The sequence below is a fragment of the Photorhabdus sp. HUG-39 genome (assembly GCF_963878365.1).
GTDB lineage: Bacteria > Pseudomonadota > Gammaproteobacteria > Enterobacterales > Enterobacteriaceae > Photorhabdus > Photorhabdus kayaii.
Genome location: NZ_CAWNWY010000016.1, coordinates 57672 through 102785 on the forward strand (window position 1 = coordinate 57672; position 45114 = coordinate 102785).

55 protein-coding genes, 1 tRNA gene, 2 pseudogenes and 1 riboswitch (1 of these 59 cut by a window edge) are annotated in these 45114 nt (G+C 42.7%); of the genes and pseudogenes, 14 read left to right on the forward strand and 44 right to left on the reverse strand.

The features are described 5' to 3' along the window. The 6 genes from AAC155_RS12180 to nudF form a co-directional block, all read right to left on the reverse strand. Nucleotides 1–247 carry the start of a 1-acylglycerol-3-phosphate O-acyltransferase gene (locus tag AAC155_RS12180; protein ID WP_113042377.1) on the reverse strand. 482 nt of this gene lie to the left of the window's left edge, so 247 of the gene's 729 nt are visible here — the first part of the coding sequence; it begins with the start codon at nt 245–247; its stop codon lies off the left edge, out of view. A gap of 20 nt (nt 248–267) precedes the next feature. Next, nucleotides 268–2529 (reverse strand): DNA topoisomerase IV subunit A, encoded by a 2262-nt coding sequence (gene parC / locus AAC155_RS12185; RefSeq protein WP_113042380.1) that lies wholly within the window; start codon nt 2527–2529, stop codon nt 268–270. Nucleotides 2530–2572: 43 nt separating this feature from the next. After that, nucleotides 2573–4468, reverse strand: coding sequence for a DNA topoisomerase IV subunit B (parE, locus tag AAC155_RS12190; RefSeq protein WP_113042383.1), 1896 nt, complete (start codon nt 4466–4468; stop codon nt 2573–2575). A 72-nt stretch (nt 4469–4540) separates the two neighbouring features. Beyond that, complete coding sequence (gene yqiA, locus AAC155_RS12195; protein ID WP_113042386.1) at nt 4541–5149, reverse strand: esterase YqiA; 609 nt, start codon at nt 5147–5149, stop codon at nt 4541–4543. A gap of 131 nt (nt 5150–5280) precedes the next feature. Continuing rightward, nucleotides 5281–6120 (reverse strand): 3',5'-cyclic-AMP phosphodiesterase, encoded by an 840-nt coding sequence (gene cpdA, locus AAC155_RS12200; RefSeq protein ID WP_112896167.1) that lies wholly within the window; start codon nt 6118–6120, stop codon nt 5281–5283. 99 nt (nt 6121–6219) lie between these two features. Further along, nucleotides 6220–6861: an ADP-ribose diphosphatase gene (gene nudF, locus AAC155_RS12205; RefSeq protein ID WP_113042389.1), complete on the reverse strand. Its 642-nt coding sequence runs from the start codon at nt 6859–6861 to the stop codon at nt 6220–6222. Nucleotides 6862–7220: 359 nt separating this feature from the next. On the opposite strand from nudF, the gene tolC reads away from it, so the two are divergent. Beyond that, complete coding sequence (tolC, locus tag AAC155_RS12210) at nt 7221–8594, forward strand: outer membrane channel protein TolC (protein WP_113042390.1); 1374 nt, start codon at nt 7221–7223, stop codon at nt 8592–8594. A gap of 57 nt (nt 8595–8651) precedes the next feature. Here the strand turns inward: tolC and AAC155_RS12215 are convergent, their stop codons facing one another. After that, nucleotides 8652–8885: a DUF2628 domain-containing protein gene (locus AAC155_RS12215; RefSeq protein WP_113042392.1), complete on the reverse strand. Its 234-nt coding sequence runs from the start codon at nt 8883–8885 to the stop codon at nt 8652–8654. A gap of 595 nt (nt 8886–9480) precedes the next feature. Between AAC155_RS12215 and AAC155_RS12220 the strand changes: the two genes are divergently transcribed. From AAC155_RS12220 to AAC155_RS12240, 4 genes and pseudogenes are all read left to right on the forward strand, one after another. After that, complete coding sequence (locus tag AAC155_RS12220; RefSeq protein ID WP_113042394.1) at nt 9481–10188, forward strand: DUF1190 family protein; 708 nt, start codon at nt 9481–9483, stop codon at nt 10186–10188. A gap of 6 nt (nt 10189–10194) precedes the next feature. After that, nucleotides 10195–11355, forward strand: a complete 1161-nt coding sequence (locus AAC155_RS12225) for a glutathionylspermidine synthase family protein (protein ID WP_113042395.1) — start codon at nt 10195–10197, stop codon at nt 11353–11355. 109 nt (nt 11356–11464) lie between these two features. Beyond that, nucleotides 11465–11844, forward strand: a pseudogene (tssD, locus tag AAC155_RS24485) (type VI secretion system tube protein TssD); the annotation flags it as partial. A gap of 387 nt (nt 11845–12231) precedes the next feature. After that, on the forward strand, nt 12232–12480 hold the full coding sequence (locus AAC155_RS12240; RefSeq protein WP_113042397.1) for a CopG family ribbon-helix-helix protein: 249 nt from the start codon (nt 12232–12234) through the stop codon (nt 12478–12480). A gap of 14 nt (nt 12481–12494) precedes the next feature. Here the strand turns inward: AAC155_RS12240 and ygiD are convergent, their stop codons facing one another. Further along, nucleotides 12495–13280 carry a 4,5-DOPA dioxygenase extradiol gene (gene ygiD, locus AAC155_RS12245; protein ID WP_113042399.1) on the reverse strand — a complete coding sequence of 262 codons (786 nt, stop codon included), beginning with the start codon at nt 13278–13280 and terminating at the stop codon, nt 12495–12497. Nucleotides 13281–13474: 194 nt separating this feature from the next. Beyond that, the gene (gene ribB, locus AAC155_RS12250) at nt 13475–14128 is read right to left on the reverse strand and encodes a 3,4-dihydroxy-2-butanone-4-phosphate synthase (RefSeq protein WP_113042401.1); all 654 of its coding nucleotides are present in this window, start codon (nt 14126–14128) and stop codon (nt 13475–13477) included. 140 nt (nt 14129–14268) lie between these two features. Further along, nucleotides 14269–14447, reverse strand: a riboswitch (FMN riboswitch). Nucleotides 14448–14583: 136 nt separating this feature from the next. Here ribB and ubiK point away from each other — a divergent pair. Further along, nucleotides 14584–14871 (forward strand): ubiquinone biosynthesis accessory factor UbiK, encoded by a 288-nt coding sequence (ubiK, locus tag AAC155_RS12255; protein ID WP_112895539.1) that lies wholly within the window; start codon nt 14584–14586, stop codon nt 14869–14871. Nucleotides 14872–14950: 79 nt separating this feature from the next. On the opposite strand, the gene AAC155_RS12260 is transcribed toward ubiK, so the two are convergent. The 6 genes from AAC155_RS12260 to AAC155_RS12285 form a co-directional block, all read right to left on the reverse strand. Further along, nucleotides 14951–15619, reverse strand: a complete 669-nt coding sequence (locus tag AAC155_RS12260; protein ID WP_113042403.1) for a DUF799 domain-containing protein — start codon at nt 15617–15619, stop codon at nt 14951–14953. Further along, a complete protein-coding gene (locus AAC155_RS12265) occupies nt 15616–15975 on the reverse strand; it encodes a DUF4810 domain-containing protein (protein ID WP_113042405.1) in 360 nt (119 codons plus the stop codon). Before AAC155_RS12265 ends, AAC155_RS12260 begins: the two co-directional genes overlap by 4 nt. Before the next feature lie 21 nt (nt 15976–15996). Further along, nucleotides 15997–16668 carry a CsgG/HfaB family protein gene (locus AAC155_RS12270; protein ID WP_112878316.1) on the reverse strand — a complete coding sequence of 224 codons (672 nt, stop codon included), beginning with the start codon at nt 16666–16668 and terminating at the stop codon, nt 15997–15999. A 601-nt stretch (nt 16669–17269) separates the two neighbouring features. Beyond that, entirely contained in the window at nt 17270–18694 is a 1425-nt protein-coding gene (hldE, locus tag AAC155_RS12275) for a bifunctional D-glycero-beta-D-manno-heptose-7-phosphate kinase/D-glycero-beta-D-manno-heptose 1-phosphate adenylyltransferase HldE (RefSeq protein WP_113042407.1), read from the reverse strand. Between the two features lie 85 nt (nt 18695–18779). Beyond that, a complete protein-coding gene (gene glnE, locus AAC155_RS12280; protein ID WP_113042409.1) occupies nt 18780–21635 on the reverse strand; it encodes a bifunctional [glutamate--ammonia ligase]-adenylyl-L-tyrosine phosphorylase/[glutamate--ammonia-ligase] adenylyltransferase in 2856 nt (951 codons plus the stop codon). 33 nt (nt 21636–21668) lie between these two features. Next, nucleotides 21669–22607 carry a CYTH domain-containing protein gene (locus AAC155_RS12285; RefSeq protein WP_113042475.1) on the reverse strand — a complete coding sequence of 313 codons (939 nt, stop codon included), beginning with the start codon at nt 22605–22607 and terminating at the stop codon, nt 21669–21671. A 261-nt stretch (nt 22608–22868) separates the two neighbouring features. Between AAC155_RS12285 and AAC155_RS12290 the strand changes: the two genes are divergently transcribed. Together AAC155_RS12290 and AAC155_RS12295 are read left to right on the forward strand one after the other, a co-directional pair. Continuing rightward, a complete protein-coding gene (locus AAC155_RS12290; RefSeq protein WP_113042411.1) occupies nt 22869–23489 on the forward strand; it encodes a TIGR04211 family SH3 domain-containing protein in 621 nt (206 codons plus the stop codon). Between the two features lie 15 nt (nt 23490–23504). Beyond that, nucleotides 23505–24755: a multifunctional CCA addition/repair protein gene (locus AAC155_RS12295; protein WP_113042412.1), complete on the forward strand. Its 1251-nt coding sequence runs from the start codon at nt 23505–23507 to the stop codon at nt 24753–24755. 65 nt (nt 24756–24820) lie between these two features. Here the strand turns inward: AAC155_RS12295 and bacA are convergent, their stop codons facing one another. Both bacA and folB read right to left on the reverse strand, forming a co-directional pair. Next, nucleotides 24821–25639 carry an undecaprenyl-diphosphate phosphatase gene (gene bacA / locus AAC155_RS12300; RefSeq protein ID WP_113042477.1) on the reverse strand — a complete coding sequence of 273 codons (819 nt, stop codon included), beginning with the start codon at nt 25637–25639 and terminating at the stop codon, nt 24821–24823. 176 nt (nt 25640–25815) lie between these two features. Further along, nucleotides 25816–26166: a bifunctional dihydroneopterin aldolase/7,8-dihydroneopterin epimerase gene (gene folB, locus AAC155_RS12305; RefSeq protein WP_113042414.1), complete on the reverse strand. Its 351-nt coding sequence runs from the start codon at nt 26164–26166 to the stop codon at nt 25816–25818. Between the two features lie 106 nt (nt 26167–26272). Between folB and plsY the strand changes: the two genes are divergently transcribed. Beyond that, on the forward strand, nt 26273–26929 hold the full coding sequence (plsY, locus tag AAC155_RS12310) for a glycerol-3-phosphate 1-O-acyltransferase PlsY (protein ID WP_113042415.1): 657 nt from the start codon (nt 26273–26275) through the stop codon (nt 26927–26929). Nucleotides 26930–26999: 70 nt separating this feature from the next. On the opposite strand, the gene tsaD is transcribed toward plsY, so the two are convergent. After that, nucleotides 27000–28013, reverse strand: coding sequence for a tRNA (adenosine(37)-N6)-threonylcarbamoyltransferase complex transferase subunit TsaD (gene tsaD / locus AAC155_RS12315; RefSeq protein WP_113042417.1), 1014 nt, complete (start codon nt 28011–28013; stop codon nt 27000–27002). A gap of 294 nt (nt 28014–28307) precedes the next feature. On the opposite strand from tsaD, the gene rpsU reads away from it, so the two are divergent. The 4 genes from rpsU (at nt 28308) to AAC155_RS12335 (ending at nt 33056) form a co-directional block, all read left to right on the forward strand. Next, nucleotides 28308–28523 carry a 30S ribosomal protein S21 gene (gene rpsU / locus AAC155_RS12320; RefSeq protein WP_001144069.1) on the forward strand — a complete coding sequence of 72 codons (216 nt, stop codon included), beginning with the start codon at nt 28308–28310 and terminating at the stop codon, nt 28521–28523. Between the two features lie 120 nt (nt 28524–28643). After that, nucleotides 28644–30389: a DNA primase gene (gene dnaG, locus AAC155_RS12325; protein ID WP_112895530.1), complete on the forward strand. Its 1746-nt coding sequence runs from the start codon at nt 28644–28646 to the stop codon at nt 30387–30389. Between the two features lie 170 nt (nt 30390–30559). Then, the gene (rpoD, locus tag AAC155_RS12330; RefSeq protein WP_113042419.1) at nt 30560–32404 is read left to right on the forward strand and encodes an RNA polymerase sigma factor RpoD; all 1845 of its coding nucleotides are present in this window, start codon (nt 30560–30562) and stop codon (nt 32402–32404) included. 575 nt (nt 32405–32979) lie between these two features. Beyond that, a tRNA-Ile gene (locus AAC155_RS12335) sits at nt 32980–33056 on the forward strand. 14 nt (nt 33057–33070) lie between these two features. On the opposite strand, the gene AAC155_RS12340 is transcribed toward AAC155_RS12335, so the two are convergent. From AAC155_RS12340 to AAC155_RS12465, 26 genes and pseudogenes are all read right to left on the reverse strand, one after another. Continuing rightward, nucleotides 33071–34228 carry a site-specific integrase gene (locus AAC155_RS12340; protein WP_229015596.1) on the reverse strand — a complete coding sequence of 386 codons (1158 nt, stop codon included), beginning with the start codon at nt 34226–34228 and terminating at the stop codon, nt 33071–33073. Continuing rightward, nucleotides 34111–34458 carry a helix-turn-helix domain-containing protein gene (locus AAC155_RS12345; RefSeq protein WP_158536559.1) on the reverse strand — a complete coding sequence of 116 codons (348 nt, stop codon included), beginning with the start codon at nt 34456–34458 and terminating at the stop codon, nt 34111–34113. The genes AAC155_RS12340 and AAC155_RS12345 overlap by 118 nt, the downstream gene beginning before the upstream one ends. After that, nucleotides 34451–34684, reverse strand: a complete 234-nt coding sequence (locus AAC155_RS12350; protein WP_146748096.1) for a hypothetical protein — start codon at nt 34682–34684, stop codon at nt 34451–34453. The genes AAC155_RS12345 and AAC155_RS12350 overlap by 8 nt, the downstream gene beginning before the upstream one ends. Beyond that, the gene (locus AAC155_RS12355; RefSeq protein WP_146748097.1) at nt 34671–34856 is read right to left on the reverse strand and encodes a hypothetical protein; all 186 of its coding nucleotides are present in this window, start codon (nt 34854–34856) and stop codon (nt 34671–34673) included. Before AAC155_RS12355 ends, AAC155_RS12350 begins: the two co-directional genes overlap by 14 nt. 1 nt (nt 34857) lies before the next feature. Then, nucleotides 34858–35112: a hypothetical protein gene (locus AAC155_RS12360; protein WP_113042426.1), complete on the reverse strand. Its 255-nt coding sequence runs from the start codon at nt 35110–35112 to the stop codon at nt 34858–34860. Then, complete coding sequence (locus tag AAC155_RS12365; RefSeq protein WP_191214852.1) at nt 35099–35728, reverse strand: MT-A70 family methyltransferase; 630 nt, start codon at nt 35726–35728, stop codon at nt 35099–35101. The genes AAC155_RS12360 and AAC155_RS12365 overlap by 14 nt, the downstream gene beginning before the upstream one ends. Nucleotides 35729–35762: 34 nt before the next feature. After that, a complete protein-coding gene (locus tag AAC155_RS12370) occupies nt 35763–36017 on the reverse strand; it encodes a DUF5405 family protein (RefSeq protein WP_040154023.1) in 255 nt (84 codons plus the stop codon). 15 nt (nt 36018–36032) lie between these two features. After that, nucleotides 36033–36230, reverse strand: coding sequence for a hypothetical protein (locus tag AAC155_RS12375; RefSeq protein WP_113042430.1), 198 nt, complete (start codon nt 36228–36230; stop codon nt 36033–36035). A 2-nt stretch (nt 36231–36232) separates the two neighbouring features. Further along, nucleotides 36233–36448, reverse strand: a complete 216-nt coding sequence (locus tag AAC155_RS12380; protein ID WP_113042432.1) for a hypothetical protein — start codon at nt 36446–36448, stop codon at nt 36233–36235. After that, nucleotides 36441–37100, reverse strand: a complete 660-nt coding sequence (locus AAC155_RS12385; protein ID WP_113042436.1) for a hypothetical protein — start codon at nt 37098–37100, stop codon at nt 36441–36443. The genes AAC155_RS12380 and AAC155_RS12385 overlap by 8 nt, the downstream gene beginning before the upstream one ends. Before the next feature lie 5 nt (nt 37101–37105). Beyond that, the gene (locus AAC155_RS12390) at nt 37106–37543 is read right to left on the reverse strand and encodes a zinc-finger-containing protein (protein ID WP_113042439.1); all 438 of its coding nucleotides are present in this window, start codon (nt 37541–37543) and stop codon (nt 37106–37108) included. Between the two features lie 207 nt (nt 37544–37750). After that, entirely contained in the window at nt 37751–37966 is a 216-nt protein-coding gene (locus tag AAC155_RS12395; RefSeq protein WP_113042443.1) for a hypothetical protein, read from the reverse strand. Nucleotides 37967–37999: 33 nt separating this feature from the next. After that, the gene (gene ssb / locus AAC155_RS12400) at nt 38000–38506 is read right to left on the reverse strand and encodes a single-stranded DNA-binding protein (protein WP_113042445.1); all 507 of its coding nucleotides are present in this window, start codon (nt 38504–38506) and stop codon (nt 38000–38002) included. Beyond that, the gene (locus AAC155_RS12405) at nt 38507–39379 is read right to left on the reverse strand and encodes an ATP-binding protein (protein ID WP_113042447.1); all 873 of its coding nucleotides are present in this window, start codon (nt 39377–39379) and stop codon (nt 38507–38509) included. Nucleotides 39380–39402: 23 nt separating this feature from the next. Continuing rightward, the gene (locus tag AAC155_RS12410; RefSeq protein ID WP_113042449.1) at nt 39403–40095 is read right to left on the reverse strand and encodes a hypothetical protein; all 693 of its coding nucleotides are present in this window, start codon (nt 40093–40095) and stop codon (nt 39403–39405) included. Nucleotides 40096–40109: 14 nt separating this feature from the next. Continuing rightward, on the reverse strand, nt 40110–40283 hold the full coding sequence (locus AAC155_RS12415) for a hypothetical protein (protein ID WP_158536560.1): 174 nt from the start codon (nt 40281–40283) through the stop codon (nt 40110–40112). Between the two features lie 390 nt (nt 40284–40673). Next, a complete protein-coding gene (locus AAC155_RS12420; protein ID WP_113042453.1) occupies nt 40674–41576 on the reverse strand; it encodes a hypothetical protein in 903 nt (300 codons plus the stop codon). Between the two features lie 23 nt (nt 41577–41599). After that, complete coding sequence (locus AAC155_RS12425; protein WP_113042455.1) at nt 41600–41857, reverse strand: hypothetical protein; 258 nt, start codon at nt 41855–41857, stop codon at nt 41600–41602. Between the two features lie 38 nt (nt 41858–41895). Continuing rightward, complete coding sequence (locus AAC155_RS12430) at nt 41896–42054, reverse strand: hypothetical protein (RefSeq protein WP_158536561.1); 159 nt, start codon at nt 42052–42054, stop codon at nt 41896–41898. A gap of 2 nt (nt 42055–42056) precedes the next feature. Then, the gene (locus AAC155_RS12435) at nt 42057–42248 is read right to left on the reverse strand and encodes a hypothetical protein (RefSeq protein ID WP_113042457.1); all 192 of its coding nucleotides are present in this window, start codon (nt 42246–42248) and stop codon (nt 42057–42059) included. Nucleotides 42249–42263: 15 nt separating this feature from the next. Continuing rightward, nucleotides 42264–42443 carry a hypothetical protein gene (locus AAC155_RS12440; RefSeq protein WP_113042459.1) on the reverse strand — a complete coding sequence of 60 codons (180 nt, stop codon included), beginning with the start codon at nt 42441–42443 and terminating at the stop codon, nt 42264–42266. 77 nt (nt 42444–42520) lie between these two features. Continuing rightward, the gene (locus AAC155_RS12445; RefSeq protein WP_113042461.1) at nt 42521–42775 is read right to left on the reverse strand and encodes a hypothetical protein; all 255 of its coding nucleotides are present in this window, start codon (nt 42773–42775) and stop codon (nt 42521–42523) included. Nucleotides 42776–42836: 61 nt separating this feature from the next. Next, a complete protein-coding gene (locus AAC155_RS12450; protein WP_158536562.1) occupies nt 42837–43010 on the reverse strand; it encodes a hypothetical protein in 174 nt (57 codons plus the stop codon). A 15-nt stretch (nt 43011–43025) separates the two neighbouring features. Next, nucleotides 43026–43349, reverse strand: coding sequence for a hypothetical protein (locus AAC155_RS12455; protein ID WP_113042463.1), 324 nt, complete (start codon nt 43347–43349; stop codon nt 43026–43028). Nucleotides 43350–43475: 126 nt separating this feature from the next. Next, a complete protein-coding gene (locus AAC155_RS12460) occupies nt 43476–43817 on the reverse strand; it encodes a hypothetical protein (RefSeq protein WP_228900535.1) in 342 nt (113 codons plus the stop codon). A 596-nt stretch (nt 43818–44413) separates the two neighbouring features. Beyond that, nucleotides 44414–44671: pseudogene (locus AAC155_RS12465) on the reverse strand (helix-turn-helix domain-containing protein); the annotation flags it as partial. Nucleotides 44672–44776: 105 nt separating this feature from the next. Here AAC155_RS12465 and AAC155_RS12470 point away from each other — a divergent pair. Continuing rightward, nucleotides 44777–44968, forward strand: coding sequence for a Cro/CI family transcriptional regulator (locus AAC155_RS12470; RefSeq protein WP_113042467.1), 192 nt, complete (start codon nt 44777–44779; stop codon nt 44966–44968). Nucleotides 44969–45114: the final 146 nt, after the last annotated feature.

The following is a 45114-nucleotide window of genomic DNA, read 5'->3' on the forward strand; positions in this document are numbered from 1 at the left end:
ACATAGTTATCATGTCATAGTTGTTTTGGTGGTTGCCAATGTAGATACTCGGACCATAATGCCTGGCTTCAGCAGGAATACGTTCAATAATTTTGACGCCAAATATTTTTGACAACCGACCAAACATATTACCAAACACCATAACATGGTCAGGGTGACGTGGTCTGAATAAACAGTAAATAGCGCCAGAGACACACACTACAATCGAAAACAGAATAACAATAATGCCGCGAATAATTGCTAACATAGCCGCCTCTTATAATCCCATTATTTAATTACGTTAGTAGCAGAAGGTGGGGTCTCAACCTGAACCCGTTCAATACGCTGCAACCCACGAGGCAGAGGTGTTCCCTTACGACCACGTTCTGCACGGAATTTCTGAAGATCTTCAGGACGCAGCGTCAATTTACGCTTTCCAAAGTAAAGTGTAATAGACGATTGTGGCGGTAGTATCAATAACCAACTCAACAGGTCATTTTCTGCGGCTGACTGAACAGAAATTATCTTATTCCCTTTCCCTTTAGAAAGTTGCGGCAAATCTGCAACCGGGAACATTAACATCCGGCCTGCGCTGGTAATTGCCAATAGCATATCATCCTGCGGGTTATTTATTTCCAGCGGCGTCATGACGCGAGCATTTTCCGGCAATGTAATCAGTGCCTTACCTGCTCGATTTTTAGCAACCAAATCACTAAAAGTACAGATAAAGCCATAACCAGCATCAGAGACCATCAGAAACTTCTGCTCATCCGGCGCCATCAGTACATGCTCTACCGTTGCCCCCGCGGGTAAAGTCAATTTACCCGTTAGTGGTTCCCCCTGCCCTCTGGCAGAAGGTAAATCCCGCGAATCAAGCGAGTAACTGCGACCTGTTGTATCAATAAAAACAACCGGCTGATTGCTCTTACCACGAGCCGCACCACGGAAACTATCACCTGCTTTGTAATTCAGCCCGGCCGGATCGATATCGTGGCCTTTCGCACTACGAACCCAACCCATCTCGGACAATACGATTGTCACCGGCTCAGAAGGTGTGATGTCATGCTCACTCATCGCTTTGGCTTCATCACGTTCTCTCATTGGAGAGCGACGCTCATCACCATAAGTGGCCGCATCAGCCATGATCTCTTTCTTCAACAGCGTATTCAGTTTGCGCTCAGAACCCAAAATCGCCTGTAACTTATCGCGCTCTTTTGCCAGCTCATTCTGTTCGCCACGGATTTTTACCTCTTCCAGTTTCGCTAAGTGGCGTAATTTCAGCTCAAGAATGGCTTCCGTTTGCGTCTCACTTAAACCAAAACGTGACATTAATACCGGTTTTGGCTCATCTTCACTACGGATAATGTGAATGACTTCATCAATATTGAGAAATGCGATCAGTAAGCCTTCCAGCACATGCAGGCGCTTAAGGACTTTTTCCAAACGATGGTTCAGACGCTTACGAACTGTTTCCCGGCGGAATACCAACCATTCAGAGAGGATCTCAACCAGCCCTTTCACGGTCGGACGATTATCCAATCCAATCATATTCAGGTTGACACGATAACTCTTTTCCAAATCTGTAGTGGCAAACAGATGATTCATCACCTGCTCCAAATCAACCCGGTTTGTACGAGGGACAATAACCAGACGAGTTGGATTTTCATGATCAGATTCATCTCGTAAGTCATCAACCATAGGCAGCTTTTTAGCCCGCATTTGGTTAGCGATCTGTTCCAACACTTTGGCACCAGAAACCTGATGCGGCAGCGCAGTGATTACGACATTGCCATCTTCTTTTGACCAAACAGCTCGCATCCGTACCGAACCACGGCCATTTTTATAAATCTTACGGATATCTTCGTGAGAAGTGATGATCTCCGCTTCAGTCGGATAATCAGGACCTTTAACGTGTTCCATCAGATCATCAAGGGAACTCTGCGGCTTATCCAGCAGCGTGATTAGTGCATTCGCCACTTCACGCGCGTTATGGGGCGGAATATCTGTCGCCATCCCCACCGCAATACCGGTGGTGCCATTCAACAAAATATTTGGCAAACGCGCCGGTAGCATTTTCGGTTCCTGCAACGTACCGTCAAAGTTTGGCACCCAATCAACTGTGCCGTGCCCTAACTCAGTCAACAGTAACTCGGCATATTTGGACAGGCGAGACTCGGTATAACGCATTGCGGCGAAAGATTTGGGATCATCCGGCGCGCCCCAGTTCCCTTGCCCATCCACTAAAGGATAGCGGTAAGAAAATGGCTGCGCCATTAACACCATAGCTTCATAACAGGCGCCATCACCATGTGGATGGTATTTACCCAGTACATCACCCACGGTACGAGCGGATTTCTTAAATTTGGCGGTATTGTTCAACCCCAGTTCTGACATGGCATAAACAATACGGCGCTGAACCGGTTTTAAACCGTCACCGATAAAAGGCAACGCCCTATCCATGATGACGTACATGGAGTAGTTCAGGTAGGCGTTTTCAGTAAATGAGTGGAGCGGCTGACGCTCCACGCCATCATGAGTTATCTCACTCATTCGCTAATTTCCTCAGAATCTTTTTTGACTATCCCTGTGGGTGTTACACTTCAATGTCTACCGTATCGCCCTTCTCTTGCAGCCAGTTACGGCGATCTTCGGAACGCTTCTTCGCCAGAAGCATATCCATTATAGAGAAGGTTTCCTGGTAGTTTTCATCATCGATAGTCAACTGCACCAGACGACGGGTATTCGGGTCTAACGTTGTTTCACGCAGTTGCATGGGATTCATCTCACCCAATCCTTTAAAGCGCTGTACGTTAGGCTTACCCCGTTTGCGGCTTAGACGATCCAACACCGCACTTTTTTCCTCTTCATCCAGTGCGTAATACACTTCTTTACCTAGATCAATACGATATAGAGGCGGCATTGCCATATAAACATGGCCGTTCTTAACCAATGTTGGGAAATGGCGGACAAACAGGGCACACAATAGCGTCGCAATATGCAAACCATCTGAGTCTGCGTCTGCCAGAATACAGATTTTGCCATAACGTAACTGACTGAGATCGTGGCTATCCGGGTCGATACCAATCGCGACAGAGATATCATGGACTTCCTGTGATGCCAGCACTTCGTCTGAAGAAACTTCCCAAGTATTCAGAATCTTCCCTTTCAGCGGCATAATGGCTTGATATTCACGGTCACGCGCCTGTTTTGCCGATCCCCCCGCAGAATCTCCTTCTACCAGAAACAGTTCGGTAAAATTGAGATCCTGTGATGTGCAGTCAGCCAGTTTTCCCGGTAATGCCGGGCCACTGGTCAGTTTTTTACGCACAACCTTTTTCGCTGCACGCATTCTACGTTGTGCACTAGCGATCGCCAGTTCAGCCAACTGCTCTGCTTCCTGAACGTTCTGGTTTAACCATAAGCTGAAAGCATCTTTGACAACACCAGAAACAAAAGCGGCCGATTGGCGCGAAGAGAGGCGTTCTTTCGTCTGACCCGCAAATTGCGGGTCCTGCATTTTTACCGACAGAACATAAGCACAGCGATCCCAAATATCATCAGCAGAAAGCTTCACACCACGCGGCAGAATATTGCGGAATTCGCAAAATTCACGCATCGCATCCAGTAATCCCTGACGCAACCCGTTTACATGTGTTCCCCCCTGCATCGTCGGGATGAGGTTGACATAACTTTCAGTCAGTAGCTCTCCCCCTTCCGGCAACCAGAGTAACGCCCAGTCAACCGCTTCGGTTGCACCACTGAAAGTACCGACAAAAGGCGCTGCCGGCAATGTTGTCAGGCCATTAACCGCAGCCATTAAATAGTCGGTTAGACCATCGGCATAACACCATTTCTGTTCGGTATCGTTGATCTTATCTTTAAAAACAATTTTCACTCCCGGACATAAAACGGCTTTCGCTTTCAGCAAATGGGCCAAGCGGGAAACGGAGAAACGAGGGCTATCAAAGAAACTTTCATCAGGCCAAAAGTGAACACTGGTACCGGTGTTGCGTTTACCACAACTTCCGATTACTGTCAGTTCCTGCACTTTATCGCCATTCTCAAAAGCAATCTGATAAATCTGACTGTCGCGGCGAACAGTGACTTCAATCCGCTTGGACAAAGCGTTAACCACCGAGATCCCCACACCGTGGAGACCGCCAGAAAACTGATAGTTTTTATTCGAAAATTTACCACCGGCATGTAAGCGGCTCAGGATCAACTCAACCGCTGAAACGCCTTCTTCTGGATGAATATCAACCGGCATGCCGCGGCCATCATCAATGACCTCCAGTGACTGATCGCTATGAAGGATCACTTCAATATGTTTAGCGTGACCGGCCAAAGCTTCATCCACGCTGTTATCGATCACTTCCTGTGCCAAATGGTTCGGACGCGTTGTATCAGTGTACATTCCCGGACGACGGCGAACCGGTTCCAGACCACTGAGAACTTCAATGGCATCTGCGTTGTAACTAGATTGAGTCATGTTGTAATTCTGTTGGTTGCTTCTTGATTAAAGGGCTAATCAGTTTTGTATACTGTTGATAATACCAGTCGTTCAAACATTTTTGGCAAGTTTTTTCTCGCCATCACTAGAAAGCCCAAGAAAGTTGATGATTTGTGGGAAATAGTGTTCAAATCCGATAAAAGAATGATTACCACCAGATTCAATAGTTTGCTTACATAATACCAGATAAGCAACCGCTTGGCGGTAATCCAGCACCTCATCTCCGGTTTGTTGCAATAACCAGATAAGATCCGGTGACTCCAATGGTTCAATCCGCATGCTTTTGAGATCATGAATATGGCGCGATTCCAACGTATATCGTTGGTTAGTATAGGGGTTAATATTTTCCCCAAGATAATCCCGCAGTAATTCAAACGGACGCACGGCTGGATTGACGACCACAGCGGGCAAGCTGAAACATTGTGAAAGCCATATCGCCAAATAACCACCGAGAGAAGAACCAACGATACCCAAATCATCCCCGGCATGCTCCATCACCAGATTTTCTAGCAACTCAGCCGCTTCTTCAGGATAAGGGGGTAACTGAGGCACCAGCATGTCAATTTCAGGATGATGCTGATACAGCCACGCTTTTAAGGCATTGGCTTTTGCAGACTGCGGAGAACTATTAAAACCGTGCAAATAGAGTAACGTTGACATCAGACCGTGCCCCTCAATTGTGCATAAATACCACCGGCCACTATGCTCCTGTGCGACATGCCACAGATGGTGAGGCTTGGCAAATCCAATAAGCAGAGAGTAACACAGCAATACAAGGAGACAAACACAACCTAATATCCATCCGAATCTAAATCAGGGCAGAACTCATTACTTGCCAATCTATAGACCTGGGTTGTCAGACCAAATTCGCCATTATCGGCAACAGACAATTCGAGATAACGCCATCCCGGAGCAACAGTATCAAGCATAAAATTGGTACAATGTGGTTTGAATTGCAAACATGTTGATGGTGTCGCCATCATACGGATGCCATTCCAATCCAGATCCATCTCTTGATGTATATGCCCACAAAGCATCGCCTTAACCCGTGAATAACTTTGCAGATACTGGGCCAGAATATGTGAATTACGCAAACTATGCTGATCCAGCCAAGTACAACCTGAAGGTAATGGATGATGATGAAGCAAGATCACCGCGTAACGTTCAGGGTACCTATCCAGGCACTTTTTCATCCATTCAAGCTGATATTCCGATAACTCCCCGTGGGGCACGCCCTGCACCTGACTATCAAGCATCAAAAGTTGCCAGTGCTTACCGACTAAAATCTGTTTCGACGGAGAAACGCCAGCCGCCGCCAAAGCATCCACCATCGCAGGCTGGTAATCATGATTGCCGGGCAACCAGACACAAGGTGCCGGTAAACGAGCAATGCCATCAGCAAAATGTCGATAAGCTTCCAACGACTGATCCTGCACCAAATCACCTGTCGCTACGATTAAACCAATATCAGCATTTTGTTTAAGGATGGCATCCAGCACCGCTTGGTAACTGCGATAAGTATTGATACCCAATAAAGTATCTTCTTTGCTGGCAAAAAGATGCGTATCTGTTATTTGCAATATTTTGGCTGTGGTTCCCTCTACCACAGGCAGTTCAAACTGGCTTTCCAAATGGTTTCCTTGTCCTATAAGTCATCGACGAGCATCATAACTCGTTTTAACGCAAGAGATCTGCTGACTGGCACACACTTCCCTTTTCTCGGTTAAAAATTAGGAATCATCTGAATTCCATTCTTTTTTTAACTTTTCATGGTGTAATGCCAGCCATTGTATCGCAATAACTGAAGCAGCATTATCAATAATTCCCTCTTCCATCCAATGATAAGCTTGTTCACGACTGACTACATGCACCCGAATATCTTCATGTTCACCAGATAATCCATGAATACCGGTAGCTGTCGTCGCATCCACTTCCCCCACCATCACAGAGATACGTTCCGTTGTTCCTCCGGGACTGGAGAGATAACTCAACACGGGTTTGCAACGTTTAACTTCGATTCCTGCCTCTTCCATCGTTTCGCGGCGCACCACCTGTTCCACATCTTCGCCCTCTTCAATCATACCGGCAACAATTTCCAGTAACCACGGCGTTGCTTTCGTCTCTATTGCCGGAATACGTATCTGCTCTATCAATACAACCTCATCACGATGTGGATCATAAGGCAACAATGCACCGGCATGGCCCCGCTCAAAAACTTCACGGCTAACCTCTTCACTCCAACCACCGGCAAACAAACGATGACGGAAACGGTAATTTGTCAGCTTAAAGAATCCATTGTACAAACTTTTTTTCGCGATAATTTCTATATCCTGCTGATCCAACATGACTGGCATTAACGGCTTCTTATGCATAAAATTCTCCTAAATAGTTCCTTACTTGCTAGCCACTAAGATGATATTAATCAAGCAGAGTTAAAAAATTCACTCTTTGATGGTGTAAAGTTAAGCTAAATTAAGGCAATATGGCACAAACGGCTACCTTTCGCTGATAGCATACTCTGCTAGAATCAGTAACATTTCGTTTTTCACCAAGGCAACGTAAGAGTCTATCCCAATAAGCGTAATTGGTGCAGGTCGTTTTTGTAAATGAACAGTGAACTCAGACTGTGCGCAGCACCTGAAGCATTCACTCTTTATCACAAAACATGGCAAATAAAATAGCCTAATGGGATAGACAACGAGTAAAATAGCTGTGCAATCAAGGAATTACAATGAAGAAACTGCTCTCCATTTTTATCGCTATGAGCCTGACGGGATTGAGTTCAATGGGTCAGGCTGAAGATCTTTTGCAAGTTTATAAGCAAGCAAAAGAGAGTAACCCTGAACTACGTAAATCAATGGCTGAACGTAATAAAGCTTTTGAAAAAATTAATGAATCCCGTAGCCCATTATTACCTCAGTTGGAATTAAATACTGGATACTCCTATAACAGTGGTTACCGCGATCAACGTGACACAGAAAGCAATATATTGAATGCAAAGCTTGGTTTGACTCAAACCATTTTTGATATGTCTAAATGGCGCCTATTGAACTTAGAAGAAAAAACGGCAGGTATTGCTGATGTTACCTATCAAAGCAGTGAACAAAAACTGATCTTGGATAGTGCAACAGCTTATTTCAAAGTATTGCGTACCATTGATACACTCTCCTACATTGAAGCTCAGAAAGCGGCCATTTACCGCCAGTTGGATCAAACGACTCAACGTTTTAATGTCGGTCTGGTTGCAATTACTGATGTCCAGAACGCTCGTGCTAACTACGATGACGTACTCGCTCAGGAAGTTGCCCGCCGTAATGATCTGGACAATGCACTGGAAGCTCTGCGTCAAGTAACCGGTATTTATTACCCTCGGCTAGCCTCGCTGAATATTGATCATTTCAAAACACAAAAACCAGAAGCAGTGGATATTCTGCTAAAAGAGGCAGAGAAACGTAATTTAGGTCTACTATCTGCCCGTTTAGGTCAGGATCTGGCTCGTGAACAAATCAAAGCGGCTCAAACAGGGCATATGCCAACTATCAATTTAGGCGCTTCTACCAATGTTTCAAACAGCCAGAATCATGCACCAGGCAGATCAAACAACTATAGCGGTGAAAACAGCGTTGGCCTGACGCTTAGTCTGCCAATTTATAGCGGCGGTGCCACCAGTTCCCGCGTTGAACAGGCACAATATGGTTTTGTCAGCGCCAGCGAACAATTAGAGAGCACCTACCGCAATGTTGTACAGACTGTCCGTTCTTCCTTTAACAACATCTCTGCTTCCATCAGCAGTATCGACGCCTATAAACAGCTTGTTGTTTCTGCGCAAAGCTCACTCGACGCAATGGAAGCGGGTTATCAAGTTGGTACACGCACCATTGTTGATGTACTGAATGCCACTACCAAGTTGTACGATGCCAAACAAAAGCTATCCAATGCTCGCTATGATTATCTGATTAATCAGCTAAATATTCAGCATGCACTGGGTACGCTAAATGAGAAGGATTTAGTTGCTCTGAATAATTCTCTAGGTAAACAGCTCTCAACTTCCGCTAACAGCATTGTTCAAGAAACAGCAGCACCAGCAACATCTGCTCGTAACTGATTCAGTTCTTCACTTTCACTAATTAACGGCCCGCCATAAAGCGGGCTGTTTTATTTCTTACCAACTGAATTTAGGCGCCGAAAAAAAAGCCGCTATTTTTCTTAAAAAAAATATATAAAAAAAGTAAATAAAACCAAAGAAGAAAGCGATAAAATTCATATTTAACAAGATACGACGCATAAAGGGTTCTGCTTTCATAGCAGCTTTGTACTCAGGCGCTTTAGGAGCACCATTGCGTTCAAAGAATGCAAAACGCGTCTGCCATCTTTCTGAATAATGACTCTTTTCCATACGACTTAATTTCCTTAATTAAAATAAAAAAATACAACACCAATAATATAATAACGATCCGTTATTAATTTAAGATTATATTCCTAACATAACCCATTGGAATTATTACCGAGAATAATGCAATTAGTAGATTCACTTACATAATAATCTTACTCGTTTAATTACCCTTAAATTACCATAAGTTACAGGGGCAGGATTAATATCATAAAATATCAATAACAGCACCCATTTTTTAAATTCACATATCTATTTCACAACATTAAAACCAGATTAAACAAAAATACCAGACAATCAATATCCCGCCGCCTTTTCAGCCAGGCAAAAAATTAGGCTGGCAATCCTAAGAGCCTATCTCAATAGGCGTAATTGTTGCAGGCAGTTTGAACACGGACAGCGCGGAAAAACCGGAGCGTACACGTAGTACGTGAGGATTTTGAGCACTGCCCAGGTTCGCTCTTTATGGCAAAGAAGGGCAAATAAAATAGCCCTATTGAGATAGGCAGTAAGTTTTATGCTTTAATTTTGTTCATATTTCCCCTATCCTTAAAGCTATTTCATAAAGAATCATAGACATCTAAAATCTGGGTATACGACGATGACGATAAAGCGGACCAAAGATATTAATCACGACACATTCCGTAAGGCTTGGCGTAACTATCGCCTTGCACCTGTGGCGATAGCTGTCAGTGCGGTTTTCATGTTATCTGCCTGTGAAAAGAGTGATGAAACAGTCTCTCTTTACATGAATGCAGATGAATGCTCTCAAGCCAATCCATCACAAAGTGAGCAATGTACGACTGCTTACAACAATGCGTTGAAAGAAGCGGAAAAAACAGCGCCTAAATATGCCACCAAAGAAGACTGTATTGCTGAATTTGGTGAAGCACAATGTACTCAAACCCCGGCACAAGCTGGCCTTGGCGCCACTGCTTCCAATACCGCCACCAATGGCGAAGCACAGGCACAGCAGCAGCAAAGCGGTAGCTTCTGGATGCCGCTGATGGCAGGTTATATGATGGGGCGTCTAATGGGGGGCGGTTCAGCGCCATCACAACCTCTGTTTAGCTCCAAATCCGCCACCAGCCCGGCAAATGGTCAATTCGTTGATGCGTCGGGTAAAAGCTATGGCCAGGCAACCGCAGGTGGTCGTTCCATGACAGTGCCTAAAACGGCTATGGCACCAAAACCAGCAACAACCACAACCATTACCCGTGGCGGCTTCGGTGACTCTGTTGCAAAACAGTCAGCCATGCAACGCAGCAGCGCCTCTTCCGGCTCCACATCTCGTTCAATGGGAGGCTAACCACGGATGAAACGTATTGCTATTACTGAACGCCCGGACTGGCGTGAAAAAGCGATAGAATATGGCTTTAATTTTCACACCATGCATGGTGAACCATACTGGTGTGAAGAGGCTTATTACCAGTTTTCTCTTGCTCAAATTGAAGAAATCGAAGCTACCACCGCAGAACTACACCAAATGTGTTTGCAGGTAGTCGAGAAAGTTGTCGATAGTGAAGAATTACTGACTAAATTTCAGATCCCAAAACATTGTTGGGATTTTGTTCGTAGCTCTTGGATTACCAGCCAGCCATCACTCTATTCCCGTTTGGATTTGGTTTACGATGGTAAAAGCCCGGCAAAATTGTTGGAAAATAATGCTGATACACCAACTTCGCTGTATGAGTCCGCTTTTTTCCAATGGATCTGGTTAGAAGATCAGATGAACGCCGGGTTACTGCCAGCACATGCCGATCAATTCAACAGCATGCAAGAGCAATTGATTGAACGCTTTGCTCAGTTGCGTGATGAACATGGCTTTGGCTTACTGCACATGGCCTGCTGTCAGGATACCGAAGAAGATCGCGGTACTGTTCAATACTTACAAGATTGTGCGCTGGAAGCCGGTGTTCCTACCGAGTTCTTATTTATTGAAGATATCGGTTTGGGAGAGAAAGGACAATTTACAGATCTAAAAGACCAAGTGATCAGCAATCTGTTCAAACTCTACCCTTGGGAATTGATGTTCCGTGAAATTTTCGCGACCAAATTGGAAGATGCTGGCGTTCGTTGGTTAGAGCCCGCTTGGAAAAGTATTATCTCCAACAAAGCATTGCTACCGATGTTGTGGAAGATGTTTCCAAATCATCCAAACCTGCTACCCGCTTATTTTGCCGATGATAATTATCCGGCAATGGATAGCTATGTTATTAAGCCGCTGTTCTCACGGGAAGGGGCTAATATCCGTATTATTGAAAAGGGCAAGGAAATTGCCAGTGTTGATGGCCCTTACGGTAAAGAAGGTATGATCGTTCAGCAATTTCATACACTACCAAAATTCGGTGACAATTATACGCTAATTGGTAGCTGGCTGGTAAATGATCAGCCTTGCGGTATTGGTTTGCGGGAAGACAGTGAACTCATAACTCAGGATTTATCTCGCTTCTATCCACATATTATTTTGGATTAATTCCCAATAGGGAGGAATGAGGAACAGAGTTAAATACCCCAAACTCCTCCCTTAAACATCCAGTGAAGAAACTTTGTACCCTTATAAATTTATAATAAAGGTAAATACTATGGCGAACACAATATATTTAACTATCACAGGCAAAAAACAAGGGCTTATATCCAGTGGTTGTTCTACCTATGATTCCATAGGTAATATACCCGTCATCTTTCAAGTTGCCTCTTTGTTGGCTGCGCTCGCTCACCCCGGTCACATAGTTACCTATGCTCCCAGGGATTCGTTCCCTTGCCGTCGCGATGCATCTTGAAATCCATAGGGTATAAATATCAAACAGGTCATGAAAATGAAATTTATGTTTATTCATTCGACCATGATATTAGTAGAGAACAAAATGTTAATCACACACCTATCTCAATTACTAAACCTATAGACAAATCATCTCCGCTATTAGGCATAGCAATATCAGAAAATGAATCTATACCCGTCATCTTTCAAGTTGCCTCTTTGTTGGCTGCACTCGCTCACCCCGGTCACATAGTTATCTATGCTCCCGGGGATTCACTCCCTTGCCGCCGCGATGCATCTCGAAATCCATAGGGTATATACCGAATGAACTTCAAAATGCTTGAGCCGTCAGATATAAAAACATTTAAATTCAACAACATAATCGTTTTTCAAACATGCACTTTGAAGTATCTTGAGTATATAACACAAAGATAATTGAACCAATGAAATTTTTGGTGATGAAACATCAATGCATTTTCACACAAATCCCTGTATCACCGGTAAGCTATCAAGCCTTAAAAAATAAAGAATCTGACCGTTATTGATGCTATAGTGTTCAATAACTATTATTGGTTTTTATTGGGAGCTCTTATGTCCATATCAGCAAAACAGACGATTACCGCACAGATACCTATCAAACTAGCTACAGCTATAAACGATTTAGCCAAAGAGTTAGACCGCTCAAAATCGTGGATCATTAAAGAGGCTCTTACCTCAATGATTGAGGAACGTGAACATCGCCACCAAATGATTTTGGCTGGCCTCGCGGATGTCGATACAGGTCGTATTGTGAATCATTCAGATGTTATTAATTTTGCATTCAAGCTGAAAACATCATAATCAGAACGTTCAATTCAACCAACCTGCACAGACAACATACTTAGCGAACCAGACTCAATACCATCTACAGGAATGGAAACCGTTTCTTTTCTATCCCACGTTCCCATGATATACAGCAACGGTAAAAAGTGTTCAGGAGATGGGTTCGATAATAGGCCATCTTCTCTGTCCAGTGCATGAATCAAAGGATAAGGTTGCTCATAACTGGTAAGGTTATCACGCACATAACGGTTAAATGTTTCTGCCCAAGGATACGGGTCAGCATCAGGTTCCTGCCGTTTCATGGTACTAAGATTGTGTACCACATTACCACTCCCCAGGATTAAAACACCTTCATCTCGTAAAACAGCCAGCTTTTTCCCTAATTCATAGTGATACGTCGCTGGCTTGGCATCATCTATACTCAGTTGAATCACTGGAATATTGGCCTGAGGATACATCTTAATCAGAATGCCCCAAGTCCCGTGATCCAATCCCCACTGATGATGATCGGCATAAACTTCCACAGGTTCCAGCATCTCTTGCACTAAAGCGGCCAATTCAGGCGAGCCCTTAGCCGGATACTGAATTTCATACAATTCCTGTGGAAAACCACGAAAATCATGAATAGTCCTCGGTTGACTCATGGCGGTTACTGCTGTGCCATTGGTATACCAATGAGCAGAAATCGCCAGAATCGCTCTGGGTACAGGCAGTCTTTCACCAAGTTCACGCCACACATTGATATAGCGATTTTCTCCCAGTACATTCATTGGACTGCCATGACCAATAAACAGTGCCGGCATTCTGGAAATATTCATAATGACCTCTCACGCCAAATATAGGTAATTTTAATACTTGCAGACAGGTTACGCCTTTCAGATAAGCAAAACAGTGGGCTAACGGTGATGGAGTTTTTCAAAAAAACTGAAAAGTCACAGCTTGCGTAAACTGTGACTTTAGAGAACGTGTAGGTTATAACTGATATTTCATCCAGTTATTAAACAATTAGGTTTCAGCTTGCTTTCTGCTCTATTGCCTGGCGATAAATCACCAGATCCTCAATAGTGACTACCGGCATATTATGTAGTTTCGCAAATTGCACTACCTCCGGGGTACGCGCCATTGAACCGTCATTATTGGTTAATTCGCACAATACACCTACGGGTTTAAAACCGGCCAAACTGACTAAATCAATTGTTGCCTCAGTATGCCCTTGACGAACCAACACGCCACCAGGTTGAGCGCGCAGTGGAAAAACATGTCCCGGACGGTTCAAATCACTGGGTTTGGCATTATCTGCAATCGCTGCACGAATGGTCGTGATGCGGTCAGCCGCAGAAACCCCCGTCGTCACCCCTTGAGCGGCCTCAATGGTTACAGTGAATGCAGTCTGGAACGAACTAGAGTTATTTTCTACCATCATGGGCAATTGTAATTGCTGGCGGCGCTCTTCTGTCAGACATAAGCAGACAATACCACTGCCATGACGGATAGTCAGTGCCATTTGCTCTACAGTCATTGTTTCGGCCGCAAAGATAATATCACCTTCATTTTCACGATCTTCATTATCCAGCACCATCACCCCTCTTCCATCACGCAAAGCGTTAATGGCGTGTTCAACACGTTCTGATGATGTGCCATATTCAGAAAGTAGCGTCTGATTCATGGTAAAGAAACCTCATTAAAATTTATGGATTACCAGAATCAGGGCGGTCTTGAGGAGTTCTCGCTATGACATAATATTTCGTAACACAATATTAAATGCCATAGCCGGAACAACAGACGAGCACAGAGCCCGACAGATGCCGTTATTCTCTCCCATCCGGACTATCACCGTCGGCTCCAGAATTACACTGGATCTGCTGACCTCCGTTTTATCATAAAAGATAACCACAAACGGAGCGCTCGCGGGCTTCATCATGCCACCAAAAAGATAGACTGATGTTTACCGCCGGTGGGGACTTTCACCCCGCCCTGAGATAAGCCAGTGAACTATAACGCTAATATTTGTCGGCGGCAATCGACAAAATCAAATGTGAAACCTAGCTCACAATGGTTTGTGGTTTTACTATCTGGTATTACACTATTCAGGAATTATTTATGTCATAAAAAGGATGCATCATGCTCGATCCAAAAAAAATTGAACAAATTGCCCGCCAGATCCAAGATTCTTTGCCAAAGGGGGTTAAAGAGTTTGGTGGTGATGTAGAGAAAAAATTACGGATGATTTTGCAATCCCAACTTGGCAAGCTTGACTTAGTGAATCGTGAAGAATTTGATATCCAAACTCAGGTTCTGTTACGTACTCGTGAAAAATTGACCGCGATGGAGCAGCGTTTAAATGAACTAGAAGCGAAGTTTGAAAATAAGTATGTTCCATCTGCTGATAACACGGCAAAAGAAGAATAATTATTACCTTTTATTACCTTACATAAAAATAACCGCGATAATGAGCAGATATCATATCTGCTCATCACCACACCCACACTTAATTAGAAATTAAATGCTGTTCTTTGCCGTAATGCTCAGAACGTGGGCCATAAAGCAAACTACGACTACCACCGGCTGTCAGTAAGCGGTTACTTGTAATGCCGGCAATTTCATGACCTCTATCCATAATGGTATTAGCTATCTGTGAAACTACGGCAGATACCAACATGCCAACAAGACTATTAGAACTATTTTGATCTTCAGTCGATGAAGCAGTTGTCCAACCATGCCACAGTTGCTTGCCACTACGCAAATCCACCAACCTTGCTGAAGCCGTTACACGAGTATCGCTATTAATAATCTGATATTGAGTACCATATTCTTCAATATCCAAATAGAGCGCTGAATCTGCACCAAAAATATCATGCAATTTTTTGTAACTGATATTCTGAACATCCTGTGCCGCTGTCACACCATTTTGCTGAAATGTCTCTTCCACAACAGCAACCGGAAAAACGTAATAGCCGGATTCTGCCAATGGATATGTCACATGAGAAATCAGGCTGTGCCCTGCTTTAACTTCCAGAGATTTGTTTACCGCGGGCAGAACCAGAATGGATTTGGGTTTGCTTTCTCTAAATGCAGTGTAATCATAAGGGACAGATTTACTACATCCTGTCAGCACAAATGCCGCTAATAAACTTAATGCGACGAGAATACGGTTCATTGCATAGTTCCTTTATTTTTACTTAATAAAAAGTCCATAAATGGCGCTGACTCAGGAAATAATTTTTTCTCTATTTCAAACTGATGGAATGCTTCTGAAACACGACCTGTTTTGCTATAAAGCAGACCCATCTGTGCATGCAGCCCAGGCGGTACAGGTTTATCTTTCGCTTTCGCTCTTTCAATTACCTGCTGCAAAGCCTGTAACTGCTCTTCAAGCCCTATCTTATCCTGCTGATAATATTGATAAATTGTAGGTTGGTATTTATCCCACTCATAAATTGTTTTTGGCTGCGTGACGCAACCCGCTAAGGTCATAGCTGCCAGCAATAAGCCCGCTTTTTTCATTAACATCATGAATATATATCCCTATGTTTCTTAATTAGATGGCTTCCATGCACCGGTTTCAATACTTTCAACCAGACGGTTTACTGCTTCACGAATAGCCAAATCCAATACCTTACCATTCAGTGTGGAATCATAGCTGGCAGTGCCACCAAAGCCGATAATTTCACGGTTGGATAATTTATACTCCCCAGCCCCTGCTACAGAGAAAACCACTTCGGAAGTTTCTACATTCACCACATTCAGCATGACTTTAGAATAAGCCACCTGCGATTTACCACGCCCTAACAGCCCCCATAACTGATGATCACCCACTTCCTTGCGGCCAAATTCAGTTACATCACCGGTAATAACGTAAGCAGCACCTTTCAACTTCTGCGATTTACCTTGTAGACCCGCTTCTGCTTTCAGTTCCGCCATATTAGTACGTTCCAGCACCGTAAAGCGTCCAGTCTGCTGTAAGTGCGAGACTAAAATCGTTTTAGATTGGTTACCAAGACGATCAATTCCGTCGGAGAAAATGCCATTTTGATAGCTGGAACGGTTTTCAAACTTACCGATCGCAATTGGACTACGAACACCTTGATATACCGTATTATAAGAATTAACTTTTTGTACCTGGACGGTATTAGAAGATTCAGTTGTACACCCTGCTAATATTGCCGAAGCTAAACAAATTGAAGATAAAATCAACTTACCTTGCATAAGAACTGATTCCTGCGTAAAAAATTTATCCGTTTTATCTACTAACCTTAAGATATAAAAGTTATATACCCGTCATCTTTCAAATTGCCTCTTTGTTGGCGGCACTCGCTCACCCCGGTCACATAGTTACCTATGCTCCCGGGGATTCACTCCCTTGCCGTCTCGATGCATCTTGAAATCCATTGGGTTATAGATAAGATATTTTATTAAAAAATCATTTACATCAGAAATCATTATGAATAAGCCAGCGTTATGTGACCAGCATTTTATGCCACAAAGATAAAAAACTATCTGTTACATCACACTTCTTCTGATTAATTCCTTATCATCCAGAGAATAAAATTATACTAAATCAAATTATAATTAAAATATTTTAATGATAATCATATCGTTAATTAAATTACTCGCACACGATATTACAAATATCTATATTATTTATGATGAAATACCACTCAACCAAGCACAAATTAAATAAAAAATAGCCGGGAAGATTTCATATCCTGCCCGACTTTCATTCTAATAATATAATCAAATAAATAATCTACAGCATTCAATGCAGTAATATCTTCTAGCTGTTTTCAATAACAAACTAAAGCATTATTTACTGATTTTTAATCGCCTTGATGATATTGGTTGTTGAAATGCCATCTTCAAAGTTCAGCACTTTGACTTCTCCGCCCGCAGCCCAAACTTCTTCACTGCCAGCAATTTCTTCCGATTTATAATCGCCCCCTTTTACCAATACATCCGGCAAAACATCCGTAATCAATCGCTGTGGTGTATCCTCTTCAAACGGCACAACCCAATCCACCGCGCCCAGAGCAGATAACACAATCATGCGTTGTTCTAGTGGATTAACAGGACGACTCTCACCTTTCAGCCGTTTAGTCGATGCATCACTGTTAACAGCAACAATTAACCGATCACCCAATCTACGAGCATTCTCCAGATATGAGACATGACCTGCATGCAGAATATCAAAGCAGCCATTAGTCATTACGATCCTTTCACCACGTTGACGAGCATCAGCAACAGCCTGTTTAAGCTGAAATTCAGTCATCACACCAAAACCCGTTTCAGCACGACCACGGATAGCATTCTCCAGTTCAATCGGCGAAACAGTCGACGTTCCCAGTTTGCCAACGACAACTCCCGCAGCTGCATTCGCCAGAAAACAAGCTTCATTCAGTGGCTTTCCAGCCGCAATCGCCGTTGCTAACACACCAATAACCGTATCGCCGGCACCCGTAACATCAAACACTTCCTGCGCCTGCGTAGGCAAATGTAATGGCGGTTGATCAACACTCAGCAAACTCATTCCCTGTTCAGAACGGGTGATCAGTAATGCCTGAAGATCCAAATCCTTAACTAGCCGAGTACCCTTCTCAACCAACTCATTGTCATCCTTGCAGTGGCCCACGACCGCTTCAAATTCAGACAGATTTGGCGTTAACAAAGTTGCACCACGATAACGCTCAAAATCATTACCTTTCGGATCGATTAATACCGGAACTTTGGCCGCGTTTGCCAGTTTGATCATTTCCTGAACTTGACTCAGTGCACCTTTAGCGTAGTCAGATAGAACCAATGCTCCAATATGGGGCAACGCCTGTTCAATGCGTTCAAACATTGGCTGCGCATCGATGTTATCGAAACCTTCTTCAAAATCTAAGCGAATTAACTGCTGATTACGGGAAAGTACCCTCAGTTTAGTCACTGTCGGATGGGTTGGGACAGAAACAAAGTCACAGCGCACCTTGACGCTGCTTAGTTTCTCACTCAGCGCATGTGCTGCGTCATCAATCCCAGTCAAACCAATTAAATGCGAATTTGCTCCAAGAGCCGCAATATTCATAGCAACGTTAGCTGCGCCTCCCGGACGCTCCTCAATGGTATTGACTTTTACAACAGGCACCGGCGCTTCCGGTGAAATCCGGCTGGTCGGCCCATACCAGTAGCGATCTAACATAACATCACCGACGACTAAAACTCCTGCACAGTGAAAATCCGGGAGTGTTATTTTCATCCCTTGCTCCAAATATTAGATATTAAATTGGTGCCAAATATTATCATACGACCGTAAAATCCCTACACCAAACCAGTAAAACCCGTTATTGTTCACCCAACCACTGTTGCCAACTACGACGTACCTGTTCCTGTTGTTCACGGAAACAATGGGTTGATACCCGACTGGAAAGCGTCTGTAACGCCAGATGATGTAATTCATCACGCATAGAAACGTAAGCCTGCGTTAATGCGGCAGCCTCATCTTCATCCATAATTTCATAAGCCGCCATTAATTGAAAAATCCGTACATTATCCGACCAACTCACCAAACGCGCATTTTCAGTAGCATAACGAAGCACCAAATATTGAGCGATAAATTCGATATCGGTGATCCCTCCTGGATCAGCTTTAATATCAAATTGATCTGAATGGTGACTGCCTAAATGTTTATGCATCTTTTCCCGCATTTCCCTTACTTGCTGACGTAACAAAGCAGGTTCTCGTCGCGTACATAATGTCTGATGGCGTATCCGCTCAAAATCCCGATGCAAGTTTTCATCACCAAATACCATACGGGCACGTACCAACGCCTGATGTTCCCAAGTCCACGCTTGATTCTGCTGATAATCAGCAAACGCACCGATGGTACTGACTAACATGCCTGATTCGCCTGAAGGACGCAGGCGGACATCCACGTCATACAACACACCAGAGGAGGTTCGAGCACTGAACAAGTGCATAATTCGTTGGGCAAGACGCAAATAAAATTGCCGAGCATCAATCGATCGATCGCCATCAGTCATCACATCCACCGGGCAATCAAGCAGGAAAACTAAATCAAGATCAGAACTGTAGCCCAACTCCCAACCACCCAATTTGCCATAACCAATCACAGCAAATCCCAGACCTTGCCGCTGACTCAAATGTGATGGAACACCATAGCGTTTTGCCATTTGTCCCCACGCCTGTTGAACGACTGCTTCAATAATCGCTTCTGCCAAATAAGTGAGATGATCACTGACTTTCATCACCGGCAATACACCAGTGATATCCTCCGCCGCAATCCTCAGTAATTGAGCCTGCTTAAACTGGCGGAGAGCTTCTAGTTGTTGCTCTTCATCATCTTCTGGTATCCGCAACAAATATTGCCGCAATTCATCTTTATAGGCATTTAATGGCAAAGGCTCATACAGAAACTGTGGATCAAGCAGTTCATCCAGCAACAATGGATGGCAGGCAAGCTGAGTCGCAATCATCGGTGAAGCAGCACACAACCGGATAACATGTGTCAGTACAGCTTCCGATTCAAGTATCAGTTCCAGGTAAGTTGTACGGCTGACAATACTTAACAACAGAGGGATAACCCGATCTAGCACTATATTGACATCTTGATTGGCATCTTGCCGCAAACAGACTTTTGCCAATAAACGTGGCATCAGATGGTCGAGCACATCACGCCCACGAGGGCCAATGGTTCTTTTGCCCACATCATGGCGGAACACAGAAATAATATGCAATATCTGCTGTGCAATCTCTTCATCCAAGTGCGGAGCTAGTATGATTAACTCTTCTTTTTCGAGCTCTTCCAGCCACAGACTTTTAAATGGTACATGACTAGGTTCCTCTTCACTATTATCACTGTCATCGCCAATCAATTGCGTAAAAATAGCCCGAACAGCACCCATCTTGCTGTTCAATTCAATTATCAGAGCGTCCCAACTTTCAAATCCCATGCCCCATGTCAGTCGTGAACGATTCAGCTCATCTTCTGGCAGAGTTTGAGTTTGTTGATCATTAATTGACTGTAAAAGATTTTCTAACCGCCGCAAAAAAAGGTAACCGTCAGAAAGTTGTTTCACCTGCAATGATTGTAAAAGTGTCAACTGCGCTATTATTTGCAAAGTTGGTAACAACGCCTGAGATTGCAAACACAGTTCACGTCCACCACGAATCAGTTGGAACACCTGGGCGATAAATTCAATTTCACGAATACCACCAGCCCCCAGTTTGATATTGTCTTTCAAGCCACGGCGACGCACTTCCCGTTCAATCATGCCTTTCATATTTCTCAGGGATTGAATCACACTGAAATCAATGTAACGGCGAAAGATAAATGGTCTCAACATCCGGCGTAGCTCTTCACCATACGCTTGGTTGCCCGAACCCATAATCCGTGCTTTCACCATCGCATAACGTTCCCAATCACGCCCTTGCTCTTGATAGTAATCTTCCAGTGCAACAAAACTAAACACCAATGGACCACTATCACCGAACGGGCGCAAGCGCATATCTACCCGATACACAAAACCATCCACAGTTTGCTGATCGAGCACTTTGATAAGACGCTGCCCCAAGCGGGTAAAAAACTGGGTGTTATCCATTTCACGCCGGCCACCTTGGGTAATACCGTTTTCAGGATAGACAAAAATCAGATCAATATCAGAAGAGAAGTTCAACTCACCACCGCCCAGTTTTCCCATACCGAGAATCAACAGCGGTTGTGGTTCGCCTCGCTCATTACAAGGCGTTCCCCAATCCTGACAACAACGCTGATACAACCAATCACGGGCAGCAATAATCAACGTTTCAGCCAACATACTAAGCTGTTGCAGTGTCTCCTGAGTCGTCATGCTATGTAGCGCTTGCGACCAGGCTATTCTGACCAGAATCTTGTTACGGAACTGGCGTAAAACCCGCATGAGGGCATTTTCATCCTCTACTGATGCGAGTAATTGTTGCAGCCATTCAGCATATTGATGCCACTCCTGCGCTTCAGGTGGATGTTGGCGGATCTCAGCTAACCATTCAGGATGAGTTTGCAGGTTTTCAACAACAAAATCGCTCAGGGATAATATGGCCTGCTCATGAGCAGCAACAGGCTCAACGTTCAAAGTTAGTTGATGAAAATGTTCAGTCACACGCTGTAACTGGGCCAGAAGCGGGGTTGGAAGTGGCAACATAGAGAATTCCTGTTATTTAAACGGAGAGATTTATTAACCACATAGATTTATTAACCACATAGTCAGTGCCAACTTACATTGCAAATAGAGCGAGCTATAACATAGCGTTTCAGCGTCTGTTTCCGTATCCAATAATTTCTGGTTGATAGCAACTAATTGGTTATCTAACTGTTCCGGCTCACTAGAATATTCGATCGTCTGCTGAATCAAAGTCAGTACTTGCTTTAAGCCATCTCGACCGTCTGATAAACCGGCCAGCCAACATTCCTCTTGCTCCTGCCAATGGGCTAATATTGACGTAAGTACCGAAGGCAATGACTGCTGCATATCAATTTCCACCTGAGTTGAAGGCCAAACTGCTTTTGGTTTTCCCTGAGCTAATTGATAACCACGGGCCGCTTTGCTTCTATTTCCTTGCCGCAAGCCATTTGATTTTGCCAACTCAACCGCCAATGCTAATACATCGGCTATGATTCCTTGCTTTAACTCCAGTTCAAATTCACAGATTGGCTCCTTGCGATTGGCTGCAATAATTTCTCCCTGATCAAGCACCACTTCAATCTCACTTTGTCCATAAGTCACCACCCACTTTTCACGCATAAAGTCAGTACTGAATAACGCATTCAAACGGGATTGCAATGCTTCCACATCACAGTTGTCAGGCCAGATGTGCGGTGGAAACAGAGTCAATGCCAGTTCCGGCTTTGCCAACGGCACATTATATTCCGGTCGCTGATGCAAACCGCCAACCACCTTACCCGCTGTTTTAACCGTCATCTCATATTGATCATCAAAACCACGTATCCGCAACCCCATATCAAGACCACGCAGTTGATTATCCGACGTTTCAAAATAGATATTGGTCAACTTTTTGGGAGAAAAATAGTAATGCGGAAATAACAATAATTGCTGGCGAATTGTAGGAATAACTTGTGGTTTGGCGATAAGTTTTAATTCAATTTCTACACTCATATCTACACCGTTGATGACAATCTTTGCTCTCATCTTACCTTGATTTCGCTTTTTGCTACGATGAGTAAGAAAAAAATTAAAATTTCCCTTTTCTGCAAGTTATGATAGTCATTAACAAGAAATGCTTCGTTCAACAGATAACAAGCCCCGTATTCAACCAATTAGAAGAATGTCATTTTGGTTTACTGATTGCTCTAGCAAACTTAACTCTTTACTATCAAATTTTAAACTCACCATAGATAAAAAACGGTTGAAATCACAATGCGAAAACTACATTTACTTCTCACGGCATTAATAAGCCTCAGCTTTTCGCTCACTACCCACGCGGAAGGAAAGCGCTATGTATCTGATGAGTTATCTACCTACACACACGCCGGGCCGGGTAACCAGTATCGTATTGCCGGTACACTGAATGCCGGTGATGAAGTCACATTGATAAGCATCAATCGGGATAGTAATTACGCTCAAGTTAAAGATGATAAAGGCCGCCTTGTCTGGCTACCTGTTAACCAACTCAGTAATAAACCAAGCTTACGCACCCGCCTCCCAGAATTGGAACAGGAAGTGAAAACATTGACGGAGAAGTTAGCCAATATAGACAATAGCTGGAATCAGCGCACTGCCGACATGCAACTAAAGGCGGCCAATAGTAGTAGCATTGTTGCAGAACTGAAAAAAGAGAATGAGAGGTTAAAAAACAAACTGACGGTAGCAGAAAAAAAGCTGGATGCTGCAAATCTACAGCTTGATGACAAACAACGTAATATCATTCTGCAATGGTTTATGTATGGCGGTGGTGTTGCAGGCGCTGGTTTAATCTTTGGGCTATTACTGCCACATATGATCCCTCGCCGTAAGCGTAATGACCGTTGGATGAGTTGATAAGGAACATGTTAGGTGAGAATCTATCTGGTTGGCGGCGCAGTACGTGACCGATTGCTAAATTTTCCTGTAAAAGAGCGGGATTGGGTCGTTGTGGGTGGAACATCAGAAACGCTGTTATCCCTAGGATATCAGCAAGTTGGCAAAGATTTTCCGGTGTTCCTGCATCCCCAAACCCATGAAGAGTATGCCTTAGCACGCACTGAGAGAAAATCCGGCCTGGGATATATGGGTTTTACTTGTTATGCAGCGCCGGATGTCACACTGGAAGACGATTTGCAGCGTCGTGATCTGACAGTTAATGCGATCGCTCAAACACCCGCTGGTGAACTGGTCGATCCTTATCATGGTGTTGATGATTTGAACAATCGTATTCTACGCCATGTTTCTGATGCTTTCTCTGAAGATCCATTAAGGGTATTACGAGTAGCTCGTTTTGCCGCTCGTTTCGCCCATTTAGGGTTTACCATCGCTCCCGAAACACAAGCATTAATGTCAAATATGGCAACCAACGGCGAGTTATCAGTACTCACACCAGAACGTGTCTGGAAAGAGACCGAGAAAGCCCTTGCTAGCCCTTCCCCTCAGGTCTTTTTTCAGGTTTTACGTGATTGTGGTGCATTGGAGGTGTTGTTTCCTGAAATTGATAATTTGTTTGGTGTTCCCGCACCAGAGAAGTGGCATCCTGAGATTGATACCGGTATTCATACGTTAATGGTGCTGAAAGTAGCGACTGAATTAACAAATGAAGTCGATAGTCGTTTTGCTTCTCTATGCCATGATCTTGGTAAAGGGCTGACACCACCAGAACAGTGGCCTCACCATTATGGACATGGGCCAGCAGGTGTTAAGTTAGTTGACCAATTATGCCAACGTCTGCGTGTTCCTAATTCTGTTCGTGATTTGGCAAAACTAGCTGCTCAGTATCATGATTTAGTGCATACCGTCGCTCAATTGCGGCCGAAAACATTACTTAAGTTGTTTGATGCTGTTGATGCATGGCGTAAACCTCAGCGAATAGAGCAATTAGTTATCATCAGTGAAGCCGATGCGCGGGGTCGTATCGGTTTTGAAGATACCCCCTATCCACAAGGTGATTATCTGCGACAGGCATTCAAAGTTGCCAGCCAAGTTCAGGTGAAAAATATTGTAGACAGTGGATTACGTGGCGCTGACATTGGTCATGAGTTACGACGTCAGCGTCAGCACGCATTGGCGGAATGGAAACAACAAGACGATACAGCTCAAGACAATACTGTTACCTGAAACATCCCCTGATATCAAACACTAGGCAATATTTGAGTTAAATTGATATCAGGGGGAACCATTCACTACATAAATACCCAGTACACAGCGGCTGCCACAATAAAGCGGTAGATAGCAAATGGGATAAAAGATATACGCTTAATCAATGCCAGAAAAGTTTTAATGGCGACTAACGCGACAACAAATGCAGTAACAAAACCAACAACAAACATTGGGATATCAGAAGCACTCAAAAAGTGCAGGCTCTTATATAAATCTAATCCACTTGCTCCCATCATCATCGGTACAGCCAAAATAAACGAGAATTCTGATGCAGTATAACGATTAACCCCCATCAGCATTCCACCAGAAATTGTCGCACCTGAACGGGAAAATCCCGGCCATAAAGCCAGACACTGAAAACAGCCAATCATAAAAGCCTGACGATAAGTAATATCATCCAGCCCTTCTGCTTTTGGTGTTTTAGGTTTCAAGATTTCTGCTGTAATTAGCAACCCACCACCAATAACCAAGGCGTACATCACGCTTTGTGGGTTAAACAGTGATTTGATGACATCGTGGAACACCAACCCAAGTGTCACCGCAGGTAGCATTGCCAAAATAATATGGCTCAGTTTCAGTTTGCCATTGGTTTTACCTTCATGAGGAACTTCACCAAAGTGGATGCCAATGAGTCCAAACAAGCGACGCCAAAACACGACTACCACAGCAAGGATAGATCCAAGTTGGATAATAACTTCAAATGTTTCAGCTTTATCGCCAGTAAATCCCAACAGATGGCCAACAATGATCATATGGCCGGTAGAGGAAACAGGAAGAAATTCAGTTAGCCCTTCAACAACACCAAGAACCGCTGCATGAAACAAGGTAGAAAGGTCAGTCATATAGAGAGGTCGCCCATTAATAAATACCCGAAACAAGTAGCATGGAATAACCCCAGCTACCATTATTCCCATTGTCATTAATCAATTAACATGATTATCAAGCCTGGCACTACTGCACGCCAGTCTATGTAAGAACAATGACAATAATATGGCAGCTGAATTCACTACTGATCAGATTATTTTTTTCTTTCAATAATAACACCCACTTGACAAGCCTGTGCGACAGCACCCGGTTTACTCACTTTTATCCGTACCCACGGCGAATTAAAGCGTTTTAACAGTAGATCCGCTACCTCTTCAGCCACTCTTTCAACCAGAGCAAAATTCTGATTTTCTACATGACTGATAATCGCTTCGCTAACTTTGGCATAATCCAGACAATATTCGACATTATCACTGGAAGATGCGCGTTTATTATCCCATCCCATTTCGATATCGAACACTAACTTCTGTTTAATGGTCTGTTCCCAGTCGTAAACACCAATTGTGGTAACAACGACTAACTCCTCAATAAACACGATATCCATCACGTCATTTTCCTGTTTTTCAACTTGTCGGATACCACTTCCGACTAAATATGCGTATTATCCATGACTAGTCTAAGAAAACGACCATTATTATTGGGGAGACATTATGAGTGCTATCGCGCTTGGCATGATCATCTTCGCGTATCTTTGCGGTTCAATTTCCAGCGCAATACTTATTTGTCGCCTGGCTGGGCTACCTGATCCTCGTCAACATGGCTCAGGCAACCCAGGCGCGACAAATGTATTGCGAATTGGTGGCCGCAGTACTGCGGCAATAGTACTAATTTGTGATGTTCTAAAAGGGATGATCCCCGTCTGGTTGGCTTATCAATTCTATGTTCCCCCTTTCTATTTAGGAATTACAGCAATCGCTGCTTGTCTCGGCCATATTTACCCGATCTTTTTCCAATTTAAAGGCGGTAAGGGTGTCGCAACTGCTTTTGGTGCTATTGCGGCAATTGGTTGGGATCTGACAGGTTTGATGATGGGTACTTGGCTACTGACCATATTATTGAGCGGCTATTCTTCTTTAGGGGCCATCGTCAGTGCCTTGATAGCACCATTCTATGTCTGGTGGTTTAAACCCGAATTTACTTTCCCCGTAGCCATGCTCTGCTGTCTGGTGTTACTACGTCACCATGATAATATCCAGCGTCTGTGGCGCGGCCAAGAAAATCGTCTCTGGAACAAGCTAAAAAAGAAAAAAGAGATGGCCGAAAAAGAAAAAAACCGAACAGAAAAAGAACAAAGAAAAGAAGATTAACAACAAGACTGGATAAAAACCAGCAACTCATTGAGTTACTGGTCTTTTATTTTCATTATATCAAGAAGATTTATAATGGAGGTAATTCCGACAATGGCCAGCGGGCTTTGACTGTCACGCCAAGTGAGTCATTCACCTCTCCTTTTAGGCGGACCATGCCGGCAAGCGCAATCATGGCGCCGTTATCTGTACAGAATTCAGGACGCGCATAAAATACTTCGCCACCCAATTTTGCCATGACTTCTTCCATTTTAATACGCAATGCTCTGTTGGCGCTGACACCACCAGCCATCACTAGTCGCTTGAACCCGGTCTGCTCAAGCGCTCTTTTACATTTAATCGCTAATGTATCAACTACCGCGTCTTCAAAAGCGCGGGCAATATCCGCTCTAGTTTGCTCATCATCGCTGTTGCTATGAATAGTATTAGACGCAAAAGTTTTTAATCCTGAAAAACTGAAATCCAACCCAGGACGATCTGTCATTGGGCGAGGAAATACAAAACGCCCAGCTTCTCCTTTCTGAGCCATTCTGGAGAGTATCGGCCCTCCTGGATAATCCAATCCCAGTAACTTAGCTGTTTTATCAAATGCTTCACCAGCGGCATCATCTATTGATTCACCAAGTAGCTCATATTTACCGATACCCGTCACACTAATAAGCTGTGTATGACCACCAGACACCAGCAAAGCCACAAACGGGAATTCAGGGCTGTTATCTTCCAGCATTGGAGCTAGTAAATGCCCTTCCATATGATGAACAGGAATCGCAGGAACATCCCAAGCAAACGCCAGAGAACGGCCAATCGTCGCACCCACCAATAACGCACCGACCAGACCAGGACCTGCTGTATAAGCCACCGCATCAATATCTTTACAAGTTAATCCTGCCTCTTTCAAAGCAGCTTGAATTAAGGGCACTGTTTTGCGGATATGGTCACGTGAAGCCAATTCAGGCACGACACCACCGTAATCGGCATGCAGTTTAATCTGACTGTATAATTGATTTGCCAATAAACCGGCTTTGTCGTCATAAATTGCGATTCCGGTTTCATCGCAGGACGTTTCTATACCTAAAACTCGCATTACACTACCTATATTCCACAGAAGAGAACCAGTTTATCATTAATAAGCTAATTTGCGCGGCTTACATGCTGACTATTTTTTCTGCTTAGTCTATAATCACTCCTCTACATAAAATCCCTGTGTGGTTATCATCAATATTACGGAACTGATTTGCAGATCACCGTCGTAGTGTTGTTGTTTCAATTTGCTGTGGCGCTTTACAAAGCCGTGTTCATTGAAGTAAAATTCCGCACCATTTTAAGATGGCTGGCATCCCACGCCAGCAAGACCGATTTCTATTGAGGTGAGAGGCACATGCCGGTAATTAAAGTACGTGAAAACGAGCCATTCGACGTAGCATTGCGTCGCTTTAAGCGTTCCTGCGAAAAAGCAGGTGTATTAGCAGAAGTTCGCCGTCGTGAATTCTATGAAAAACCAACGACTGAGCGTAAACGCGCTAAAGCTTCTGCTGTAAAACGTCACGCTAAAAAGCTGGCTCGTGAAAACGCACGCCGCACTCGTCTGTACTAATCCTTGCGGTTGATCCGCATAGTGATTGAATTTGCAGACAACAGTAGTTGCAGATAAAGGCCGTGCTTTCCGAAAGGGAGCGCGGCTTATTGTCGTTCATCAACAGGCGTAAAAGGGCTTATGGCTGGACGAATTCCGCGCGCATTTATCAATGATTTATTAGCTCGTACCGATATCATCGATCTGATCGATGTTCGTGTGCCACTTAAAAAACAGGGTAAAAATCACCACGCGTGCTGTCCATTTCATAACGAAAAGACACCCTCGTTTACTGTTAATGGCGATAAACAGTTTTATCATTGCTTTGGTTGCGGAGCTCACGGCAACGCCATCGATTTTCTGATGAATTACGATAGACTTGAGTTTGTCGAATCCATCGAAGAATTAGCTGCTATGCATGGTCTGGAAGTCCCTTATGAAGCAGGTTCCAGTAGCAGTCAGATAGAACGTCATCAAAGACAAAACCTTTATCAACTGATGGATAAGCTTAACAGCTTCTATCAAAATGTATTAAACACTCCTGCTGCACAACAAGCCCGGCAATATCTGGCTCAGCGTGGGCTTAGTGAAGAAATTATCCACCGCTTCTCAATTGGTTTCGCTCCCGCTGGTTGGGACAACACCTTGAAGCGGTTTGCTCATAACGCGGAAGATCGTCGACAGTTAAATGACGCTGGAATGCTGGTCGCAAATGATAATGGCCGTACCTATGATCGCTTCCGCGAACGAATAATGTTTCCAATCCGTGACCGTAGAGGGCGCGTAATTGCATTTGGTGGACGTGTTCTGGGAGATGCGCTCCCAAAATATCTCAACTCACCAGAGACTGAAATTTTCCATAAAGGCCGCCAGCTATATGGCCTCTATGAAGCACAACAAAATCACAGTGACCTTTCACGATTATTAGTAGTTGAAGGTTATATGGATGTGGTAGCACTGGCGCAGTTTGGTATCGATTATGCAGTTGCCTCACTAGGTACTTCGACTACATCGGAACATATTCAATTACTTTTCCGCGCTACTGATAACGTCATCTGTTGTTACGATGGTGACAGAGCCGGGCGTGATGCAGCATGGCGGGCATTGGAAACAGCGCTCCCTTATCTGAATGATGGTAGGCAGTTACGTTTTATGTTTTTGCCTGATGGTGAAGATCCTGATTCACTAATCCGTAAGGAAGGCCGGAAAGCATTTGAACAAAGAATGGAACAATCTCATACATTGTCTGAATTTCTGTTCGAATCATTACTGCCACAAGTTGATTTGAGTAATCCTGAAGGGAAAACAAAACTCAGTTCACTTTCCGTACCATTGATCAACCAGATTCCGGGGGAGGTTCTGCGTCTCTATATGAGACAAGAACTTGGCAATATGATGGGTATCCCTGATGCAGTGCAGTTGGAACGTTTATTGCCGCAGCACCTGGAAAGTGGGAATAATTATCAGATGCCGCAGCTAAAACCGACAACTATGCGTATACTTATAGGACTGTTGGTACAAAACCCACACTTAGCCGCTTTAGTTCCTCCCCTACAGGGAATTATGCAGGCCAAAATTGCAGGCTTACCATTATTCATGGAGCTTGTGGAGGTTTGTCTTACTCAGCCAGGGCTGACAACTGGACAACTGCTAGAGCAATATCGTGATAATAAATTTAGTAAACAACTTGAAAAATTAGCTACATGGAACGATATACAAGTAGAAGAAATAGCAGAAAATACATTTCGTGACGCGCTGGATCATCTTGTTGACTCAGCGTTAGAAGAACGTTTAGACATTCTTATCGCCAGAGCAAGAACTGAAGGCCTGACACCGGAAGAGCGCGAAGAAGTTCGCTTGATTAATGAATCCCGTGCCAGAAAGTAAACACTGAATTCACGGCTTAAATGCCGCATTAGGTAGGGAAATAACCCTACATTTTGCCGCTATAAGTGGGCAGCGGCAATATAACGAAAACGCCCTTAAAAGTTATTGTTGGCAGATTAGTTTCGCCGACCGACACCAACCCAAATACTCTGAAGTGTGGATACCGTCTTATGGAGCAAAACCCGCAGTCACAGCTAAAGCTACTTGTCACCCGTGGTAAGGAGCAAGGCTATCTGACCTATGCTGAGGTCAATGACCATCTGCCGGAAGATATCGTCGATTCCGATCAGATCGAAGATATCATCCAGATGATCAATGACATGGGCATTCAGGTAATGGAAGAAGCACCTGATGCCGATGATCTGATGCTAGCAGAAACCGCTAACGACACAGATGAAGACGCTGTGGAAGCTGCTGCGCAAGTACTGTCTAGTGTTGAATCTGAAATCGGTCGCACCACCGACCCGGTACGTATGTACATGCGTGAAATGGGTACCGTTGAGTTATTGACCCGGGAAGGTGAAATTGACATTGCTAAACGCATTGAAGATGGCATCAATCAGGTACAGTGTTCCGTTGCTGAATACCCTGAAGCAATCACCTACTTACTGGAGCAATATGACCGTGTGGAAGCAGGTGAGGCTCGCCTGTCAGATCTCATCACTGGTTTCGTTGACCCGAACGCAGAAGAAGAAGTTGCACCTACTGCCACCCACGTTGGTTCTGAACTTCCACAGGAAGAGCTCGATGATGATGAAGACGACGATAATGAAGACAGTGATGACGATGGTGATGATGACAACAGCATCGATCCAGAATTAGCGCGCCAGAAATTTCAAGAACTGCGACAACAGTATGACATCACCCGTCAGGAAATTAAGGAAAACGGCCGCAATCATCCAAATACTGCGGCCGAAATCTTAAAACTTTCAGAAGTTTTCAAACAGTTCCGTCTGGTGCCAAAGCAGTTTGACTATCTGGTCAACAACATGCGTTCTATGATGGATCGCGTTCGCCTTCAAGAACGCCAGATCATGAGAATGTGTGTTGAACAGTGCAAAATGCCGAAGAAGAACTTCATCACTTTGTTCTCCGGTAATGAAACCAGCAACATTTGGTTTACTGCTGCAAAAGCAATGAATAAACCGTGGTCTGAAAAACTCCTTGAGGTGGAAGAAGAAGTACAGCGTAGCTTGCAAAAACTTCGTCAAATTGAGGAAGAAACCGGTTTAACCATTGAACAGGTGAAAGACATCAACCGTCGTATGTCCATCGGTGAAGCAAAAGCCCGCCGAGCGAAAAAAGAGATGGTTGAAGCCAACTTACGTTTGGTTATTTCAATTGCCAAAAAATATACCAACCGTGGCCTGCAATTCTTGGATCTGATCCAAGAAGGCAACATTGGCTTGATGAAAGCGGTTGATAAATTTGAATATCGTCGTGGTTACAAGTTCTCAACTTACGCCACATGGTGGATCCGTCAGGCAATTACACGCTCAATTGCCGACCAAGCTCGTACCATTCGTATACCCGTTCATATGATTGAGACAATCAACAAACTCAATCGTATTTCCCGCCAAATGTTGCAGGAAATGGGGCGTGAACCAACGCCGGAAGAGCTGGCAGAACGTATGTTGATGCCGGAAGACAAGATCCGTAAGGTACTAAAAATTGCCAAAGAACCTATTTCAATGGAAACACCAATTGGTGATGATGAAGATTCACATTTAGGTGATTTCATTGAAGATACAACGCTGGAACTGCCGCTGGATTCTGCAACCTCAGAAAGCCTGCGCTCAGCAACCCACGATGTCTTGGCTGGTCTGACCGCTCGTGAAGCAAAAGTACTGCGTATGCGTTTCGGTATTGATATGAATACTGACCATACATTGGAAGAAGTCGGTAAACAGTTTGACGTTACCCGTGAACGTATTCGCCAGATCGAGGCGAAAGCACTACGTAAACTACGTCATCCAAGCCGTTCTGAGGTTCTACGTAGCTTCCTTGATGAATAATCAATTTTATTCATTCTGACTAAAAAGCGTCTGCTCCGGCAGACGCTTTTGTCTTTTATATCGGCAATACTCTATACCCGTCATCTTTCAAGTTGCCTCTTTGTTGGCTGCACTCACTCACCCCGGTCACATAGTTAGCTATGCTCCCGGGGATTCGCTCCCTTGCCGTCGCGATGTATCTTGAAATATATAGGGTATAAATCCTCTGACAGCAGAAATATCATCACAGGTTCCTCTGATATAACTCAATCAACATTCTTTCTAGCCGATAGATAAAAAAGTCGTTTTCCATCTGGTGATTAAGGAAGAATGAAAGGGATATGATTATCATTCAAATAATAACTTATAAAATATATTTTTATCGGAATAATATATGACCAGATGGTACAAAATCGCTTCTGAGAAATTAATCCAGTAACGGATAAAAACGTTAAATAGACCATAAAAACAACTAATATATATCACTCCCCGTTTTCACTACTTACTAAAAACGCAATTTTGCACATAAAATGATCATACGAATTTACAAAGCTAGACCGCGAGCAAAACTGTACGTATAATCCTTCCCATTCAACGGCCCCTTAGCTCAGTTGGTCAGAGCAGGCGACTCATAATCGCTTGGTCACTGGTTCAAGTCCAGTAGGGGCCACCAGATTTTTCAACAAGTTATATACTGTTTGCTTGACCTGATATAATCACCTGGGACGTAGATGGGACGTGGCTGTCAAAAATCACATCTATTTGCCTTGCGTGTTCGGTTAAATGATTAGGCGCTAAATGAGCATAGCGCCTTACCATTTCTATACTCTCCCATCCTCCCATTTCTTGCAGAATTGACAATGGAACTCCTGATTGCACAAGCCAGCTAGCCCACGTGTGTCGCAAGTCGTGGAATCTGAAATTCTCTATACCGGCTCGTTTCAGTGCTGAATTCCACGCCGTGTTATCATCAACCCGCATCTTTCTAACTGCTGGTGTCATCGTTCCATCATTTCTAATTGCAGATTTTTTGTGCACGAACACCCATTTGTGATGATTCCCTATCTGGTTACGCAGCACTTGGCACGCTGTATCATTTAAAGCCACTCCGATAGCCTTTCCTGATTTACTATCTTCAGGGTATATCCAAGCTACTTTTCGTTGCATATCGATTTGCTGCCATTCCAAGTTGATGATATTTGACCTTCTCAATCCCGTCGTTAATGCAAACTTAACGACGGATTTTAATGGCTCATGGCATTCTTCTATAAGTCTTTTGGCTTCGTGATGTTCGATCCATCGTATTCGTCCATTCTTCGGCTGACTGGTTTTGATTATTGGTGCTCTATCTATCCATTTCCACTCTCTCTCTGCTGCCCTGAGTAGCGATTTTATGAGCGCCAGGTGCAACCCTTTTGTGGCCTTTGCCGCTGGCTTTGGTGTGTAAGAGGGGATATCTTTACCCTTTCTTTTATTTGCTTCACACTTTGATTGCCAATTTTCCAGATGTTTTCGATTCTCCATTTTTGCTACTGCGGAATATATCTTTTCAGCTGTGATATTTTTTATGATCATCCCAGAGAAGTGGATTAACCAAAACTCTATCATGCTCTTATCTTTATCTATGGACTTCTTATCGGCTTTTTCCTCTATCCATCGGACACAAGCTTCTTCAAACGTGACATCAGGATAATCACCGAGTTTATCTACCCTCCATAAATCAGCTCTCAGTTTGTCATGCAATTCCTGCGCTTGCCGCTTGTCCTCTGTGCCAAGAGATTGCTTAATTCTCTTGCCGCCTGGGATCGTGATGTCGGCGTACCAGGTCTTGTTTCTGCGGAATATTGACATTTGTTACCTTCCTTAGCGTCAACCGCGCTCACTTTTATAGTGTTGATCGGATTGTTTAGTGCAGCAATACAATTTTGTCGAGTGATGAGATATGGTGATTGTGGTTTTGATGGGTCTTTTCTTGCTGCCACCAGCCTGCCGGTTCTAATCCAGTTTCTTAATGTCGGCGGTGATACACCAACAAAGTCGCACGCTTCGTTAAATGTCAGAGGGTATCTATCCATTCTTACATTCCTTTCCAATATCCCGAACATACTGAGAAAGCCAGTTTTTCGGACTGGCTTTTTTCTTCTGATGCTCAGACATAATTAATTTAAACTGCGGTGTATATTTATCGAGTATTGCTGTGACTGTTTTATCGTCGTATTTGTTAAGAGCAGTTAGCTCACGTAAGCATTCCCTTGCTATTTTGCGGCGTCCGTTCTCAAGGGCCCAGTTATCGTGGCTCATTTTGAGCTACTTTATTCCCATATTTTTCACTTGCTGCTTTCCATGCATTATATGCAAGATGAACTGAAAATATTGCATAACAATTACGTTCGTTTTGCCATATCAATTCTTCAGCACGCATCACATATTTATCTATCATCCATTGTTCAAACTCTGCACGTAATTTATCCATATCACACATTAACTAATGTATCTTTCCAGTCGATATCTTTTAAATCAACAATCGCGACTGGCATAGAAAAATAATCAAATGTCGCGCTAGAAGATTCAAGCCATAATCCATCGTTTGATCTCGGCTCTTTGAGATATGCATATATAATTCCGTCTTTGTCTGCGGCTAGATACTTTATAAATCTCAGAACTGTTAATTGAATGCCGAAATAATCGACGGTCTTTGTTTCTATCGGTAGTGATTTAATAAGTTTCATGTGATTTTATTTCCTGTATAAATTCAATGTTATTAATTGGGGACTCATTCCCCCATGTATGCCATCCCTGAATTTCTTCTCTTGCGAATAGTTCAATGCGTGTGACATTTCCATATAGTTGTTCAAGTCTGTTTCTGACCTCCCACGGCTTTTGTGAATGCTCTCCTGTGCAAGAGAAAACCACTTGCTTCACTGCCGCACTAATCCGTTCAAGTCCGTTTCCGCGAACCGCGAGCAATACATCCTCTGTATTTGCCCGCGTGTAGTTACCCATTCCGATCGCCGTTTCTTTGTTTAATATCTCCATGAAATCAAAGAAATCTTGAACTCCGTTTTTATCTATCCGATCGCCAGCTAATTTATTTAATTTCACCCATGTGAAGAGCTTCATTGTTTTAACTTTGAATCCCCAAGCTTCGGCTAATTTAATTGCCTCCACTACAAAATTACCCGTATACCACATTGCTAGAACTGAGTTGTCGGCCGCTATAGAATGAATGGGGAGTTTAGTTAAATCGAAGAAAGATGTTGTCTTATAGTGATTGTCCGCCGCACCGTTTGAAGCTTTATTATTGTACTGCCACGGTGGGTCGGCATAAATAAGTTCATATTTCATCAAACTAAATCTCACATAGTAATTTAAGATTGAGTCACTTTATTTTCAATGAAATTTCTGTTGCAACTTGATTTATTTTATCACTCATATCTTGCAGTGATTTAATGTCGCTACGACGAATTTCTAATAAAATTAATTTCTTAATTAATTGCTCTAGACGGGGATAATAGCCGATTGTTTGCAATCTCTCTTGACCGATGTTTTTACCTTCTTTGTTTATTTTAATCTCATTAAGAATGAACTGATACTCATCTGATGTGATGACATATTTATCTAATCTTATTTCCATGCTCACTCCAATTATTCATAATTTTCTGCCGCAATCTGGACAATAACGAAAATAATACACAATTCCGGGATGAGGAACTTCTTTGCGCTTAGTGTCAATATTGAATTTATCAATTATTTTATCGAACTTGCTTGTTTCTTCTTCCCATTCAGCTGTTGATATTTTCCGAGTGCCGATCATGCCGGCAATGCAATTACATTCGTCATCGTTCATATCTAATCGCTCCAACAAGATAAAGCCTCTTTCGCTGCATCGTGCGGATGAATATATTTCCAGTCTCCATCTTTTCTAGAATATGATTCGATTTCGCACTCAGCCGCTTCTTTTGCTTCTGATAAACTAGCTCCGCGATACACGAGAGTATTTATCATGTATCGCTTGAACATTCGTTTCCATATGAAATAGAAATAGTGACAGAGATAATCATTCATTATTTATCTCCGGCGCGTCAGGCTTAATAAATTCAGCCCAAGCCAATATTTTTTCATTTTCTTCCAATAAATCAATCCAATCTGAATAATCAGGATGTGAATATTCTCTTGCCCAACCGACTATATTTATCCAATCGTAGTGATCGTCTGATATTGCCCAGTCAGGTAAATCGTCGTGCCATTCATATTCATGTTTTCCTGTTGGAGTTGGTTTATTAACATAAATTAACGTTGAAACATAAAAATGATGTTTAACAGGGTCACAAACAAGTTCGTATTTATTTGTTTCTTCGTTGTAAAGATAATAATCTTTTTTCACAGTTCGTTTAACATAAGCCCAATATTTTTTCTCTTCACCAATATTAATTTTAGGATGTCCTGTAAAATTCCAGTCAATATTAAGCATTGATTCAATTTTTTCTATTACTTGTCCGAGCGAACCTGAATCATTTTCTGCTTTAATACCGGCCGCATTAGCTATAGCAGCAAGACCCTTGCAAGAGTCATAAAACATTTCTTTATAGCTATCGCGTTCTTTACGAAGAAACTTCAATTTATCAGCAATCTCATTCAAAATTAAATAATCGTCACAACTTGCTACTCTTGCTAATTCGTGACATGCGGATATTAAAGATTCTGTATTTTTAGTCATGATAATTACCTCTTTTTAACAATCATATTTTCACAAATTTCTTTAGCTCGATGACAAGTGTCAATATCGAACCATCCAAAGTGGCATTCACATTTATTAATTCCCAATTTTCTTGCTAGCCATTTATACGCATCCGTACGCGTTAATTTCCCCGACTGCCAGATTTCTTCAAAATAACGCTTGCTACTTAGTCGAGCGTTCCGAGTTGCTTTATCTGCCAATGTGCCGAGCGGAATATCTGTAAACGGGTGCATGCCCACATACGCGCTACACGATGTGCAGATATATAGCCACGGCCATTTACTGTGGATTTTGCCAAATATCTTTTCATGATGAGCTATTGTTACATGTCCATTACAGTAGTGACATGCTGTGGGAATTGGTAATGGGTCTTTAACCCGCTGAATAGCTCTTGTGTCAGGGTTCCAGGGTGTTCTTTTCATATAAAACCCCTCTGTTTAATTAATATAATTTCCTACATATTGATTATCCATCTCAGACAATAATTTAGTTCTCAACTCCGTAAGAATCTGTCGCTCTTCATGCGTACTACATGAAGTAAATGCAGTGGAATATTCAACATGATGCTTATTTAAGTCTTCATTAAACGAGATAAAAATTTCTAACTTCACAGCCATAAATCACCTCACTTAAATTGATTGATTTTTACATCTTTCAGGATTTCCGAGAATAAATACACTATGAGTAAAATCGTCTAACTTTTCTTTTTTCTCGACTTCTCTTTTTTCCTTTTTTCTCTTTTTATCTTTATGTCTTTGGCATTCAGTACAGCTACCATTTGAAACGTATCTTAGCGTGTGCCCTCGCGGGCACGGATCGCCTTTAAATTTTTCACCATATATCATAACTATCCTTACATTTATTGTCTTAGATGAACTCTAAAACGGAATGTCGTCATCAAAATCTATTGGTGGCTCATTGCTTTGTGGAGCGGAGGATTGAGCTGGACGCGAAGGAGCGCCACCACCGCTGAACTGCTGAGATTGTTGCTGTGGTTGTGGCTGCTGTGGTGCTCCCCAAAATTGAGATTGTTGTTGCCCTGAATATTGCTGTTGTGGCTGCTGCTGCCCCTGCACATTGCCGCCAAAATCCAATTTTTCGACAATAATTACCGCCGCTGATCGCTTGGTTCCGTCCTGCGCCGTCCATTCTTCCATGAGAAATTCACCCGTCACTACGACCTTGATCCCTTTAGTTAAGTACTGGGGCAGCTTTTCAGCCTTAGCCCCAAACATCTTGCAGACTACCCATGATGTCTTTTCGTGCTCCCCATAGCCTTGTTTAACTGGTAGAGAAAAAGAGGCGATCGGCTTCCCTGCCGGAGTCCATCTTTGCTCACAGTCCCTACCCAAATTTCCACTAACTGTGATTATATTGATTGCCATTTATGCCGCCTCATTTTGCTCAAGTTCTGATTTTTTCAGCTCATAGGCTTCTTGAGCTTTTATTTGCTCCGGTGTATCCCTGAGTGACTTATAAGCTTCGGCGAATGCGGCCTTGAGCTCCTTCATATTTTCCGCTTTACTTGCAAAATCAGTGAAGTGAGCCAGGTCTATCTCAGCTTTACTTCTTCCATCATTTAGCCAATCCATTAACCGCTTACCCGTATTTTCATCAATAACAGTGAAATCGGCATTACTGAATAGCCCGGTTCTGTCCTTGCTTGCTGTTGCTGTATGAGTCCCATGATTCAAATCTAGAACTGTAGTGAATTCATATTCAACCCCGTCGCGCTGCTCTGATTTCATACCCAGCTTATCAACCCGTTTTTTCCCATTGCCATTATCAACCTGGGCTGTTTCTGTTTTACTGCGCATTGTTGCGATAATATTCATATCTGAACGAAGAATAGAGTCGAGAAATTTATTGTGGCGCGGGGTGATGTCGCTCCATGCTGACCAAGTGTTTCCGCGATATTTGGCTTTCGCAAGACTATCCAGCATTTCAAGACAGCCTCCAGTGCCACTCCATTCATGTGTAATACTGTCGATTATCAGATTATTGTAGCCGGCATCCTGTGCAGCGCCGATTGCTTCAATAAATCGCTCCGGGGTAAATGGCGGACTTAATTCCAGAACATCAAAGTTGAATCGATCAGAGTACAGCGATGCACTTCCTTTCTCAGTATCAATAACAGCTGTTGTGCCGCCAAGTCCTTTTGCGATTGTTAATGCTCCGTATGTTTTACCCGAACCGCTCGGCCCCGTTAAGGCCAGCCGCAGTTTGGCCTGTTTTCTCATTGCTTTTGCAAATTTCATTATTATCTCCGATAAAAAACCGCCTAACTGACGGTCTGAAATGTCATTCTCTTGTGAATAGTCCTGACTCGCTCAACATCACCTTCGCAATATTTAGCGACTGTTGAGATTTTCCCGTCCCGGACAAAATCCCATACTTTACTACCGTCAATATCCTCGCCCGTTTCAGAGCCTTTCTGCGGCAAGCTAAGAACATGGCATAACTTATCAAGCGACACTCTGTCGCCGTGCCCGGCCCAAGCTGTCATTGTATCGAACACTTGTTTATCCCAAGGTCTCGCTCCGAATGGGATAAATCTTGGAGGGCTAATGCCGAGTACAACAGCGCGTTGAAACATAAATCTCAAATCAAAGCCAGCTATATTGTGACCAATGAAGACCGGGGGTATCCCGCGCGACGGGTCGTAATTGCTTTCGAGATAATGAAATAAGTCAGTAATAATTGCAGATTCTGAATTTTCCCAGTTCTCATCAAAAAACGTCACAACAGGCTCATTGTTAATTGCTACACTGACACAGCAAATTTGACCGAACCCGCCGTCGAAGCTAGTTTTTCGCCAGTCCTCTTCCGCAACTCTTTCTCTGTTCTCAGCAAGCCATTCGTCAATACTTTCTTGTTTTTTAAAGTTACCCGGTGCTTTCACATTATCGAGAAAAGATTTTTTAACTGATTCGCTCTGAGATGGGATTGTTTCAATATCAATATAAATATTCATTTTGTTTCCTGTAATTAAGTAAAGTCGCCGTTAAGTTCAATAAAGCTAATCGGCATATTCATATCCAATCCTTGGATAGAGCGCTTATATTCAATCTCCATGTGCTCGATAATTTCTTTATCTGAATAGCCGATTTTTTTATAGAATTCCGTTTCTTTGCTTTTTTCCTGATGTTGATGAGAGTTCATTTTACAAAGCCTCGATTTTGTAACCCTTATTTTTGAAATACTCTTTTACTTCGTTGAAACAAAGATTAGTTGAATTAAGTACTTCCTCGGAATTTCCACGTATAACAACATTTCCGGTTATTTCGATTTCATTTACTTTGCTAGTGTGATTGACTTTAAATGAGTCACAGTTGACTATAAGCATAATTACCTCAAAAAAATTAGAATTAATGTCGAGAAGAGAATTAAACAAGCGGGAAATAACATAGCAAAGAGCCATTCTTTAATCATACGCATAACTTAATCTTAAGCAATACATAGACATAAGCCATATTAGCGGGCTGTTTGTGTTTATTGCCATATTAGCTCCTGATTGAGCCACATCAAAAATATGTTTGTTTATTTTCATAATTAATAGATTATTTTTAAGTGAGTCATATTTCCAGAAGCGATAACTTTGATGCAATTCTTCGCGTACTTTTCTGGAATTCCGTATTTTATTAACCCTTGCAGAGATTCATTGTTAATACGTTTACGATGTTCAATGTCAGCCATACGACGAATTTCTTCATCTTTCTGACGCTGAATTTCAGCAAGACGGGACCGTTCAGCGGCTTCTGCTTTGCGCCGCTCAGCATCAATTGCAGCTTGTTTTTCACGCTCAGCACGCTCTAGGGCTTCAAATTTTTCACGTTCTGCACGCTCCGCTGCCGCCTTGGCTTCAGCTTCTCGTCGTGCTGCGGCTTCGATTTCTGCCAACGCTTTACGCTCAGCATCGATACGAGCCTGCTCTGCTGCCTGCTGCTTAATTTCTTCCTCGCGAGCAATACGAAGACGTTCATGTTCGGCTTTCTTTTCTGCCAAATCTCTATCGAATTTTTCATTCATTAACAGAGCGATTTCATGATCGACTTCAACTTGTTTTGCAAGTTCCGCAGCTGCTATTCGAGCATCTTCTTCGCGCTTAATACGCTCTTGTTCTGCTTCCCAGTCAGTCAAAGGCTTACGAACTTCATCACGTAGCTCATTGCATGCATCAACAAAGCGCTTAATTTCTTGCTCTGCTGGTCTTACAGCTTCTTTGAGTCGCTTAAGATACTCGCGACCCGGTTTTTCTATTGCTGTTTTGCTACGTGAAACCTGTGCAGCTAATGACGCGATTCTGTCACGACCTTTTTTTGTTGTTAAATCTGGAACTTCATTTACTGATTCTCGAATTTTATTTAAAAATCCGTCAAGCCCGTTTGAGATATACAGAGCCGGGGCCTGTTCTGGTTTTATATCGATAACAATCAATTCATTTTTATCTGACATTGTTTAGTCCTCATTAAGTGTTATTACCCCGACATTCCTTCAACTTTTGCCGGAAAAGTCAAATAATAGTTAAATTCAGCCCCGACTTCTTCAATGCAAACCGGGTAGTCAAGATTAGTTTTATGTTGAAGTTCATTTATCTCTTTAGTCTTTGTTAAATCATAAACAGATAAGTCATTATCTCCAATTGTATAAAATCCAAGTCTTTCCGACGGACATTCATCTAAAACTTTTTGCAATTTATTAAGCCATATTTTTTCTTCACTGTTTAATTTACTCATTAATTTCTCCGTTAATAATTAGCATCCCTGCCAGTTAATTAAAAGTTAATCCATTGCCGCGCGTTATTTCTATTTCTCCACGCGAGAGAAACATACATTTTGCGCATTTCAGAACCGCGACGATAGATTTTAGCTTCTGATAAATAGCGAGCTTGTTCAGCTTTACACTCAGTTGAAAATTTCATTTTTGATTTCATTTTTAATCCTCTAATTCGTCTGGATAGCTCATCCAACAGTCGAGTCTAATAAATCTATTATCAGATTCGATAACAACATTTTCGGGTTCAACTGTTAGCCATCCGCCGTTAAACTCATCTGGAATTTCTAGTTCACGGCTCTCCCAATCTTCGAAGTGTTCTTTTAGCAGTTCAATTAGTTCTGCTATTGTCATGATAGTGCACTCATATTATTGACGTTCGCTTTCAATCCAAAATTCAACCCATTGCTTAGCGCTATCTATTCCCCAAAGATTGGCGGCAGCGTTTTTATTTGCATGTTCGGCAGTAGATTCAGATTCTGAAAAAGAGATATATAAGCCATTATCAGTGAATATATCTTGAACTTCTTGTGATGTGATTGTGTTCATTGTTTAATCCTATAGTTAATTGATAGTTGGCTTCCCTGCCTATATATCCATATTTTCCCAAGCGTGGCGAAATGAATTCACGCAATCAGTCCTGAAATTATTTTTTCAGACATTTGTTTTGCTTCATTTAATTTATTCAATCTCTCAGTTAGCTCTATTTTTTTACTATTTAGAGCATCAATGAGAAATTCTTTGTCAGCTGGAGCGTTAACACATAAATTACCCAGTACAGATATACACAATTCATTCGCTTTGTAAGGAATCACCTGCTCTATACGTTTGATATCATTCCTTGTATCACGTATTTCGCTTAATAACTTTTCAAGTTCCACTTTTATTCTCCTATGATTAACTCACCACAGCCCACTCAATCTATAAATGAGCTGGAATTAGTTAATTGAAATAAACTTCAATTCGGCATATCTGGCACACTGTTAATTCATTTTCAATAACGCATTTCTCTGCTTCTTCCATTGTGTTGAAAGAATGAGCGAATTTGATATCCTCAGTTTGTTCGCCTTCGTACTCTACATATTTCCCAGCGACAACATAAAATGATTTTTTCATAATTAATGCCTCATATTATCTAACTGAATAAAGCCAAGCATCTTGCAAACAGCGACTACCCGTAATTTCCGGCTTATCATTACTCTTTAAAGCAATAATCAGATTTGCAATGACATCAGTTTCATCGACTGGCTTAATAATTGAATCGATAATTTCATCAACTGAACGACTTCTGGGTTTTGCTTCATACTCAGCGCGTTTTTTATCCCAAAAAGCCATTTGTTTTGCCAGGCGACGAGACTTTGCATTGTCTTTTTTGGGCTTAACAGTGACAGTTGGTTTAATTTCGCTGTCTGCCAGACTCTTAAGAGTGAGAACAGGACGGTTTGAAGTAGCCATATTTTTTTGCCTCCTCAGTAAGTTTTAGTTGTGGACTTCCACACCAAAACCTACTCGTGGGGTTGCTCTAACACTTATTCAGAGCGATTAATCGTCATATTGTTAAAGAGCGGAACTTCCTTTTAGTTAGTTCTTGAATCCCATCATGCGAAGCCAGCTATTTAGTTCTTTGCGGCTTTTGAAAACTGTAGTGCATAATTTGCCGCCATCTTCACATGACCAGTCGTGATACACCTGTACGTTTGGTGCATACTGTGTAACTCTTCCGCTGTTGCGGTTTTGTACGAGATATTGCTTACCCGTGAATTTATCTACGTACATTGTTGCGTTGTCGTAGTATGTGTTGTTGTAGTATGCTTTGTTGTTGTATGTGTAGCTGTAGTATGCGCCGTTGTGGTATACGCCGTTGTTGTATGCGTTGTTGTGGTATACGCCGTTGTTGTATGCGTTGTTGTGGTATGCGTTCATCGTGACTATCCTCTATTGTTCGTTGCGTCTGTGTCTTAGCACTTGCGAATCATCTACCTTTTCATACGCCGGTAGCGGCTACTTCGTGGGCTTTCCTTGCCTGTTCGCTGTGCTTTGATGCGATTAATAATACTGGCGGTATTAATTAAATGCAATACCGCCAGTATTAAAATTTTCAATAAATTAATATCACTTTGATTTTAAAATGAATTTATTTTGAAAATTTTTCTAGATGGGAGGGAATTAGGCTAGTTTGGTGAGAAGAGGGTACAAAAAAGCCCTCCAAGGAAGGCTAACAGAAGTCTGCGAGATGCTGTGTATATCAAAAATATGACAAACGTAACAATTTCGCATGTTACTATTTGCAATTGAAATTTATATCATTAACCTGCTTTACTGCCCCTCTTCGCAAGCATCTCTTCAAAAATTTTATCAAAATGTGCTTTCCTGGCTTTCATCTCGCGCAAAAACCGCTCAGCCTCTTCATCGGGCAGACTGTCATAGACATCAAGCAGCTCTTTTTGTTTAGGAGTTAAGTATCTCGCTGTTTTTGCTGGCTCCTTTATTTCATTGTTATCAACAACATGTGTTGATAATTCACTGATTTCAGCAGCTAAGGACGGGCTGAAATCACAAACAGAGACATTCAATATTTTTGCAAAAGTTGATGCAACTCTTGCATTAAGAGCATTTCTGCCATTTAAATAGTGACCGACAGCGCCTTGTGATATGTCCATAGCATCAGCAATAGTCTGCTGACTAAGATTTAAAGATTTTTTCTTAGATTCGAAAATTGATTTTAGTCTCATGCAGTCATCTAGCTGCTCTTGAGTTAACGATTTTTTCTTATTCATTCACTAATTTTAATACCGTGGCTATTAAATTGAAAATACCGCGGGTATTGCATTTGTATAATACCGCTAGTATTATTCATCTGTGGGTTACAAGGAGAAATAAAAGTGAGAACAATCCCATTATCAGAATATGTGCTTGAAAAAGGGCAAGCAAAGGCAGCGGACGAGATCGGTTGTCACCAAACAGCCGTAAGCAAAGCACTGCGTACAGGCAGGAGTATTTACGTTATTCAGCTCCCGGACGGCAGAGTAAAAGCCGAAGAAATTAAGCCGTTTCCAAACCAGGTAAGTAAATAAATGACCGCGCGAGCCGGTATAGCTCGCATGCTCTTTAACAATCCGCGTCCTACGCTGCAAAGTGTAGATTCCCTGTTTAAGCAATAGGGATTCCCTGCCAGACGGGGAGCGTAACCCAACAATTGGGTTATTAACTTTTTAATTAA

What these genes read in the sequence shown, in the direction of transcription:
- parC (WP_113042380.1), bottom strand. Translation starts at nt 2,529, where the DNA reads ATGAGTGAGATAACTCATGATGGCGTGGAGCGTCAGCCGCTCCACTCA.
- parE (WP_113042383.1), bottom strand. Translation starts at nt 4,468, where the DNA reads ATGACTCAATCTAGTTACAACGCAGATGCCATTGAAGTTCTCAGTGGT.
- yqiA (WP_113042386.1), bottom strand. Translation starts at nt 5,149, where the DNA reads ATGTCAACGTTACTCTATTTGCACGGTTTTAATAGTTCTCCGCAGTCT.
- nudF (WP_113042389.1), bottom strand. Translation starts at nt 6,861, where the DNA reads ATGCATAAGAAGCCGTTAATGCCAGTCATGTTGGATCAGCAGGATATA.
- tolC (WP_113042390.1), top strand. Translation starts at nt 7,221, where the DNA reads ATGAAGAAACTGCTCTCCATTTTTATCGCTATGAGCCTGACGGGATTG.
- AAC155_RS12215 (WP_113042392.1), bottom strand. Translation starts at nt 8,885, where the DNA reads ATGGAAAAGAGTCATTATTCAGAAAGATGGCAGACGCGTTTTGCATTC.
- AAC155_RS12220 (WP_113042394.1), top strand. Translation starts at nt 9,481, where the DNA reads ATGACGATAAAGCGGACCAAAGATATTAATCACGACACATTCCGTAAG.
- AAC155_RS12225 (WP_113042395.1), top strand. Translation starts at nt 10,195, where the DNA reads ATGAAACGTATTGCTATTACTGAACGCCCGGACTGGCGTGAAAAAGCG.
- AAC155_RS12240 (WP_113042397.1), top strand. Translation starts at nt 12,232, where the DNA reads ATGTCCATATCAGCAAAACAGACGATTACCGCACAGATACCTATCAAA.
- ygiD (WP_113042399.1), bottom strand. Translation starts at nt 13,280, where the DNA reads ATGAATATTTCCAGAATGCCGGCACTGTTTATTGGTCATGGCAGTCCA.
- ribB (WP_113042401.1), bottom strand. Translation starts at nt 14,128, where the DNA reads ATGAATCAGACGCTACTTTCTGAATATGGCACATCATCAGAACGTGTT.
- ubiK (WP_112895539.1), top strand. Translation starts at nt 14,584, where the DNA reads ATGCTCGATCCAAAAAAAATTGAACAAATTGCCCGCCAGATCCAAGAT.
- AAC155_RS12260 (WP_113042403.1), bottom strand. Translation starts at nt 15,619, where the DNA reads ATGAACCGTATTCTCGTCGCATTAAGTTTATTAGCGGCATTTGTGCTG.
- AAC155_RS12265 (WP_113042405.1), bottom strand. Translation starts at nt 15,975, where the DNA reads ATGATGTTAATGAAAAAAGCGGGCTTATTGCTGGCAGCTATGACCTTA.
- AAC155_RS12270 (WP_112878316.1), bottom strand. Translation starts at nt 16,668, where the DNA reads ATGCAAGGTAAGTTGATTTTATCTTCAATTTGTTTAGCTTCGGCAATA.
- hldE (WP_113042407.1), bottom strand. Translation starts at nt 18,694, where the DNA reads ATGAAAATAACACTCCCGGATTTTCACTGTGCAGGAGTTTTAGTCGTC.
- glnE (WP_113042409.1), bottom strand. Translation starts at nt 21,635, where the DNA reads ATGTTGCCACTTCCAACCCCGCTTCTGGCCCAGTTACAGCGTGTGACT.
- AAC155_RS12285 (WP_113042475.1), bottom strand. Translation starts at nt 22,607, where the DNA reads ATGAGTGTAGAAATTGAATTAAAACTTATCGCCAAACCACAAGTTATT.
- AAC155_RS12290 (WP_113042411.1), top strand. Translation starts at nt 22,869, where the DNA reads ATGCGAAAACTACATTTACTTCTCACGGCATTAATAAGCCTCAGCTTT.
- bacA (WP_113042477.1), bottom strand. Translation starts at nt 25,639, where the DNA reads ATGACTGACCTTTCTACCTTGTTTCATGCAGCGGTTCTTGGTGTTGTT.
- folB (WP_113042414.1), bottom strand. Translation starts at nt 26,166, where the DNA reads ATGGATATCGTGTTTATTGAGGAGTTAGTCGTTGTTACCACAATTGGT.
- plsY (WP_113042415.1), top strand. Translation starts at nt 26,273, where the DNA reads ATGAGTGCTATCGCGCTTGGCATGATCATCTTCGCGTATCTTTGCGGT.
- tsaD (WP_113042417.1), bottom strand. Translation starts at nt 28,013, where the DNA reads ATGCGAGTTTTAGGTATAGAAACGTCCTGCGATGAAACCGGAATCGCA.
- rpsU (WP_001144069.1), top strand. Translation starts at nt 28,308, where the DNA reads ATGCCGGTAATTAAAGTACGTGAAAACGAGCCATTCGACGTAGCATTG.
- dnaG (WP_112895530.1), top strand. Translation starts at nt 28,644, where the DNA reads ATGGCTGGACGAATTCCGCGCGCATTTATCAATGATTTATTAGCTCGT.
- rpoD (WP_113042419.1), top strand. Translation starts at nt 30,560, where the DNA reads ATGGAGCAAAACCCGCAGTCACAGCTAAAGCTACTTGTCACCCGTGGT.
- AAC155_RS12345 (WP_158536559.1), bottom strand. Translation starts at nt 34,458, where the DNA reads ATGGATAGATACCCTCTGACATTTAACGAAGCGTGCGACTTTGTTGGT.
- AAC155_RS12350 (WP_146748096.1), bottom strand. Translation starts at nt 34,684, where the DNA reads ATGAGCCACGATAACTGGGCCCTTGAGAACGGACGCCGCAAAATAGCA.
- AAC155_RS12355 (WP_146748097.1), bottom strand. Translation starts at nt 34,856, where the DNA reads ATGGATAAATTACGTGCAGAGTTTGAACAATGGATGATAGATAAATAT.
- AAC155_RS12360 (WP_113042426.1), bottom strand. Translation starts at nt 35,112, where the DNA reads ATGAAACTTATTAAATCACTACCGATAGAAACAAAGACCGTCGATTAT.
- AAC155_RS12365 (WP_191214852.1), bottom strand. Translation starts at nt 35,728, where the DNA reads ATGAAATATGAACTTATTTATGCCGACCCACCGTGGCAGTACAATAAT.
- AAC155_RS12370 (WP_040154023.1), bottom strand. Translation starts at nt 36,017, where the DNA reads ATGGAAATAAGATTAGATAAATATGTCATCACATCAGATGAGTATCAG.
- AAC155_RS12375 (WP_113042430.1), bottom strand. Translation starts at nt 36,230, where the DNA reads ATGAACGATGACGAATGTAATTGCATTGCCGGCATGATCGGCACTCGG.
- AAC155_RS12380 (WP_113042432.1), bottom strand. Translation starts at nt 36,448, where the DNA reads ATGAATGATTATCTCTGTCACTATTTCTATTTCATATGGAAACGAATG.
- AAC155_RS12385 (WP_113042436.1), bottom strand. Translation starts at nt 37,100, where the DNA reads ATGACTAAAAATACAGAATCTTTAATATCCGCATGTCACGAATTAGCA.
- AAC155_RS12390 (WP_113042439.1), bottom strand. Translation starts at nt 37,543, where the DNA reads ATGAAAAGAACACCCTGGAACCCTGACACAAGAGCTATTCAGCGGGTT.
- AAC155_RS12395 (WP_113042443.1), bottom strand. Translation starts at nt 37,966, where the DNA reads ATGATATATGGTGAAAAATTTAAAGGCGATCCGTGCCCGCGAGGGCAC.
- ssb (WP_113042445.1), bottom strand. Translation starts at nt 38,506, where the DNA reads ATGGCAATCAATATAATCACAGTTAGTGGAAATTTGGGTAGGGACTGT.
- AAC155_RS12405 (WP_113042447.1), bottom strand. Translation starts at nt 39,379, where the DNA reads ATGAAATTTGCAAAAGCAATGAGAAAACAGGCCAAACTGCGGCTGGCC.
- AAC155_RS12410 (WP_113042449.1), bottom strand. Translation starts at nt 40,095, where the DNA reads ATGAATATTTATATTGATATTGAAACAATCCCATCTCAGAGCGAATCA.
- AAC155_RS12415 (WP_158536560.1), bottom strand. Translation starts at nt 40,283, where the DNA reads ATGAACTCTCATCAACATCAGGAAAAAAGCAAAGAAACGGAATTCTAT.
- AAC155_RS12420 (WP_113042453.1), bottom strand. Translation starts at nt 41,576, where the DNA reads ATGTCAGATAAAAATGAATTGATTGTTATCGATATAAAACCAGAACAG.
- AAC155_RS12425 (WP_113042455.1), bottom strand. Translation starts at nt 41,857, where the DNA reads ATGAGTAAATTAAACAGTGAAGAAAAAATATGGCTTAATAAATTGCAA.
- AAC155_RS12430 (WP_158536561.1), bottom strand. Translation starts at nt 42,054, where the DNA reads ATGAAATCAAAAATGAAATTTTCAACTGAGTGTAAAGCTGAACAAGCT.
- AAC155_RS12435 (WP_113042457.1), bottom strand. Translation starts at nt 42,248, where the DNA reads ATGACAATAGCAGAACTAATTGAACTGCTAAAAGAACACTTCGAAGAT.
- AAC155_RS12440 (WP_113042459.1), bottom strand. Translation starts at nt 42,443, where the DNA reads ATGAACACAATCACATCACAAGAAGTTCAAGATATATTCACTGATAAT.
- AAC155_RS12450 (WP_158536562.1), bottom strand. Translation starts at nt 43,010, where the DNA reads ATGAAAAAATCATTTTATGTTGTCGCTGGGAAATATGTAGAGTACGAA.
- AAC155_RS12455 (WP_113042463.1), bottom strand. Translation starts at nt 43,349, where the DNA reads ATGGCTACTTCAAACCGTCCTGTTCTCACTCTTAAGAGTCTGGCAGAC.
- AAC155_RS12460 (WP_228900535.1), bottom strand. Translation starts at nt 43,817, where the DNA reads ATGAACGCATACCACAACAACGCATACAACAACGGCGTATACCACAAC.